This is a genomic window from Chthoniobacter flavus Ellin428, assembly GCF_000173075.1.
Classification (GTDB): Bacteria; Verrucomicrobiota; Verrucomicrobiia; order Chthoniobacterales; family Chthoniobacteraceae; genus Chthoniobacter; species Chthoniobacter flavus.
On sequence record NZ_ABVL01000006.1, the window covers coordinates 227,068 to 283,055 of the forward strand.

The 55,988-nt window shown below is 62.0% G+C and carries 51 protein-coding genes and 1 pseudogene (2 of these 52 only partly in view); 25 read left to right on the top strand and 27 right to left on the bottom strand.

Features of this window, described 5'->3' with window-relative positions; translation table 11 throughout:
* Positions 1–648, top strand: the 3' portion of a protein-coding gene (locus tag CFE428DRAFT_RS12430) for an MBL fold metallo-hydrolase (protein WP_006979893.1). It extends 330 nt beyond the left edge of the window; 648 of the gene's 978 nt are visible here — the last part of the coding sequence; the start codon falls outside the window, past its left edge; its stop codon occupies positions 646–648.
* A gap of 56 nt (positions 649–704) precedes the next feature.
* On the opposite strand, the gene CFE428DRAFT_RS12435 is transcribed toward CFE428DRAFT_RS12430, so the two are convergent.
* Entirely contained in the window at positions 705–1,232 is a 528-nt protein-coding gene (locus CFE428DRAFT_RS12435) for a peroxiredoxin (protein WP_006979894.1), read from the bottom strand.
* 237 nt (positions 1,233–1,469) lie between these two features.
* Here CFE428DRAFT_RS12435 and CFE428DRAFT_RS41035 point away from each other — a divergent pair, with 237 nt between their 5' ends.
* Complete coding sequence (locus CFE428DRAFT_RS41035; protein WP_420196881.1) at positions 1,470–1,748, top strand: SEC-C metal-binding domain-containing protein; 279 nt, start codon at positions 1,470–1,472, stop codon at positions 1,746–1,748.
* Positions 1,749–1,983: 235 nt separating this feature from the next.
* On the opposite strand, the gene CFE428DRAFT_RS12445 is transcribed toward CFE428DRAFT_RS41035, so the two are convergent.
* The 3 genes from CFE428DRAFT_RS12445 to CFE428DRAFT_RS12455 form a co-directional block, all read right to left on the bottom strand.
* Positions 1,984–2,778 (bottom strand): alpha/beta hydrolase, encoded by a 795-nt coding sequence (locus tag CFE428DRAFT_RS12445; RefSeq protein WP_006979896.1) that lies wholly within the window; start codon positions 2,776–2,778, stop codon positions 1,984–1,986.
* A 166-nt stretch (positions 2,779–2,944) separates the two neighbouring features.
* On the bottom strand, positions 2,945–4,372 hold the full coding sequence (locus CFE428DRAFT_RS12450) for a hypothetical protein (RefSeq protein ID WP_006979897.1): 1,428 nt from the start codon (positions 4,370–4,372) through the stop codon (positions 2,945–2,947).
* Between the two features lie 178 nt (positions 4,373–4,550).
* Complete coding sequence (locus CFE428DRAFT_RS12455; RefSeq protein ID WP_006979898.1) at positions 4,551–4,949, bottom strand: peptide chain release factor family protein; 399 nt, start codon at positions 4,947–4,949, stop codon at positions 4,551–4,553.
* An 81-nt stretch (positions 4,950–5,030) separates the two neighbouring features.
* On the opposite strand from CFE428DRAFT_RS12455, the gene nagA reads away from it, so the two are divergent.
* Positions 5,031–6,191 (top strand): N-acetylglucosamine-6-phosphate deacetylase, encoded by a 1,161-nt coding sequence (gene nagA, locus CFE428DRAFT_RS12460; RefSeq protein WP_006979899.1) that lies wholly within the window; start codon positions 5,031–5,033, stop codon positions 6,189–6,191.
* Positions 6,192–6,194: 3 nt separating this feature from the next.
* On the opposite strand, the gene CFE428DRAFT_RS12465 is transcribed toward nagA, so the two are convergent.
* The 4 genes from CFE428DRAFT_RS12465 to CFE428DRAFT_RS12480 all read right to left on the bottom strand — a co-directional run bounded on the left by CFE428DRAFT_RS12465 (position 6,195) and on the right by CFE428DRAFT_RS12480 (position 10,060).
* Positions 6,195–6,425 (bottom strand): hypothetical protein, encoded by a 231-nt coding sequence (locus CFE428DRAFT_RS12465; RefSeq protein WP_006979900.1) that lies wholly within the window; start codon positions 6,423–6,425, stop codon positions 6,195–6,197.
* 176 nt (positions 6,426–6,601) lie between these two features.
* Positions 6,602–7,642 carry a TlpA family protein disulfide reductase gene (locus CFE428DRAFT_RS12470; protein ID WP_006979901.1) on the bottom strand — a complete coding sequence of 347 codons (1,041 nt, stop codon included), beginning with the start codon at positions 7,640–7,642 and terminating at the stop codon, positions 6,602–6,604.
* Positions 7,643–7,853: 211 nt separating this feature from the next.
* Positions 7,854–9,218 carry a phenylacetate--CoA ligase family protein gene (locus tag CFE428DRAFT_RS12475; protein WP_006979902.1) on the bottom strand — a complete coding sequence of 455 codons (1,365 nt, stop codon included), beginning with the start codon at positions 9,216–9,218 and terminating at the stop codon, positions 7,854–7,856.
* Positions 9,215–10,060 carry a class I SAM-dependent methyltransferase gene (locus CFE428DRAFT_RS12480; protein WP_157447492.1) on the bottom strand — a complete coding sequence of 282 codons (846 nt, stop codon included), beginning with the start codon at positions 10,058–10,060 and terminating at the stop codon, positions 9,215–9,217. The genes CFE428DRAFT_RS12475 and CFE428DRAFT_RS12480 overlap by 4 nt, the downstream gene beginning before the upstream one ends.
* 359 nt (positions 10,061–10,419) lie before the next feature.
* Here CFE428DRAFT_RS12480 and CFE428DRAFT_RS40425 point away from each other — a divergent pair, with 359 nt between their 5' ends.
* Positions 10,420–13,086 carry an autotransporter family protein gene (locus CFE428DRAFT_RS40425; RefSeq protein ID WP_006979904.1) on the top strand — a complete coding sequence of 889 codons (2,667 nt, stop codon included), beginning with the start codon at positions 10,420–10,422 and terminating at the stop codon, positions 13,084–13,086.
* A gap of 322 nt (positions 13,087–13,408) precedes the next feature.
* Entirely contained in the window at positions 13,409–16,033 is a 2,625-nt protein-coding gene (locus CFE428DRAFT_RS12490) for an autotransporter family protein (protein ID WP_006979905.1), read from the top strand.
* 196 nt (positions 16,034–16,229) lie between these two features.
* Here the strand turns inward: CFE428DRAFT_RS12490 and CFE428DRAFT_RS12495 are convergent, their stop codons facing one another.
* From CFE428DRAFT_RS12495 to CFE428DRAFT_RS12535, 9 genes are all read right to left on the bottom strand, one after another.
* Positions 16,230–17,666 (bottom strand): coproporphyrinogen-III oxidase family protein, encoded by a 1,437-nt coding sequence (locus CFE428DRAFT_RS12495; protein ID WP_006979906.1) that lies wholly within the window; start codon positions 17,664–17,666, stop codon positions 16,230–16,232.
* A gap of 269 nt (positions 17,667–17,935) precedes the next feature.
* Positions 17,936–19,087 carry a GNAT family protein gene (locus CFE428DRAFT_RS37260; protein WP_006979908.1) on the bottom strand — a complete coding sequence of 384 codons (1,152 nt, stop codon included), beginning with the start codon at positions 19,085–19,087 and terminating at the stop codon, positions 17,936–17,938.
* A complete protein-coding gene (locus CFE428DRAFT_RS12505; RefSeq protein ID WP_006979909.1) occupies positions 19,084–19,950 on the bottom strand; it encodes an ABC transporter substrate-binding protein in 867 nt (288 codons plus the stop codon). The genes CFE428DRAFT_RS37260 and CFE428DRAFT_RS12505 overlap by 4 nt, the downstream gene beginning before the upstream one ends.
* A 30-nt stretch (positions 19,951–19,980) precedes the next feature.
* A complete protein-coding gene (locus CFE428DRAFT_RS12510) occupies positions 19,981–20,628 on the bottom strand; it encodes a class I SAM-dependent methyltransferase (RefSeq protein WP_006979910.1) in 648 nt (215 codons plus the stop codon).
* A 33-nt stretch (positions 20,629–20,661) separates the two neighbouring features.
* Positions 20,662–21,975 (bottom strand): phenylacetate--CoA ligase family protein, encoded by a 1,314-nt coding sequence (locus CFE428DRAFT_RS12515; RefSeq protein ID WP_006979911.1) that lies wholly within the window; start codon positions 21,973–21,975, stop codon positions 20,662–20,664.
* Positions 21,976–22,312: 337 nt separating this feature from the next.
* On the bottom strand, positions 22,313–24,676 hold the full coding sequence (locus CFE428DRAFT_RS40430) for an autotransporter-associated beta strand repeat-containing protein (protein ID WP_006979912.1): 2,364 nt from the start codon (positions 24,674–24,676) through the stop codon (positions 22,313–22,315).
* 230 nt (positions 24,677–24,906) lie between these two features.
* The gene (locus CFE428DRAFT_RS12525; RefSeq protein ID WP_006979913.1) at positions 24,907–25,818 is read right to left on the bottom strand and encodes an endonuclease/exonuclease/phosphatase family protein; all 912 of its coding nucleotides are present in this window, start codon (positions 25,816–25,818) and stop codon (positions 24,907–24,909) included.
* 70 nt (positions 25,819–25,888) lie between these two features.
* Positions 25,889–26,179 (bottom strand): Sec-independent protein translocase subunit TatA/TatB, encoded by a 291-nt coding sequence (gene tatA, locus CFE428DRAFT_RS41040; protein ID WP_006979914.1) that lies wholly within the window; start codon positions 26,177–26,179, stop codon positions 25,889–25,891.
* Between the two features lie 52 nt (positions 26,180–26,231).
* Positions 26,232–26,411: a Sec-independent protein translocase subunit TatA/TatB gene (locus CFE428DRAFT_RS12535; protein WP_006979915.1), complete on the bottom strand. Its 180-nt coding sequence runs from the start codon at positions 26,409–26,411 to the stop codon at positions 26,232–26,234.
* 194 nt (positions 26,412–26,605) lie between these two features.
* Between CFE428DRAFT_RS12535 and CFE428DRAFT_RS12540 the strand changes: the two genes are divergently transcribed.
* Positions 26,606–28,189, top strand: a complete 1,584-nt coding sequence (locus CFE428DRAFT_RS12540) for a hybrid sensor histidine kinase/response regulator (RefSeq protein WP_006979916.1) — start codon at positions 26,606–26,608, stop codon at positions 28,187–28,189.
* Here CFE428DRAFT_RS12540 and CFE428DRAFT_RS12545 read toward each other — a convergent pair.
* The gene (locus CFE428DRAFT_RS12545) at positions 28,186–28,962 is read right to left on the bottom strand and encodes a L,D-transpeptidase family protein (RefSeq protein WP_157447493.1); all 777 of its coding nucleotides are present in this window, start codon (positions 28,960–28,962) and stop codon (positions 28,186–28,188) included. The genes CFE428DRAFT_RS12540 and CFE428DRAFT_RS12545 overlap by 4 nt on opposite strands.
* 10 nt (positions 28,963–28,972) lie before the next feature.
* On the opposite strand from CFE428DRAFT_RS12545, the gene CFE428DRAFT_RS12550 reads away from it, so the two are divergent.
* The 6 genes from CFE428DRAFT_RS12550 to CFE428DRAFT_RS12575 all read left to right on the top strand — a co-directional run bounded on the left by CFE428DRAFT_RS12550 (position 28,973) and on the right by CFE428DRAFT_RS12575 (position 36,351).
* Complete coding sequence (locus tag CFE428DRAFT_RS12550) at positions 28,973–30,808, top strand: tetratricopeptide repeat protein (RefSeq protein ID WP_157447494.1); 1,836 nt, start codon at positions 28,973–28,975, stop codon at positions 30,806–30,808.
* Positions 30,809–30,916: 108 nt separating this feature from the next.
* Positions 30,917–31,741, top strand: coding sequence for a CbiX/SirB N-terminal domain-containing protein (locus tag CFE428DRAFT_RS12555; RefSeq protein ID WP_006979919.1), 825 nt, complete (start codon positions 30,917–30,919; stop codon positions 31,739–31,741).
* The gene (locus CFE428DRAFT_RS12560; RefSeq protein ID WP_006979920.1) at positions 31,738–32,370 is read left to right on the top strand and encodes a DR2241 family protein; all 633 of its coding nucleotides are present in this window, start codon (positions 31,738–31,740) and stop codon (positions 32,368–32,370) included. The genes CFE428DRAFT_RS12555 and CFE428DRAFT_RS12560 overlap by 4 nt, the downstream gene beginning before the upstream one ends.
* Positions 32,367–33,590 carry an amidohydrolase family protein gene (locus CFE428DRAFT_RS12565; protein WP_006979921.1) on the top strand — a complete coding sequence of 408 codons (1,224 nt, stop codon included), beginning with the start codon at positions 32,367–32,369 and terminating at the stop codon, positions 33,588–33,590. Before CFE428DRAFT_RS12560 ends, CFE428DRAFT_RS12565 begins: the two co-directional genes overlap by 4 nt.
* Complete coding sequence (locus CFE428DRAFT_RS12570; RefSeq protein ID WP_006979922.1) at positions 33,571–34,638, top strand: D-alanyl-D-alanine carboxypeptidase family protein; 1,068 nt, start codon at positions 33,571–33,573, stop codon at positions 34,636–34,638. Before CFE428DRAFT_RS12565 ends, CFE428DRAFT_RS12570 begins: the two co-directional genes overlap by 20 nt.
* A 312-nt stretch (positions 34,639–34,950) precedes the next feature.
* Positions 34,951–36,351, top strand: coding sequence for a sigma-54-dependent transcriptional regulator (locus CFE428DRAFT_RS12575; RefSeq protein ID WP_006979924.1), 1,401 nt, complete (start codon positions 34,951–34,953; stop codon positions 36,349–36,351).
* 532 nt (positions 36,352–36,883) lie between these two features.
* On the opposite strand, the gene CFE428DRAFT_RS12580 is transcribed toward CFE428DRAFT_RS12575, so the two are convergent.
* Positions 36,884–37,105 (bottom strand): hypothetical protein, encoded by a 222-nt coding sequence (locus CFE428DRAFT_RS12580; protein ID WP_006979925.1) that lies wholly within the window; start codon positions 37,103–37,105, stop codon positions 36,884–36,886.
* 5 nt (positions 37,106–37,110) lie between these two features.
* The gene (locus CFE428DRAFT_RS12585) at positions 37,111–37,350 is read right to left on the bottom strand and encodes a hypothetical protein (protein WP_006979926.1); all 240 of its coding nucleotides are present in this window, start codon (positions 37,348–37,350) and stop codon (positions 37,111–37,113) included.
* A 108-nt stretch (positions 37,351–37,458) separates the two neighbouring features.
* Between CFE428DRAFT_RS12585 and rpoN the strand changes: the two genes are divergently transcribed.
* Positions 37,459–38,859, top strand: a complete 1,401-nt coding sequence (gene rpoN / locus CFE428DRAFT_RS12590; RefSeq protein WP_006979927.1) for an RNA polymerase factor sigma-54 — start codon at positions 37,459–37,461, stop codon at positions 38,857–38,859.
* 314 nt (positions 38,860–39,173) lie between these two features.
* On the opposite strand, the gene CFE428DRAFT_RS12595 is transcribed toward rpoN, so the two are convergent.
* Positions 39,174–39,962: a tetratricopeptide repeat protein gene (locus tag CFE428DRAFT_RS12595; RefSeq protein ID WP_006979928.1), complete on the bottom strand. Its 789-nt coding sequence runs from the start codon at positions 39,960–39,962 to the stop codon at positions 39,174–39,176.
* A 112-nt stretch (positions 39,963–40,074) separates the two neighbouring features.
* On the opposite strand from CFE428DRAFT_RS12595, the gene CFE428DRAFT_RS12600 reads away from it, so the two are divergent.
* From CFE428DRAFT_RS12600 to CFE428DRAFT_RS12625, 6 genes are all read left to right on the top strand, one after another.
* Positions 40,075–41,124, top strand: coding sequence for an Mrp/NBP35 family ATP-binding protein (locus tag CFE428DRAFT_RS12600; RefSeq protein WP_006979929.1), 1,050 nt, complete (start codon positions 40,075–40,077; stop codon positions 41,122–41,124).
* Between the two features lie 90 nt (positions 41,125–41,214).
* Positions 41,215–41,427 carry a hypothetical protein gene (locus tag CFE428DRAFT_RS35625; protein WP_193352242.1) on the top strand — a complete coding sequence of 71 codons (213 nt, stop codon included), beginning with the start codon at positions 41,215–41,217 and terminating at the stop codon, positions 41,425–41,427.
* Between the two features lie 46 nt (positions 41,428–41,473).
* On the top strand, positions 41,474–42,037 hold the full coding sequence (gene pyrR, locus CFE428DRAFT_RS12610) for a bifunctional pyr operon transcriptional regulator/uracil phosphoribosyltransferase PyrR (RefSeq protein ID WP_006979931.1): 564 nt from the start codon (positions 41,474–41,476) through the stop codon (positions 42,035–42,037).
* 7 nt (positions 42,038–42,044) lie between these two features.
* Positions 42,045–43,031: an aspartate carbamoyltransferase catalytic subunit gene (locus CFE428DRAFT_RS12615; protein WP_006979932.1), complete on the top strand. Its 987-nt coding sequence runs from the start codon at positions 42,045–42,047 to the stop codon at positions 43,029–43,031.
* Complete coding sequence (locus CFE428DRAFT_RS12620; RefSeq protein ID WP_006979933.1) at positions 43,028–43,432, top strand: DUF4288 domain-containing protein; 405 nt, start codon at positions 43,028–43,030, stop codon at positions 43,430–43,432. Before CFE428DRAFT_RS12615 ends, CFE428DRAFT_RS12620 begins: the two co-directional genes overlap by 4 nt.
* Positions 43,429–44,718 (top strand): dihydroorotase, encoded by a 1,290-nt coding sequence (locus CFE428DRAFT_RS12625; protein ID WP_006979934.1) that lies wholly within the window; start codon positions 43,429–43,431, stop codon positions 44,716–44,718. The genes CFE428DRAFT_RS12620 and CFE428DRAFT_RS12625 overlap by 4 nt, the downstream gene beginning before the upstream one ends.
* 65 nt (positions 44,719–44,783) lie before the next feature.
* On the opposite strand, the gene CFE428DRAFT_RS12630 is transcribed toward CFE428DRAFT_RS12625, so the two are convergent.
* The 4 genes from CFE428DRAFT_RS12630 to CFE428DRAFT_RS12645 all read right to left on the bottom strand — a co-directional run bounded on the left by CFE428DRAFT_RS12630 (position 44,784) and on the right by CFE428DRAFT_RS12645 (position 46,342).
* Positions 44,784–45,212: a type II toxin-antitoxin system VapC family toxin gene (locus CFE428DRAFT_RS12630; RefSeq protein WP_006979935.1), complete on the bottom strand. Its 429-nt coding sequence runs from the start codon at positions 45,210–45,212 to the stop codon at positions 44,784–44,786.
* On the bottom strand, positions 45,209–45,460 hold the full coding sequence (locus CFE428DRAFT_RS12635) for a type II toxin-antitoxin system Phd/YefM family antitoxin (RefSeq protein ID WP_006979936.1): 252 nt from the start codon (positions 45,458–45,460) through the stop codon (positions 45,209–45,211). The genes CFE428DRAFT_RS12630 and CFE428DRAFT_RS12635 overlap by 4 nt, the downstream gene beginning before the upstream one ends.
* Complete coding sequence (locus CFE428DRAFT_RS12640; RefSeq protein ID WP_131989214.1) at positions 45,457–45,657, bottom strand: hypothetical protein; 201 nt, start codon at positions 45,655–45,657, stop codon at positions 45,457–45,459. The genes CFE428DRAFT_RS12635 and CFE428DRAFT_RS12640 overlap by 4 nt, the downstream gene beginning before the upstream one ends.
* 67 nt (positions 45,658–45,724) lie before the next feature.
* Positions 45,725–46,342 carry a carbohydrate binding domain-containing protein gene (locus CFE428DRAFT_RS12645; RefSeq protein ID WP_006979938.1) on the bottom strand — a complete coding sequence of 206 codons (618 nt, stop codon included), beginning with the start codon at positions 46,340–46,342 and terminating at the stop codon, positions 45,725–45,727.
* A 103-nt stretch (positions 46,343–46,445) separates the two neighbouring features.
* On the opposite strand from CFE428DRAFT_RS12645, the gene CFE428DRAFT_RS12650 reads away from it, so the two are divergent.
* The 4 genes and pseudogenes from CFE428DRAFT_RS12650 to CFE428DRAFT_RS12660 all read left to right on the top strand — a co-directional run bounded on the left by CFE428DRAFT_RS12650 (position 46,446) and on the right by CFE428DRAFT_RS12660 (position 49,867).
* Positions 46,446–47,387, top strand: coding sequence for an aldo/keto reductase (locus CFE428DRAFT_RS12650; protein WP_006979939.1), 942 nt, complete (start codon positions 46,446–46,448; stop codon positions 47,385–47,387).
* Positions 47,387–47,611: pseudogene (locus tag CFE428DRAFT_RS41045) on the top strand (NAD-dependent epimerase/dehydratase family protein); the annotation flags it as partial. The gene CFE428DRAFT_RS12650 and the pseudogene CFE428DRAFT_RS41045, both read left to right, overlap by 1 nt.
* Before the next feature lie 37 nt (positions 47,612–47,648).
* Positions 47,649–48,242 (top strand): Rossmann-fold NAD(P)-binding domain-containing protein, encoded by a 594-nt coding sequence (locus CFE428DRAFT_RS12655; protein WP_237705481.1) that lies wholly within the window; start codon positions 47,649–47,651, stop codon positions 48,240–48,242.
* The gene (locus tag CFE428DRAFT_RS12660) at positions 48,239–49,867 is read left to right on the top strand and encodes a hypothetical protein (protein WP_006979941.1); all 1,629 of its coding nucleotides are present in this window, start codon (positions 48,239–48,241) and stop codon (positions 49,865–49,867) included. Before CFE428DRAFT_RS12655 ends, CFE428DRAFT_RS12660 begins: the two co-directional genes overlap by 4 nt.
* Positions 49,868–50,026: 159 nt before the next feature.
* Here CFE428DRAFT_RS12660 and xerA read toward each other — a convergent pair whose 3' ends face one another.
* Positions 50,027–50,974, bottom strand: a complete 948-nt coding sequence (xerA, locus tag CFE428DRAFT_RS12665; protein WP_006979942.1) for a site-specific tyrosine recombinase/integron integrase — start codon at positions 50,972–50,974, stop codon at positions 50,027–50,029.
* A gap of 116 nt (positions 50,975–51,090) precedes the next feature.
* On the opposite strand from xerA, the gene CFE428DRAFT_RS12670 reads away from it, so the two are divergent.
* Positions 51,091–52,041, top strand: coding sequence for a P-loop NTPase family protein (locus CFE428DRAFT_RS12670; RefSeq protein ID WP_006979943.1), 951 nt, complete (start codon positions 51,091–51,093; stop codon positions 52,039–52,041).
* Positions 52,042–52,382: 341 nt separating this feature from the next.
* On the top strand, positions 52,383–55,379 hold the full coding sequence (locus CFE428DRAFT_RS12675) for a Calx-beta domain-containing protein (protein ID WP_006979944.1): 2,997 nt from the start codon (positions 52,383–52,385) through the stop codon (positions 55,377–55,379).
* A gap of 14 nt (positions 55,380–55,393) precedes the next feature.
* On the opposite strand, the gene CFE428DRAFT_RS12680 is transcribed toward CFE428DRAFT_RS12675, so the two are convergent.
* Positions 55,394–55,988, bottom strand: partial view of a slipin family protein gene (locus CFE428DRAFT_RS12680; protein ID WP_006979945.1) — the 3' portion only. The gene runs 182 nt beyond the window's last position; the window shows 595 of its 777 coding nt (coding positions 183–777); the start codon falls outside the window, past its right edge; its stop codon occupies positions 55,394–55,396.

The following is a 55,988-nucleotide window of genomic DNA, read 5'->3' on the forward strand; positions in this document are numbered from 1 at the left end:
GTCTTCAAGCGGATGAAGCAGCCGGGCCTGCAGTTGCATGATCTGCCGGCTATCGATCTCGTGCTGGTGACTCACGCCCATTTTGATCACCTCGATCGCCGGTCGCTACGCAAGGTCGCTGCCGATCAGCCGATCGTCGTGCCTTTCGAGGTGGGCAATCTTGTGCACGATCTCGGCTTCAAGAGCGTCCACGAATTGCACTACTGGGAGGATTACCATCAAGGCCCGCTGAAGATTACCCTCACGCCCTGCCATCATTGGGGCGCGCGCATGTTGCACGATTCGCATCGCGGGTTTGGAGGATTCATCATCGAGGTCGGCGGCCGCTCCATCTTTCACTGCGGCGACACTGCGTATTTCGAGGGCTTCAAGGAAATCGGCCAGCGGCATAAGATCGATATCGCCCTGCTGCCTATTGGCGCCTACGACCCGCCCACCGGCCGCGACGTGCACATGAATCCCGAGGAAGCCGTCCGCGCCTTCCTCGACCTCGGCGCGCAACGCATGGTGCCCATGCACTACGGCACCTTCCGCCTCAGCTACGAACCCCTCCACGAGCCGCCCGAACGCCTGCTGGCCTGCGCCCAGGAACACGGCGTCGCCGATCGGATTTCGGTGATGACCGAAGGGCAGCCGATGGTGTTTTAAAGCAAAAAGCGCGCGCCCCGTTTCCGGAAGCGCGCGCTGAGTGGAGCAGAATTCGCTTATTTCTTCGAGAGGGCCTCGTAGGCGGTCATCACGTCCTTGGCGTGGGTCTCGGTGGTCGTGCCCTTCAGCATCGTCCAGGCGACCTTGCCGTCCTTGATGAGGAAGGATTGGCGCTGGGTGAGCGGCTTGTTCGGGATGAAGTCGGTACCGAAGGCGGCGGCGACTTTGCCGTCGTTATCGGCGATGAGGGTGTGGGGCAGGTTGTATTTGTTGGCGAAGGCTTTTTGCGCTTCGACCTTGTCCTCGCTCACGCCGATCACCTGGATGCCGGCCTTCTTTAGGTCCGCCCAGGAATCGCGGATCGAGCAACCCTGCTTGGTGCAGCCCGGCGTGTCGGCTTTCGGGTAGAAATAAACGAGCGTCGGGCCTTTGGCGTAGACGTCCTTGAAGTTGACGGTCTTGCCGTCCTGGTCGACGGCGCTGATTTCGGGAGCGGCGGCGCCGACGGCGAGAGGGGCGGCGTGTGCGAGGACCGCGAGGCCCACGGAGGAAACAAGGGTGGCGAGGAGGGTGCGGAGTTTCATGATGTATGGTGTGAACCCCCGAGGACGGGGAATGTTGAGCAAGAAAATGGTCAAATGTGCGTGACCTTGCAAGTAACGCTCCGGTAAAGATCAGCCCACTCAACCAAGGAGGACCTATGGCTACTCATTCAGATCAAGACGTCCCCTTTTTTCGAGCGCACCAGCAAGCGCCGTAAAGGGTTCCCATCCGAAACGCAGGTCAAACGCGGCTTCCGCGTCGTCCATGGCGACAAGGAACTGCGGGAGAAACTCGGTCGTAACGACCCCTGCCCGTGCGGTTCGACTCGCCGGTTTCAAGAACTGTTGCATGCGCGACGGCCAACTCGACGGCGTCGAGCGGGATTACTTTTTTCCGCGAATAAGTGTCAAAAGACGGGAGAGATTTCCGCGTCGAAATACCTGGCGGGACTTTCGTGCTCCCTGGCATTCATCTCAACACTGACGTGCTGGGCTATCCTCTTTCGTCCTAAAAGGCTGGAAGCCGAAGCCTCGGCCTTGAATGTCGATCCGCTCTAGGACGCTAAGCATTACCCACATCTTTGCTCGGTGTTTGGACGTCGATACAGATAGCGCCTTGGGAGCGGCGACCCCGCCATGGCGGGGTCGCCGACTGGAACGAACGCGCGGAGCGCCATCTTTTGGGGCGTCGCTCCGCGACGCAGGGCCTTTTCTAGAAAGTCGCCCCTCCCGGTGAGCCGCAGCCGAATTCCCGCTGTCCCTAAACCGACAAAAAGATGTGGGTAATGCTTAGCTAGGACTGCCGCAGCGGCAGCCACTCGAGCACGCGCTGAATCTGGGCGTCCCAATAGCCCCATTCGTGGGCGCCCGGCCCCTCGCTGTAGGTGAGCGGCAAGCCGAGAGTATCGAGGTGCTGCCGGAAGGTGCGCGACTCGGAGAGCAATTCGTCCTCGGTGCCGCAGGAGAGATAGATGGCGGGCCGTGGTTCCGGAGATGCTCCGACTTTGGAGGCGAGCAGCCAGAGGTTTGAATCTGCCGGCGCTTTCAAGTCCGGGCCGATGATGCCGGTCCATTCCTTGCGATCGATGCGGGCGAAGGGTTTGTCCACTTCGCGGAGGCGGCGCGCGAGATCGAGTGCCCCGCTCAAGCTGGCGACCGCGGCGAATTTTTCCGGGCGCGCCAACCCCAGGCGCAACGCGCCATAGCCACCCATCGAAAGTCCGGCGGCAAAGGTATCCTCCCGCGCATCACTCAGCGGAAAGTAGTGCTGGCAGAGTGCGGGCAATTCCTCGCTGAGAAACGTCCAGTATTTTGGCCCGCTGGCCATGTCCTGGTAAAAGCTGCGCGCCACTGCCGGCATGACCACGGCGATATTCCGCTCCGAGGCATAACGCTCGATGGAGGTCCGCCGCGTCCAGATCGTGTGATCATCGGAAAGCCCGTGCAGCAGATACAGCGTGGGATACCGCTCGCGCTGCTTGCCGCTCGTCATGCCGATCTGCCGCGTGGTCGCCTGCGGGAGAATGACATGCGCGGAGCAAGTGAGCGCGAGGGACTCGGAGAAGAAATGAAAATCGAGGAAGGACAATGGGGAAGTTGATGGTTGAGAGTTGATAGTTGAGAGCCGCCGTTCGGACTGCGTGAGAGGTAGAGCAGGGCGGACGCCACCCCCAAAGGTGTGACCATTTGGGACTCCCGTGCCGAAGTCGATAGCGCGGCTCTCAACTATCAACCCTCAACTCTCAACCGTCCGCTCAGTCCGCCCGGTGCTTTGAGTAGCCGAAGAACCCGCGCTTCTTGATGATGTCCGCGACTTGTTTCGGGACCATCGCTTCCCAGGATTCATCCTGCGCGGCGATGCGCTTGAGGACGTCGCGCGAGAAGATGTGGAGGTAGTCGGGGTTGTAATTGTCGAGCTGGATGAAACTGCCGCGTTCGGTGAGGTAGCCGTGGAGTTTGCGCAGTTCGGGCGCGACCTGCAGGTTATCGACCGTGGTCATCTCATCGGTCTGATGCTCCCGCAGCGGGTAGACGAAAACCTTGAGGTCGTTTTTGAAGAGCCGGCCGAAGTTTTCCAAAATGCCGCCAGGCAGCGCGGTGTAATATTTCTCATCGAAGAGTTCGATGAGACTCGCCGCGCCCATGACGATGCCGATGCGCTCCTTGGTCCGCCACGCGAGATAGGCGGCGAGGCGGTAGTATTCGAAGTAATCGGAGATGAGCACATGGAAGCCGCAGGCTGCGAGCAGATCGGCGCGCGCGAGGAAATCGCGGCGGTCCACTTCCTGCCCGCCGGCGAGCAGATTGCGCATGGTGATTTCCATGAGCGACAGCACCGGTTTGCCCGCCACCGACGGATCGGCGGAAAATTTCGCCAGCGCCGCGTTGTACATGTCGAGGTTCACGTGCGTCACCGGACGGAAGCTGCCGCGCTCCACGAGCACCGCTTTCTTGTGCAGGGTGTCGGAGGGCTGAATGACCGCGCCATCCGGCCCGAACATCGCCGCGCCGCTCAGGCCGAGTTGCACGAGCTTCATCGCCATGATGCGGTTGTCGACGTAGCGGAACTCGATGCCCTTGAAATCAATGAGGTCGATCTCGATGCGGCCGGTGGTCAGCTTGTCGAGCAGGCTTTCCATGAGCCGCTCCGGTTCGTGATGGAGGAAGAAGGCGCCGTAGAGCAGGTTCACGCCGATGATGCCGAGCGCTTCCTGCTGGAGCGAAGCTTCGGCATCGAGCATGCGCACGTGAACGATGATCTGCGAAGGTTCATCGCGCGGGTGCGCCTGGAACTTCACCCCCATCCAGCCGTGGCACTCGTTGCCGCCCTTGTAGCTGCGCGCGACGACGGTATCGGCGAAAGCGAAGAACGAAGTGGTGTCGCCACGGCTGTCGGAAAGGCGGTCGATATTGAGCTGAAACTCGTGATCGAGCATCGACTGCAACCGCGGACGCGAGACGTAGCGTTCGGTGTCGCCGTAGATCGCGTCGCTCACCTGCATGTCGTAGGCGGAAATGCTCTTGGCGATGGTGCCGGCAGCGCCGCCCACGCGGAAGAACCAACGGACCACTTCCTGTCCCGCGCCGATTTCCGCGAGCGTCCCGTAAAAGCGATTGTCGAGATTGATCTTGAGCGCCTTGGCGTGCGTGTCCAGGGCTTCGCCCGAATTCGGTGTCGTCATGGCAGAGACACTAAGCCAAGGCGTTCGTGGGGGGCCAGTGCGGATGTGCGACGAAATCGTTAAAGTGGAAAGTGAGCGCGCGCTGCAAACCAACGCTGACTGGAAGCAAACCGGGCAAGCGAGGCCGGCTTAAGAACCGTTCGAATAACCGGACGCGGTGCATGGGGCACTTTGCCTTTTACCAATCCTTCGCACGGTTTTTCTTGATCTGCGCCCGGCGTTTTTTGCCTTCGAGGATGCGCTCTTTTACGCCGCGGGGGCGTTTGGAATTCTGCCGGCGTTTCTTTTCGATTTCCGACCGGCGCGCGGCGCGTTCGGCGCGGCGCTGCTCCTCGATCGCGTCGAGCAGGCGCGTCCAGGCGAGCTGGCGGTTCATCGATTGTGAGCGGGTGTCTTGCACGGTCACGGCGGCGCCGCTCGGCACGTGGCGCAGCATTACCGCGGTGGAGACTTTGTTTACATGCTGCCCGCCAGGGCCGGAACTGCGGGAGAACTTCTCCTCGAAGTCCGCCAGCTCGAGCTTGAGCCGGGCGAGACGCGCGGCTCTCTGGGTGTGGAAATCGGACGGAGAGGACATCGGAAAAGTTTTAAGTTTTAAGTTTTAAGTGGCAGAGGCTCGCTGCGAAGCTCTTAAAACTTAAAGCTTAACACTTTCATCATGCTCCTGACCAATGCCCGTCTCCTCTTTCCCGAACGTCTCGCTCGCGGGCACCTGCGTGTAGCGGAGGGAAAGATTGCGGCGATCTCGGATCAGCCGTTGGCGCCGGTGGCGAATGAGCCGGTCCTCGATCTCGGCGGACAATTTCTCGCCCCGGGATTTATCGATATCCACATCCACGGCGCCCAGCGCCGCGACACGATGGAAGCAAGCGCGGAGGCCTTTGCGGCGATCTGCCGGCATCACGCGCGCGGCGGGACGACCGCGCTGGCGCTGACGACGGTGACGGCGACGAACGAAGCCATTCTCAATGTGTTGCGCGCGGCGCAGGAGTATCGGCGGCAACCCGCTGGCCATGGCGCCCAGGTGCTCGGCATTCACATCGAGGGGCCGTATTTCTCGAAGGAAAAACCGGGCGCGCATCGGCTCGACCTCATCCGGAATCCGCAACGCGCGGAATGGGAGCAATGGCTGGCGTTCGATGGTTTGATCACGCAGATGACGGTGGCGCCCGAGTTGCCCGGTGCACTGGAGCTTTTCGAGGAACTGGCCGGGCGCGGCGTCATTCCCAGCGGCGGTCACAGCGATGCCTGGGATGAGGACGCGGCGGCGGCGTTTGCCCACGGCATGCGGCACGCGACGCACACCTTCAATTGCATGTCCACGGCGCGTCGCCGCGGGCCTTATCGCGTGGCGGGTTTGCTGGAATACGTGCTCAGCGAGCCGGAGATTTTATGCGAACTCATTGCCGATGGGCATCACGTGTCACCCACGCTGATGCGCATGCTTTACCTCGCCAAGGGGCCGGATGGAATCGTGCTCGTCACGGATGCGGCCGCGGGCGCCGGTCTGGCGGAAGGGGAGACATTCCAGCTCGGCGATATCGATTGCGTGGTGCGCGGTGGCGTCAGTGTGCTGGCCGATGGGCAGACGCTGGCCAGCAGCACCGCGGGGATGATCGATCTCGTGCGCAACATGGTGCAGATGGTGAACGTCTCGCTCGTCGAAGCGGTGCGCATGGCGACGCTCAATCCCGCTCGTGCCTTGCGGATGGAAGCGCGCAAGGGCGTGCTGCAAGTCGGCGCCGACGCTGATCTGGTGAGCTTCACGGACGATTTCCAGGTCACGCACACCATCGTCGCCGGGCGCGATGTGTTGTAGGGCCTACTTCTTCGTCCCCGCGTAGACGAGCACGATGCCGCCGGCCAGCGCGATCACGCCGAGGACTGGCGGGAGTGGAATCGAGTGTTCTTTCTCCACATTGGCATCCACCTTCAGTGGACCGAGATCGACCACGCGTTTCTGTTCATGCGTGGTGAAGTTGAGACCACCATAGGCGAGGGCGATGACCCCGATGATGATCAGAAGGATGCCAACGATGGTCGCTGGTTTCATAACTCATGTATGGAATCGCGCGAACGCCGTGTTTTGGCCGGACGGGAAGGAAATTAAGGGGTCGCTTTCCAATCGGAACTGGAGGGCACCGCGCTATCGGTGCCGGGAACGCGCGTGCCCGCGGAAGCGTCGGCGCGCTTCCCTCCAGTTTTGCTTCGAGCGCCTGCTCTGGCTCGCTATTCCCGCATGAGTTGCCGCGCCATGCTAGCCGCGCCTTCCAGCGCACTGAGCGAACGTAATTTCCCGTGACCATCCAGCAGCCACACCGTGGGCAGGGCATTGATGCCGAAGCCGCGCACCATCGAGCCTTCCCAGCCCTTGCCGTCCCACGCCGTGGGCCAGCTGAGGCCGTGCGACTTGAGGGTCTCGACAGTCGTCTCCCGGTTGCGATCGAGGCTCACGCCGAGCACGTGAATGCTGCCTTGCGGCAGAGTCGCGACTTCCTGTTGCAGCTTGGTCAGCGCCATTATCGAGGGTACCGAGTTCTGGGCGAAGAAGATGATGAACACCGGCTTTCCGGCGAAGCTCGCCACGTCGATCTCCTGTCCCTGCACTGAGGTGAATTTGAGCGGAACTCCCTGCCCGAACAGATGCACCCGGGTGAGGTCATCCGCGATGCGCGCCTTGAGATCGGGATCCTTGGCCATGGCCTGCGCGTCCTCCAGAAGCGACTCCTTGAGCTTCGGTTGCGTGTCGTAAAGACCCGCCACTTCGGCGAGCAAGGCGGCGTCGCGGTGGTCGGTGGGATACGCTTCGGTGAAGGCGCGCGCCGCCTTGAGCAGGTCGTCGCGCTGGGTCGTGTCCGAGCGTTTGAGGATGCGCATCGTGCGGGCGATCTTCGCAAATTCCAGTTCGGGCCGTTGCTCGGGCGTCACCGTTTTTTCGAGGGAGTCGAGAATCCGCTGCGATTCCATGCGCAGCTTTTCCGAGGCTTCAAAATCCCCGCGAATCTGCAACGCCCGCGATAGACGGATTTCGGCCTCGAACGCGTGAGCGTCCTGCGGATGTGCGGTCAGGAATGTCCGCAGCGCCCGTTCCTGTCTGACGAGATGCGCAACGACCATCGAGCCCACGGCCTTGGGTGAATCGGGCTGTTCGTGGGGACCGGCATCCAGAGCGATCACGGCCTGCCAGTCCTCTTCGGCGGTGCCCGCCAGGGCGCCAAGGCTGAGGCTGGCGACGACCAAGCCGGCAAGAAGGTGGGAGAAACGTTTCATGAGCGGTGGGTGGGAAGGAACCGCTTCATTTCACGAGACGGTCATCGCGGCAATCTCTATTCGGTGTCGCGGGTGTGCAAGATGAAGTGACGCGATGAGGCCGGGGATCTTACTCTTACTCTTACTCTTAATCCTCAGCCGCGGAGATTAAGAATAAGATTAAGATTTAAGATTAAGAAATTCACGGAGCCGCATTTTTCGTGAATAGCGGTCACTCCGCCCGGCAGAGGAACTCCTCGAACTTCCCCCCGGGCCCGCGGGGCAGTGGCTCCTCCTGCCATGCATAGCGAATCTCGAAGGGGTGCTGGAGCTCTTCCTGGATGATCCTGGTGAGCTGTGCTTCCTGTTCCGCAGACGGGCGCGCGGGCGCGGACAATTTGGCGAGGATGGTCTGGCGATCGAGCTGGATGAATTGGAATTGCCGGATGGTGTGCACCTCGCCCCAGCGGTGAAAACCCACGACCGGCCAATGCCGCGTGCCATCGGGAAGCAGCACGAGATTGCGCTCGCGCCCGAGGAAGCGACGAATTGTGGGCAGCCCCCGCCCGCACGCACACGGTGTACCGACTTCGGCATAGTCGCCGATTTCATAGCGGATGAGCGGCGTGGCGTAATTCACCAGATCGGTGACGAGGACGCGGCCGATCTCACCGGGCCGGCAGGCGCGTCCCTCGGCATCCACGACTTCGAGCAGGATGCTCTCCGAGACGTGATAGGTGCCGTGTTCGGGACATTGCGTGGCCATCACGCCGAACTCTTGTGAGGTGTAGACATCATCGACGCCCACGCCGAGCACGCGCCGGACGTCTTCCCGCAAGCGCACCGAGACCGTTTCGCTGAGGGTACGGACGCCACGCAACCGGGGCAGTCGTCGACCGGTGCGCTCGAGTTCGGCGACGATGCCCGCGAGTGTGCTCGGCAGGATGAGCAAATAGTCGGGATCGAATTCCCCCAGCCAGCGGCAGAGCTCTTCCACGGACAGAGAAGCCGGCCGGCCGGACCACGCCCCGGTGCGGAAGAGGAAGGTGCAGGGCTGTCCCCAATCGGCGCTTTCCGCAGCCTCGCTGATGTTGGCTCGCAGGGTCGCCAGGCGGCCGGAAAAATCACGGTCGTGCCAGAGGTGCTCGCGCAGAGTATAGACCATCCATTGCAAGGTGCAGAGTTCCGTCCGCTTCACGGTCACCGGCTCGCCCGTGGAGCCAGAGGTTGAGGTCGTGGAGATGCCGCCGTGGGCTCGCGGGTAGGCGTGGCAAAAGAGGCTTTCGCCGGCGTTCACCAAGGCCTGCCGGGTGAGCGGCGGCAGCTTCGCCAGGCCGTCCGGTGCGGCCAGCGCCTCGGGCGTGAGTCCGGCCGTGGCGAGGCGGCTGGCAAAGTGTGGTGAAGCAGCGGCACAATGCCGCGCCAGGTCCAGCAGCGCGGAGCCTTGCTGGCGGGCCAGTTCCGCCGTGGGCATGCGCTCGCTCACGCGGCGATCGGCCAGCAGCTTCGAGATCGCGACGCTGCCTCGATTCGCACGTGCCTGGGGCGGCAGCAGATGCGGGTTCCGGCCGAGACGGTCAAACCAATCGCTGCTCATGATTTCGGGGTGAACGCCAGGACCGGACAACGTTCGGCCGCGGGATAATGGCCATCGGGGCCGAGGTTGAGTGTGAAAGCGTGGAAGGCCATCGCCATTTCGGCCAGGGAATGGAAAGTGTAGCGGGCGTCCTGTCCTCGATAACGATCGATCGTGGCGACCGTGCGTGGATCACAGCCGAGGCGGCTGGCGAGCACGGCGCGATCCGCGAAAAGCAGGTTGAAGCAATCGTAAACATCGGCGAGACGGATGCCGGCTCCGGGCTTTTCGGTTTCGAGCACCATGAGGAGCCGCAGTTTGAGTTCGTGGAAGTTCCGCAGCTTTCCGTCGGCGACCGCCCGGACGAGCGCGTCCAGCGGCTCCGGTGAGGAAGGCCGCGCGAAATGGCGCAGGATTACGCGGCCGGTCGGACGGAGCACGCGGCGCAATTCATTCGCCGCGGCGCGCAGCTTTTCCGCCCCGGCCATCAGCAGGAGACCCGCGTCGTTGAGGATGAGATCAAACGAAGCATCGGCAAAAGGCATCGCCAGCCAGTCGCCGTGGACGACCCGACGCTCCGCGCTGTCGCCGGGCCAGACTTGGCGGATCATTTCCTCGCTGGCATCGATGGCGGTGATGTGCGTTTCCGAAGCCCAAGGATGCAGGGCGATTTCCGGGGTGACGCCAAGGGAGAGGATGTCAATCCGGCGCTGGGGGAGGCCGGCGGGCAGGGAGTCCGTCCAGGCTTGATGAAAGCGTTGCAAGTCCTCCGGGCAGGGCCGGAGTGGAGAGCCAAGCTGGCTCCAGCCCCCCGCATGGGCAGACCATGGTTCACGGGCAGAGGCAGGGAGAGGTTGATTCACGGATACGCAGGAAGCTAGAAGCGAATTTCTTTCGGAGGCGAGCGGAAAGAAACATTGTTTTCCTGCGACAGGCCGCGTGGGTGTCGCAACTGATATCTGAATCTCGGGGGGGTAGCGAAACCGAGGCGGTAACGATTTCTGTAAACCGTGCAATGTCGCTCTAAAATCCCGGGGATATCCTTCCGAAGATCCTCCAAGATATGCTCTGCGCGACAACGGAGCAGGGAGTGATCGTGGTATTACCTACAGGTCCGTAGCGGCATACCTGAGATGCGCCTCGGGGCATAAAGTGATTGCCTTTTCCGCGCGGGGGCGCTCAACACTCTCGCCTCCTTTTATCCCTTACCGCTAAACTTACTATGACCGATAAGACCCGCGTTCGCAAAGTCATTCAGCCCTTGGTCGGTTCCATTGCCGCACTGTTGCTGGGAAGTGTTGTTACGCATGCCGTAGTGCCGGCAGCCACGACCGCGACCTGGTTGTCGAATCCGGCCGATGGAAATTGGACGAATTCAGCCAATTGGAGTCCAGGCGCTCCGGCGAGTTCCCCGAGCACGACAACGATCTTCAACAACTCGACGATCACCAATATCACGCTTCCGACGTTCTCGTTTACGGAGGTCGGCAGCATGGTGTTCAACCCGAATGGCGACTCCTTTACGTTTAACGTCAACAACGCCGGCTTCGCCATCGCAGGTGACGGCATCCTCAATAACTCCGGCAAGACGCAGAACTTCATCATCGGTTCAAATGCGGACCTCGAGTTCTGGAACTCCGCCACGGCTGGGTCGAAAACCACCTTCACCGTGATGGGGGCAGCGGACGGCGGAGAAGGGATCGGCGGCCGGCTGATTTTCCAGGACAGTTCGTCTGCCGGGGCAGCCACCATCATTGCGATGGGCGGACCGGCACCGACCTTCTTTTTCTCCCCCGCTCCGACCACGGGCGGCGGTGTCTTCTTCCAAGGGGATTCCCAAGGCGGACAGGCCGCAGTGAAACTCTATGGGAATGGTTTCCTTGACATCAGCGAGCACAATCCCGGCAGCGTGACAATCGGCTCGTTGGAAGGCAACGGAATCGTTTTCTTGGGTTCCAACAACCTGACCGTGGGTAGCAATAACCGAGACACGGTTTTCTCCGGCAGCATTCAGGACGGTGGTGAAGGCTCCATTTTTGGTCCGCCCGCTCCGGTGTTTTCATTGTCTGGCACCGGTGGCTCCTTCACCAAAATCGGCACCGGCACGCTCACGCTGACCGGCATCAATACTTATACCGGCAACACGATCATCAATGGGGGCGCCCTAATTGTGGATGGCTCGATTGCGAGCCCGTTTACCTATGTCAATCCCGGTGGCCTGCTCGGCGGCCACGGTATCATTGGCGGTTCGGTGATCAATAGCGGTCTCGTCAGCCCAGGCAATTCGCCCGGCACCTTGACGATCAACGGCAATTACACGCAAAACTCGAATGGCGGCTTGCTCATCCAGGTAGCTTCGCGCTCGGTGTACGATCGTCTCGTCGTCGGCGGCACGGCCAGCCTGGGCGGCATGCTTTTCGTTGTTCCAACCGATCCGCCGAAACTCAAGGTCGGTCAGAAGTTCGAATTCTTGACCGCTGCAGGTGGAGTAGGCGGCACGTTTGGCGACGTCATCACGGAAACGAACACGCTCCTGCGCTTCAAGGCCATCTACGGCAGCAATGAAGTGACGCTGAAGAGTTTCGTGGCGCCCTTCACGGGCCTGAGCGGCCTGACGCCGAACCAGCAGTCGGTCGCCAATGCGCTCGACGATTTGGTGGACCACGGCGGGGGCCACAAGTTGATCAATTTCCTCGCGACGCAGCCGGTTGGCAATCTGCCCGGCGACTTCGACAAACTCGCGGCCGAGGAATTCACCTCGATCTTCGCGATTGGGACGTCCTTCGACAGCGTGCAGTCGCTGAACCTGTTGGAGCACTTTGACAATCTGCATTCCGGGACCGGCGGCTTCAGCGCAGGCGGCCTGGCGTTGAATGGCTTCAACGTCAACTACAATGGCCCGATCCAGATCCGCAGTGGTGTGGCTGGCCCGAATGGCGATGACGGCAAGGGTAGCAAGGAAGTGCAGCAGGTGATACCCGCCGAGAATCGCTGGGGCGCATTCCTCACCGGCACCGGCCAATGGGTGGGCGTGAGCGACGATGCCAACGCCAAGGGCTACGATATCGCGACCGGTGGCTTCACTTTGGGCCTCGACTACAAGGTCACGCCGAATATTGCGGTTGGTGTGATGGCCGGCTATGTCGGCACCGGCGTCGATGCTGCCGATGGCGGTCGCGTATTCGTCAATGGCGGCAAGCTGGGTCTCTATGCGACCTGGTTCCAGAACCGGCAACCTGCCGCGCCGGCTCCCACGGGGCTGTCGAAGGATTCCTCGAAGGAAGCGCCCGCGGCGCCGGTCGAGGTGGATCCGGGATTCTATGCGGATGTCGCGGTCGTGGGCGGCTACAGCAGCTACGATACGCGTCGTGCGGGTCTCAACGGCACGGCTCGCGGTGATACCGATGGCGGCGACCTGAACGTGCTCTTTGGCACGGGTTATGACTTCAAGCGGGGCAACTTTACCTTCGGTCCGACGGCGAGCTTCAACTACACGTATGTCGGGGTGGGTAGCTTTACCGAATCCGGCTCGCTCGCGCCGTTGGCAATCGGGTCGCAGTCCCAGGAATCGATTCGCACGGCTTTCGGCATGAAGGCCAGCTACGACTGGCACGTGGGCGGGCTGTTGATCAAGCCGGAGTTGCGTGCCGCCTGGCAGCACGAATACGGCGATTCGACTTACGCGCTCAACTCGAGCTTCGCCGACGGCAACGCCGGCAACTTCACCGTCTGGGGCCCGCGTATCGGTCGCGATAGCTTCCTGCTCGGAGCAGGCTTCGCCATTCAGCTCAGCGAACGTTGCTCGACCTACTTCTACTACGATGGCGAGCTCGGCCGCACCCGCTACGACTCGCACGCCGTCACCGGCGGTGTCCGCGTGGCGTTCTAAGTTTTTACCCTGACGCGAACCGGCCTCGGGCAACCGACCGCCGGCAGATCGCAAGACACCCGTCATCCTGTGCTTCGCTCGGGATGACGGTGTTTTTTTTGGCGGGGCCTTCGCGCTTTCCCGGCTGGCTTGCATTGCGGGGGAAGATTGGGGGATGGTCATCGGTGACGCTGCGTGGCCGCACCTGCCCGATCGGCCTTCACTCTCCCACCAAAGCATGCCCTCTCCTGTGTGCTTACGTCGATTCGCGGAGAAATGAGATTGCCTTTTACCCGGTGTTTTACCAACACTCCGCCGGCGTAGTGCACAACCGCTGTTAACTATGACGACCGAAAAACTCCGTTCCCGTCTCCCGATCAAACCCCTCGTTGGCTCCGTCGCCGCGTTGCTCCTTTGCAGCCATGCTTTCGGCAAGCCCGAAACCAGCGATATCACCTGGCTGACCGCTCCGAGCGACAATAACTGGTTCAATAGTTCCAACTGGTCGCCCGCGATTGTTCCCGACAATTCCGGCACGACCGCGCATTTCGATCAGTCGAACATCACGAATCCTGACCTGGGTGACAGTTTCATCCAACTCGGCGGAATCACGTTCAACTCTGGCGCGAACGCTTACACCATCAACGTCAACGATAGTTCCGTGCAATTCTGGAACACGGGCATCGTGAATCAATCCAAGGTCACCCAGAATATCGTGGTCGGTGGCGGTTCCGACGGCGGCGGGACGATTGAATTTTTCAACAGCGCTACGGCCGGGCAGAACACCACCATTACCCTCCTCGGTTCAGTCACCGGTGGTGAGGGTTCGGTCGTCCACTTTTGGGATACTTCCAGCGCCGGCGGTGCCACCATCGTCGCCATGGGTAACGGCGGCACGCTGTCGGGCAACGTAGGGGGAGGCGCCGGCATTTACTTTCTGGATGATTCCACCGGCGGCACCGCCGCGATCAAAGTCTACGGCAACGGTTTCCTGGACATCAGCAATCACAACCCGGGCAGCGTGATGATCGGTTCCCTCGAAGGAAACGGCAACGTATTCGTCGGCTCCAACAACCTGGCCGTTGGCAGCAACGACCGCAGCACGATCTTCTCCGGCTCCATTCAGGATGGTGGCGAAGGCGGCGGTACCGGCGGTTCGCTGACCAAGATCGGCACGGGCACGCTCACGCTGACCGGCATCAATACTTATACCGGCAACACGATCATCAATGGGGGCGCCCTCATTGTAGATGGTGTGATTGCCAGCCCGTTCACCTTTGTCAATCCCGGTAGCACGCTGGGTGGCCACGGCATCATTGGCGGTTCAGTGATCAATAACGGCCTCGTCAGCCCCGGGAACTCGCCCGGCACCTTGACGATCAATGGCAACTATGCGCAAACCTCGATCGGCGGATTGCTCATCCAGGTGGCCACGCATCACACTTTCGACCACCTGATCATCGGCGGCGCGGCCAGTTTGAGCGGTACGCTGTATGTCCAGCCCCTCGACATCCCGAAGCTCAAGAAGGGCGAGAAGTTCCAGTTCCTGACCGCAGGAGGCGGCGTGAGTGGAACCTTTGGCGAGGTGGTCCAGGATAAGAGCACGTTGATGCGCTTCAAGGTGAAATACGGCAGCAACGACGTCACCCTGAGGACCTACGTCGCGCCTTTCACCAGCATCGGCGGCCTCACGCCGAATCAGCAGTCCGTGGCCTCCGCCCTCAATCAACTAACGAACGACAAGAACGCCAGCAAGCTGATTAACTTCCTCGCCACCCAGCCGATCGGCAACCTGTCCGGCGACTTCGATAAGCTGGCCGCCGAGGAATTCACCTCCATCTTCACCATCGGCACGTCGTTCGACAACGTGCAGTCGCTCACCCTGCAGAGCTACCTCGACTCGCTGCGTTCCGGCACCGGCTACAGCGCGGGCGGCCTCGCGCTCAATGGCTTCAGCGTCAACTACGCCGGTCCGATCAGCTTCCGCACCGGCGCCGCCGGTCCCAATGGCGACGACGGCAAGAGCAGCAAGGAGGTGCAGCAAGTCGCACCCGCCGAAAATCGCTGGGGCGCCTTCCTCACCGGCACCGGTCAATGGGTCGGCGTGAGCGACGACTTCAACGCCCGGGGCTACGACATCGCTACTGGCGGCTTCACCCTCGGCGTCGATTACAAGGTCTGCTCACACTGCGCCGTCGGCATCATGGCCGGCTACGTTGGCACCAGCGTCGATGCGGCCGATGGCGGTCGCGTCCTCGTCAACGGCGGCAAACTCGGCCTCTACGCCACGATGTTCCAAAACCGCCAGCCCGCCCCGCCCGCGTCCACTGGCCTGTCCAAGGATTCCTCCAAGGAATCGAAGCAAGTGGTCGTGCCCGCCGAAGTCGATCCCGGCTGGTATGCCGATATCGCCGTCGTCGGCGGCTACAGCAGCTACGACCTGCACCGTTCCGGCCTCGAAGGCACCGCCCGCGGCGACACCGATGGCGGCGACCTCAATGTCCTCTTCGGAGCCGGCTACGACTTCAAGCGCGGCAACTTCACCTTCGGCCCTACCGCCAGCTTCAACTACACCTACGTCGGCGTCGGCAGCTTCACCGAATCCGGCTCACTGGCTCCCTTGCGCATCGACTCCCAAGGCCAGGAATCCATCCGCACCGCCTTCGGGATGAAAGCCAGCTACGACTGGAAAGTCGGCGGCCTCCTGATCAAGCCCGAACTGCGCGCCGCCTGGCAGCACGAGTACGGTGACAGCGCCTACGCCCTCAACTCCAGCTTCGCCGACGGCAACGCCGGCAACTTCACCGTCTGGGGCCCGCGCATCGGCCGCGACAGCTTCCTGTTGGGCGCCGGCTTCGCCATCCAACTGAGCGACCGCCTGTCCACCTACTTCTACTACGACGGCGAACTCGGTCGCACCCGCTACGACTCCCACAGCGTCACAGGCGGCGTCCGGTTGGCCTTCTAAAGCCACGGAAGGACGCCCCCCCGGCGGTCCGAAAGTTCACGAATCTCCAAACGCCTCGCAATAACCCGTTGCGGGGCGTTTTTGATTTCATGGCTTCTGTTAATCGACGTCCGAGATGCTTTCATCATGTAGCTCTGCTCTGTCGAAGCCCCAAGCGGATCAGGGCCGCGACGGAGCGCAGCCCTCCAAGATGTGATTAGCTCTGCCCGGCGGGGACGGGCTGCAGTCGTCCCCGGGCGACGGCGGACTGTTCGCGGTCGCGGAGCCATTGCTTTACCTCGGTGGGGTAGAAGGCGAGGAGGACTTTGTCGTAGACGAGTTTGCCTTCGCTGGTGAGGGAGAGAGTGGCGGTGTCGGGGCTCTTGGCGGTGACAGGGGTGCCGGGGGAGGGGTGGTCGGCGATGAGGCCGGCGTCGCGGGTCAGGCGGAGGGGTTCGGAGAAGTCTTCGTCGAAGGAGCTACCGAAGGTGCGGTGGTAATCGGCGCGATCGAGGGGTTCGCCTTCGCCGAGGGTAAGGGCGATGTAGCGCAGGCGGCTGCCGCTGGCGTCGAGGGGAAAGATTTCGTGCACGGGGCTGCGGCTGGATTCAATGCTCTCGAGGTAGGCGGCGAGATCGGCATGGTTGCGGTAGATGGTGCCGTTGAGCCGGGAGCGGGAGCTGAGGCCGACGCTGAATTGCTGGCCGTGGCTGGTCAGGTCCCGGAAGGTGGCGGCGCGCTGGCTGCCGGGGTCGGTGCCGGTGCTGCGGATGAAGGTGTGGCCGCGGGTTTGCCGGTAACCGAGCTCGGTGGCGGTGTGGCGGACGAAGGCCCGCCAGCGGATGAGCCGGTGCGGGCCGAGGCGTTCGTCTTCGCCGAGCTTTTGCGCCACGGGGGTGCGCTCGTTGACCCGCAGGTTGTAGGCGGTGATGGAGTGGGCGCCGCTGGCCGAGACGAGCTGGAGGTCGCGCCGGAAGTGCTCCTCGGTTTGCCCGGGGAGGCCGTAGATGAGGTCGACGTTGACCATGAGTCCGCAGCTTACCAGTTTCGCGCAGGTGGCGAGGGCGACTTCGCCGGCGTGCTTGCGGCGGATGTGGTCGAGCACTTCATCGTGGGTGGACTGGATGCCCATGCTGACCCGGCCGATCTGGTGCCGGAGGAGGACGTCGATGTGGGCGTCGGTCAGGGAATCGGGCGAGCATTCGACGGTGTGGGTGATGGGGCCGCGGACGACGTGACGAAAGATGGCGGTGAGGGTGCGGTCGAGGAGTTCGGGGGGCAGGGCGGTGGGAGTGCCGCCGCCGACGAAGAGCTGGGTGAGCGGGGTGCCGGGCGGGATCCAGGCGAGTTCCTTTTCCAGGGCATCGACGTAGCGGGCCATAGTTTCGCGGGTTTCGCCGATGCGCTTGGCGTAGAAGCAGAAGCTGCAGGCGTAATTGCAAAACGGGATGTGGGCGTAGATGCCGATGGGGCCGCCGACTTCGGCGTAGGCGGGGCGGGGGGCGTGCTCGGCTTTCTGAAACGCCGGCGCGGACATGGGGTAGATGTTCGGCGGGGCGAAGGTGAGGTAATTGAAATAGCCGAGGGCCTCGAAGATTTCCTTGATCCTCGATTCAGCGGGCAGGCCGGGGATGGATGGGAGGGTGGCGGTCAAGGCGTGGGGGTGAGTGGGGATTTGTGGAGGGGTGCGTTTTGCAGGTAGGGATGGCGCGCCGCGCCGTCCTCGGCGGGGAGGAGAGGAGCGTGTGCTTTTCGGGTGTCGGCGGGAGCCCACGCGAAGCGTCCACTGGGAGCGGCGACTTCCCAGTCGCTGACCGTACTCCATGCGCGTAGCGCCACGCTTTTGGGGCGTCGCTCCGCGACGCAGGGCGACCGGGAGATCGCCCCTCCCAGTGTTTTGCTCTGTTGGCACGGTTCCATCTTTTAAGCTCCCGCCGTGATGACGGCTGCGGGCTGGGCGTCGCGCTGTGGGAGATGGAAGGCGCGGATGAGGCTGCGGGTGATGGCTTCCACGCCATTCGCGCCGAGGGATTCGAAGAAGCGGTGCTGACGGGCGGCGAGTTCGTCGGGGTTGGAGGAAGACCACCACCATTGAAGTGCAGCGGGAAAGAGCTCATTCGCGACCGGGTTGGTGCTGATTTGAGCGATGATGTTGCGGACGAGCGTCGTGCGGTCTTGCTCCGAGACGGTGGTGAAGTCTGGCATGCTGCCCATGGCTTCATACCAGGCAAAGGAGCCCGTAGCCAAATTGGCGGCTCGCAGCGACTCGAGGATGCGCCACTGGGAATAGTTTTGCGGCGGGAGGAAGAAGGCGGGGATGCCGAACTGAAAGCATTCGAGCGTGGTGGTCAGCCCGGGGGAAGTTAAGATCCCTCCGGCGTTGCCGAGTGTGCGAAGGGCGCTGTCGTGGAACGCGCTCACGATTTCGATGGCTTGCTTGGGAAATGTATTCCGCAAGTGCTGGGCGGCGTGACGTCCGGCCAATAAGGTGATGCGTCCACCGAAGGACTGGCCGATCCTGCCTCCCAGAACACCGCGCACGACGAATTCGCTGTAGGCGCGGTCTTCCGCGGTGTGGCCCTCGGGCATTTCGCAACCGCCGAGATTGATGACCAATCCGCCAGTGCGCTCGCGAGGTGCCGGTGGCAACGGTTCGACGATGGGACCGACAGGCGTGGCGCCGGCGATGGGTGCGGTGGGGAGGAAATTCTGCACCCAATAGCGGCGGGCGCGGGTGAAGGGCTCGGGGATTTCGCGGCGCATCCAGGAGAGGCTATCCGCGACGTAGACCGGCTTGCCTGCGGCCAGCGCGAGGCTGGCGAAGTCGCGGTCCATCATCGAGAAGAGGCCGTCTGCGGCGGCGATGCGTTGAACGATTTGCGGATCGCTGGCCCGCGCTTCCACGACTTCGTCGAAGGCGCCGGGATCGGCGGCGGCCATTTCGTAGGCGATGCCGTGGCCGAGGAAGACGGTGCGCATTCCCGCGGCGCGCAGCCTGCGGGCGATGAGCAGGAGCTTCACCGCCGGCCCGTAGCCAAACGGAAACGCGCAGCAGATGAGCGTGGGGGCGCTCATGCAGGAATGCCGGCGACGGCTTCCTTGAGAAAACTGCCTTCGTAAAAGCGTTCGCGCGGCGCGCTCTCGATATAGCGCATGCGGGTCATCAAATTGAGGACGCTCTGGATGGCCTCGGAATTTTCGAGCGCGTGGAGGTTGGGCTTGTTGACCCGGAGCGCGTTGCGAATGAATTTTTCGCCGACGCCGATGTAGCCGGCGGCGATGGCGGCGGATTCGTCGGGTTGCGCTTCGACGAATTGCGCGCCCTGGACGAAGGCGGCGACGACGTGGCGGACGAGGTCGGGGCGTTCCTCGATGATGCTGGCGGTGGTGGTGAGCGAGCAGCCGGGCGCGCCGGGCCAGAGGTCGCCGGTGCGGCGGACGATGCGGCCGATGCCGAGGTCGGAAAGCATGGTGGCGTAGGGCTCGACCATGGAGGCGGCGTCGGCGCCCTGGCCGACGAGGGCGAGGATGGCGCCGTCGCCGGAAGGCATGCGCACGAGTTCCACGCCATCCCAGCCGAGGCTGTTCAGCATGCCCATGGCGGTGAGATCCTTGATGCCGCCACGCTGCGGGATGGCGACTTTGCGGACTTCGTCGTCGCGCAGGCCGGCGCGGACGACGATGGCGGCTTCTTCGTGGCCGGAGCCGCAGATGGTGACCAGCGGCTCACCGTGGGCGCGAGCGGCGGCCACGCGGGTCCAGGGCATGACGGCGAAATGCACTTCGCCGTTGAGGAGCCGCTCGGGGACCATCCAGGCAGTGGGGGCGACATTGACATTCACTTCCAACCCTTGCTCGCCGAAGAATCCTTTGGCGTGGGCGATGTATCCGGGAAGCTGGCAAATCCCACGGAGCAAGGAGAATTGGATGGTTTCCATTTGTGATACCGGTTGAAGAGGAAAGGGATTTTAAAGTCGAGTGGTTTCGGCCCGGCGCACGAGGGTGACGCCTTCGGCAAACGGGAGGTCGAAAACCTGCAGTTGCGGGTCGCGCTTCAGCTCGGAAAGGAAGTCGCGGACGGTGTAGCGATAAGCGTTTTCGAGGCCGTAGATTTTCGAGACGCGGTCGGAGCAACTGTCGTGGAAGAGGGCGAGGCTCTTTTCCGTGAGCAAGGGGGCGAAGGCTTCGTAGTCGAATTTGGCCTGCTCGGCGGTGTGATAGCCGTCGACGAAAAGAAGGTCGACGTGGGGCAATTCGCGATAGGCTTCCGAGGCCACGAACTGCTGGGTGGTCATGAGGAAGTGCTGGATATTGGCCACGTCGTGGCCGGCGAAGTGGGCGCGCACGGCGTCGGGGTCTTTCCAGAAATCATCGACCATGGAGGGGTCGATGAAGATCACGCGGCCGGGTTCGAGGTTATCGGCCACACCTTTTCCGAAGACGAGTGGACTGAAACCGCGCCAGGAGCCGATCACGACCACAACACTCGGCCGCACAAGACGCGTGAGCGCATAATAAAGCCAGCCAAAGCCAAGATTTTGATCCTCCAGGCGCTGGTGATGGCCCATGCGCAGGAGCTCTTTGTTGGCGAAAAGTTTGGCGATCCAATCCTGCATGGCGGACGTCTTTAGGCGGTGGTCGCGGGCAATTCAGATTTCAGATTTGAAATCCTCGAACTTTCCCGTCGGGCTGCGCTCGATGGATTCGGGGTAGGAAAGGACGATTTCGAAGTCCTCGCCCAGCGATTTTCGAATGACGTGTTTGATCTCCTCCTCTTGTGTGGCGGCCACTTTTTCCCGCACGACCAGACGCGCCTCGATCTTCTGCAGGCTCTTTTGGATGAGCTGATGTTGCACGATGGGCGCGATGCGCGAGAGCTTGCCCCAGCCGAGGACCGGCCAGCGTTTTTCGCCGTTCGGCAAGGTGAGGATATTGCGCACACGACCGAGGATGCGCTTCAAGACCGGCAGCCCGCGCCCGCAGGAACAGGGCGGCCCGAGTTCCGCGTAATCACCGATGGCGTAGCGGATGAGCGGCGTGGCGAAATTGTGCAAAGTAGTGATGACCACGCGGCCGATTTTGCCGGGCGCGCAGGGGCGGTTCTGGTCGTCGAGGATTTCGACGAAGAGATTTTCCGACTGCACGTGATAGTGCGGCTCTTCCGGGCATTGATTCGCGATCGGGCCGGTCTCGTTGGCCGAGTAGGTGTCGGTCAGCCGAACGCCCCAGGTTTCCCGGCAAAGGTCCCGCAACTCGGCATCCACCGTTTCTCCGAAGAGGCGGATCTCGCTGAACTCCGGTGGCTGCTGGTGGGAGTGGGCTGAATGCTTGATCAGTTCGGTGAGGATGGACGGGTAAGTGACGAGATAGGCTGGCTTCTCTCGCGTGAGCCATTCCCACTGCTGCAGGACGGTGGTCGATTTGCTGTCGAGAATGCTGCACGGGCCGGTGTGATAAAGCAGAGTCGCGGGCGGACCCCAATTGCCCAGCGCCATGCCGTGTGGGTAGCCCGCCTCCCGCTGATTGAGATAGCGGATGGATGAGAGCTTTTTGGAAAAGTCCAGGTAATGCCACTGGTGCTCGCGGAGCGTGAACGCATTCCATAGGAACTGTGTGAGGTTCGTGGTCGAGACGCGGATGGGTTGCGCCGTGGATCCGGAGGTGGCGATGCTGCCCGTGACCTGGTAGGGCGCGGGGATGTGTTGGGTCGAGATGAGCTCTTCTCTGCCTTGGAAATCGCTGCGCGAGAGGATCGGCAGACGCCGCCAGTCATCGAGGGTCAGACGCGCAAAATCGCCGACGCCGGCCTGCTGAAAGCGTTGCCGGTAAAAGGGGATTTCCTTTTCCGCGTGCGCGCAGAGCAGCCGGAGTTGATCGAACTGCGATTCCTGGAGCTGTTCCGGAGACCACCACTGGGATTCCTCCAGTTGATAGAGCGCGGCCATCATCTGGCTTTCCGCCATAGGCGGAACAATCGGAAAAGCGCTGGCTGACGAATACGTCTTGAGCTGTAGAAACTGGCGATGATTCATACTGCGGCGCGGAAATGGAAGAGGGCTGGATTAGCGAAGGCGAGCCCTATTCGACCGGTGCCGTCACTTTCGGCCGAGAGGGACGATGGTGGCATTGACCGGCCGATGGTCGCTGGCGTCGTTCCAATGTACAGTATAATGGGAATCACCAGACGGTATTAAGGGGGATGGCATGCGCAATGGCTCTGGATCCCATCGAAGAAAAGGCGTCGCAACCGCAATCACCCCCCGAACTTCATTCCATCGCGACACCCGGCCCACCGTGGGGCTACGCCCTTTTTTCGGCGCAGGCGGTCAGTGGTCTTTGCGGGGTTTGGTATCCCTGCCGCCGGCGATGGAGGGGGAGGCAGAGGACGCTTAGGGTGAGGAGCGCGGCCACACCGGGTTCGGGGACGGTGACGATGAGGTCCAACTGGTTACCTTGGGTGGCGAAGGCGTAGTCGAAGCCAGCGGGGACGGTGCCGAGGGAAAAGTCCGTGGCGTCGAAGCTGGCGAGGGTGGCGCCGGTGTAATCGAAGAGGGGATAGGTGCCTGGACCGAAACCTCCCGAGTCGAAGATATTCAAGGTCAGGGCGCCGGTGGCCGGGCCGGTGAGCGTGCCGCCGCTCACGCGGACGAGGTCGCTGGCCGTGCCGAGCTGGAGATCGAGGGCCGCTCCGCTCTCGAAACTAACACCGCCGGTGAAGGTGAGAGTGCCGGGGGTGTCGCTGGAGGAATTGCCGCCGGGGGCGAGATGGCCGCCGATGTGCAGGGTGGCGACGCTGGCCAGGGTTCCCGTGCCGCCGAGGGTGGCGCCGCTTTGCACCGAGACGGCTGTGGAGGCGAGGGCGCCGTTCACGCGCAGGGTTCCGTTCGTGAGGGTGGTGAGGCCGGTGTAAGTCTGGTTGTTGGAGAGGGTGAGCGCACCGGTGCCGGCTTGGGTGAGTGAGCCCGTGCCGGAGATGATGCCGGAGTAGGTGAAGGCGTCGGTCCGGTTGAAGACGAGCGCGGCGTTGTCGCTGATGTTGCCGATGACGGAGCCGGCCGCGCCGCCGTTGCCGATTTGCAACGTGCCGGCGCTGATGATGGTGGCGCCGGTGTAGGTATTCGTGCCGGTGAGGGTCATCAAGCCGGCGCCGAGCTTGGTGATGCCAACTGGCCCGACGGTGCCGAAGGGGACGTGCGAGGAAATACCGGCGGTGACATTGAGCGTGGCGCCGGAGGCGACGGTAAAGTTGACGTTGGTGTTGCTGATGTTGGGGTTGTCGCTGTCGCCGCGCAGGTCCACGTGGCCGGCGATGGTGTTGACGCCCGCGGTGACGTTGACGGAAGTATTGCCGCCGATCGGGCCGCCGAAGGCGAACATGGAGGCGGCGCTCGCGTCGCTCACGCCGCCGTTCGAGCTCAGGAGCGCGCCGTTGCTCAACGTGTAGGCGACGCCCCAACCGATGTCGCCGGCAACGGTGTGGTTGAGCGTGCCGCCATTGATGGTGACGGAGTCCACTTTCGCGCCGGTGGCGTAACCGAAGGCGTCGGTGGTGGCGGTCTCGACGACGGTGCCAGGATTGATGGTGAGCGCGCCGCGAATCGTGCCGACGGAGCCGCCGGCGGTGAGCTTGAGCGTTCCGGCGTTCACCGTGGTGCCGCCGGTGAAGGTGCTGGAGCCGGCGAGGGTGAGTGTGCCGCCGCCGTTCTTCACCAGATTGCCGGTGCCGGAGATGACGCCGCCGTAGGTCCAGGCGTCGCCCCGATTGAAAATGAGCGTGGCGTTGTTCGTCGCGTTCCCGAGGATGGAGCCGGTCGCGCCGCCGTTGCCGATTTGCAGGGTGCCGGCGCTGACGGTGGTGGGGCCGGTGTAGGTGTTGTCGCCCGCGAGGGTGAGGGTTCCGGCGCCGAGCTTGGTGATGCCGCCATCGGTGCCGGTGGCGGCGGGGTCGTGCAGAAACGGGGTGTAGATGATCCGGTCGGTGCCGTTGGTATCGAGCTGGCCGCCGTTTTGGCCCACATAGACGGAGATCAGGGAGTTTGCTCCCGAGCCGTTCTGGATCCAGCCGAGGGAACTGCTGGCGATGGCGGGGTCGGCTTGGAGCGTGCCGCCGTTGAAATAGAAACGTCCGACATAACCGCTGCCAAACTTCAACGCGATGGTGGACGTGACCAGGGTGCCGCCGTTCAGGACCAAAGACCCGCCCGGCGCGATGCCGGCCCCGGGGTAATCGAAACTCACATGATTCACGTTCAGCGTGCCGCCGTTGAGGATGTATTTGCCGTTGCCGTCGGTGATCTCGAGTTGGCTGACTGTGACGGTGCCGGCGTTTTGCACGAACTGATTGGGAGGCTGGCCGATACGCCCCACCCAGATTCCTCCCACGGTGAATGTGCCACCGCCGATCGTATAGAGCGCGCCGAAGCTCGCGCCGCCGAATTGGATGAGGTCTGGGGACGAGATGTCGCCGCCGGTCTGGGTGGGGGTTCCCCCGATAATGTCCACGCTCAAGGTGGCTGAGCCGCTCGTCCAGGTTGGGTTGTTATTAGGGTCCCAAGTGGTGGCAAACGCGATGGGGAGCAGCGAGGCGAACACCGGGGCCACTGCGGCGAACAGCGTGATCGAGCGGATGGTGAGCGACGAAGAAGAACGGGAGCGCGAATTCATCGTCCGCGAGATTACCGGCGGCGAATTTTCCGCGTAGGCCTTAAACTAGGTACTTGTACTAGGGTTCCCGACGTTGGCCGTGGGATCGAATCGGAAGGGCGCGTATTTGCCCATGCAGCGCCCGAAGGCTGCGAACGCCAAGGCTGCTTTTCCTGGCATCCGCGTCGGCATCGGGGCCATTCTCGCCGTGAACCTTGCAAGCCCGCTGGCGCGGTTGGCCGGGGACCGGCTCACTTGCGTCCAGACGGGACGATCGTGGCGTAGACCGGGCGGTGGTCACTGGCGTCGTTCCAGTAGGCGGACCGATACACGCGCGGTGAGCCGGGAGAGATCTCCCGGTGCAAGACGGGGCTGACGAAAATGTAGTCGATGCGTGAGTAGAGATCGGCCGCTTTCCAGTATTCCGTCCAGGTGTCTCCGAGTTCGTCCTTCGCCGGCAGTGCGGTCATGTAGGTCGGGCCGTGGACGCCCGCGACTTCGTGGTAGGCAGGCTCGTTTTTGAGGTCGTTGAAATCGCCGAAGCAGACGAGGCGCACATTCGGATCTGCGACAAGGATTTCGTCGAGGTGCTTGCGCAGGAGCGAGGCTTCATTGCGTCGGACCAACGCCTCGCCTTCGGGCACCGGCAACTTGGATTTCAAGTGGGCGCTCACGAAGCGCACCTGGTAACCAGGCCGGATCTCGATCGTTACATCGAGAAATCCCCGGCGCACCTTTTCCGGCTGGCCAGCCAGTTCATAGGACACGTTGGAAAGCGATTGCCGTGCGACGATGGGATAGCGGCTCACCAAGGCGAGGTGCCGCTGGTTATCCAGCGCCTGCACGTATTCGAAATCGGTGTAGTGCAGGCCGGCGTCGGCGAGGCGTTTCTTGAAATCCTCGAACCGTTCGGGTTCGCCCATCTCGCAGATGCCAAGGATGTCCGGATTGATGTCCTTGACTACCCGAACGACCGCATCGATCTCCTTTTCCGACTTGAGCTTCGCTTTACGTGGGCCGGTGTCGGCGGCCACGGATTCCTCGCCGAGATAGTTCTCCACGTTGTAGGTGGCGATCACCACTGATGGCGGTTGGTCCGCCCCAAGCGCCGCCAGCGGCAGCCGAACGGCGAGCAAAAGCGCAAACAGCCTCGGGAATCTCATTCCCGGAAATGGAAAAGGGCTCGCCCGGTGAAGGCGAGCCCTAATCGAAAGGATTTACGCGGTCCTGAGCTTAGGCGTGCGTTTGCGGAGTCTCCTGCGTGTGATCGCCATTTTCAGCTTGCGTGTGCTGAGCGACTTCGGTCGGCGGGTGATCCAGCTTCGGGGCGGGCGCGGGAGCGGACTCCGGCGGGCGGGTGACTTCGCGCTCAAATTCATCCTTGGCCTTGCTAAACTCACGGACGGCCTGCCCCATGCCGCGGGCGAGCTCAGGGAGCTTCTTCGCACCGAAAAGAAGCAGGACGATAAGCAGGATGATGATGAGATCCGGCCCTGCTAGATTGAAAAGGCTGGCGATATTCATAGTAAATGGGGTTCTGCTTCAACTACACCGGCTTGCGGCAAGTTGCAATGGGTCATTCTGGCTTGCCGGGAGGAAGCGGGGTCTCATCCTTGGCTTTGGTGAATTCCCGCACGGCTTCACCGATGCCCCGGGCGAGGCCGGGCAGGTTTTTGCCGCCGAAAAGAAAAAGGGCGATGATCAGGATGATCATGAGATCGGGTCCGGCGAGATTGAAAAGAGAGGCGAGAGTCATAAGTGGGGAGTTTCTGGTTTTCTCAGTATCCGACGGAAAGCGGCTTTGTTAGCGGAGAAATGTGGAATACAGAGGGACGCCAGGGGTGCGGGCCGCTCTTTTTAGCCATGCAATCGTCTTTGCGTGCGCGGTAATTTTGTTCAAACATGCGTCCACACCACTGGCTCATCCGATGAGTTGCCAGTAATCTACGTATGCCCAATTCCTCCTCCACTCTTCTCCAGCGTGCCGAGGAAGCATTGGAGATGAGCCACCGACGGACGCGGCTCTACGAGGCGGTGCTCTCCAGCACGCCGGACCTGGTTTACATTTTCGACCTCGATCACCGGTTCATTTACGCGAACAAAGCATTGCTCGCGATGTGGGGAAAGACTTGGGACGAGGCGATTGGGCACAATTGCCTCGAGCTGGGTTACGAACCCTGGCACGCCGAGATGCACGACCGCGAGATTGAGCAGGCCGTGGCGACCAAGCAGGCTGTGCGCGGCGAGGTGCCATTCACCGGGACGGCTGGGCGGCGCTTCTACGACTATATTTTTGTCCCGGTGATCGGCGCTGATGGCAATGTCGAAGCCGTTGCCGGGACGACCCGTGACATCACGGAACGGAAGGAGGCGGAGCAACAACTGGCCGCCGCCAAGGCCGCCGCCGAAGCCGCTTCGCGGGCGAAGGACGATTTCCTCGCGGCGCTCAGCCACGAACTGCGCACTCCGCTGAATCCCGTGCTCCTCATGGCCGTGGAGGCCGAGCGGAACCCGGATCTGCCAGCGTCGGTGCGGGCGGATTTCGCGGCGATCCGCCGCAACATCGAACTGGAGGCACGGCTCATCGATGACCTACTCGACCTCACGCGCATTACCCGGGGCAAGCTGCGACTGGAGCGGCAGGCGCTCAACGTCCACGAACTGCTCCGCGCCTGCGTGGGCTTCGTGCAGCCGGAAATCGAGGCGCATGGTCTGCGGCTGACCCTCGCGCTGGATGCCGCCGAACACTGGGTGGAGGCGGATCACGTGCGACTCCAGCAGGTCTTCTGGAACGTGCTCCGCAACGCGGTGAAATTTTCTCTCGCCGGCGGCGACGTGATTGTGCGGACGGCCAATCGCGACAACCAGTTGCGCGTGGAGATTTCCGATACGGGCATCGGTATTGCCGCGGCGGATTTGCCGAAGATTTTCGATGCTTTCCAGCAGGGTCGGGAGGGGAACGCCTTCGGCGGTCTGGGCCTGGGCCTGGCGATTACCCGCGCCTTGGTCGAGCAGCACGGCGGACGCATCGTCGCCGAAAGCGCGGGTCGCGGTCTGGGCGCCACCTTTCGTTTCGAATTTCCACTGGCAAAACAGTCTCCTCCGCGGCCCGCCGCCGGTGCGGGAAGTGTGGGTGGAGGAACGCCGGGACAGCAGACCTCGCGGCGCATTCTGTTGGTGGAAGATCACGAAGATACGCGCGAAACCCTGTCGCGCTTGCTCGTGCGCCGGGGCCATCAAGTCTCGCCCGCGGGAACCATCCGGGCGGCCCGAGCCCTGGCGGCGTCGGGAGAGTTCGACGTGATGATCAGCGATCTCGGCCTGCCCGATGGAGAAGGGACGGAATTGCTGACTGTCTTCGCGAACACGGGTCGAAAGCCGGTGAGCATCGCGATGACCGGCTTTGGCATGGAGGAGGATATCCGGCGCACGCTGGCGGCCGGTTTTGTCGCGCACCTGACCAAACCCATCAATATCGCGGACCTGGACCGCTTGCTGACGTCACTGCCGGTTGCGGAAGAAGCGGGCCGTTAGGGCATCACCGCGGAGGCTTCCTGCGGACTCGGCAGGCCCCAGGCTTTCCATTTCGCTTCGTATTCGGAGCGGGGGAGCAGAGCGTAGTGCGGGTGTTTGTCGGCGCGCAGCCAGCGGATGAGTTTGACGAGATCGTCTTCCGCCATGGTCGTGCAACCGGCGGTTTTTCGCGCCGGGCCGCGGCGAATGTGGAAGAAGATCGCGCTGCCGCCGTTGGCCACCGGCGGATCGGAGTTGTGACGAATCTCCACCAGCCAGTGATAGGCGAAATCGCCGTGCCGCATCTTTTCCTTCTCGAACCACGGAGGTGGATTCGCCGGGTCCACGGTCACGTGCTTGTTGTAGTCCGGCGAGTTGACGTCATCGATCCAGGCATCGCCGGCGCCGACGGTGTGGAATGGGTACTTCGCGCCGGAAGGCAGCGCGGAGTCGTAGGTGTAAATCGTGCCGATCTTGAACACGCCCGCGGGCGCACGACCGTCGTGCTCCTGCTTGTGCGTGCCGGGTTCATCCGTGCCGAAGACGCCGCGTCCCCACACCAGGCCATTCTTCCCGTAAAGAACGGGGATGGCCGGACCGGCCGCTTTCCACTCCCCGTTGGTCCTTTCGAAAAACTGCAGCTTCCCGGTCGAGGCGTTCCAATCCGGCGCGATGCTGACGATCATTTGCTGCACCGAGCTATCGAGTCCGCCGGCGAAAGCCGATCCGACGAACAGGATAAAGGCGAAGAACCAACCAAACGCGCGCTTGCTGGCGTGAAATCTGTTTCTCATCATCGCTTGCTTGAAAAATTTAACGCGAACCGGAGCCGTATTGCTGATCATTGCGGCGACTCTTCTCGTTTACTGGCCGGCTCTGCGCAACGGTTTTGTCTGGGACGACACCGCGCTTGTCCTGCGCGATCCGCTGATCCGGAGCTGGCGGCTGATCCCGGAAGGCTTCCAGCATTTTCTCTTTCTCGATGCCACGGCGTCGAATTTTTACCGGCCGCTCCAGCGGCTGAGTTTCGTCTTTGACTACCAGGTCTACGGGTTCGATCAGCCTTGGGGCTGGCACCTCACGAGTATCCTCGCCCACGCGGGGGCGGCAGTCGCGCTGTTCTTCGCGGCGAATGGGCTGTTGGCCCAAATCGAAGCGCGGGTGCGACAGGGGATCGCCTGCGTCGTGGCCGTGATCTGGGCGATTCATCCGCTGGCCACTTCGGCGGTCACGTATGTGGCCGGGCGGGCGGACCCGCTGGCCGCGCTTTTCGGTTTCACCGGTGTCGCGCTCGGATTGGCGAGTATCCAGGCGCAAAGGCGCGCAGGGCTGTGGAAGCTGGGCGCGGCGTTGTGCTTGTTTCTTGCCACGCTTTCGAAAGAAAGTGGGATGATTTTCCTGCCGCTCTGGTTGCTGATTCTCGCGTGGCGCAAGGAGACACGGCGGTTGCTGCTCCCCTGGGCGGGCATCGCGGTGGTGATCGTCGGCGCGTACAGCGGGTTGCGTTTTACCGCGGAAAAAGTTCCTCCACCGAAGGCCGCGCCGACACCGGCAGCCATTCGCCCCATCCTCGCGGCGCGCGCCTTTGCCGGCTACACCGGGCTGTTGGTTTGGCCCACCGATTTGCACATGGAGCGCGACGTCACGACGCATCCGCTCGGCAATCCGGAAGCCACTTTGCGCCACGCCCACGCGCTCGAATATCAGACTCTCGCCGGTGTGCTTCTGCTCATCGGGTTTGTCCTGTGGATGCGGCATTGTTTTCGCCGCGAACCCACCGCGGCGCTGTGTCTGGCGGCGTTCGTCATCGCGTATCTGCCGATCAGCAATGTCTTCCCGCTGAATGCGACGATTGCCGAGCACTGGCTCTATGTGCCCAGCGCTTTCCTGTTTCTAGCCGTGGCGCTCATGGTGCGCGCGCATTGGGAGCGGCTGACGACTCCGCGACTGCTCCGATGTGTCCTGGCCGGGATTGCCGCAGCGTGGGTTGGCCTGCTCTTTTACGTCGGCTTTACCCGGCAAGCGGACTGGCGCGACCAGCGCACCTTCATCACCAGCACGATGGCCGCGGGCGGCGAGTCCGCGCGCATGCTCATGAATCTCGGCAACGTGGAGTTCGGCGCCGGGCATCAGGAAGCGGCGCTCGGCCTTTATCGCGAGGCGCTGCGCCGGACGCCGGATCAGCCCATCATCTGGCTCGGTTACGCGAGCATTCTGTTGCGTGCGCACGATTTCGACGGAGCGCGTCAAGCGGTCGAGCACGCGGAAAAGTCGCCGTTCCTGGTGGCCGATTGCCTCAATCTGCGCGCTTCGCTTGAGAGCGCGGCCTCGGGACGCGACCCCGGTGATTTGCTGCGCCAGGCCGTCGCCGCCGCACCGGAGAATTGGAGCATTCGCAAACGCTACCTCGAGTATCTGCACGGGCAACCGGGACAGCAGCAGGCGACGTTGCACGAACTGCACGATTTCCTTCAGCAGCATCCTTTCCGCGCAGAGACCTGGCGTATGCTCGCCACCGTTTTGGAGGAGCAACATCAAATCCCTCTCGCCATCGAAGCATGGCGTGAAGCGGCGACGCGCGATGTCCGTGACAAAATCTCCCGGACGGAATTGCAGCGCCTCGCTGCGGTGCCGAAGTAACCTGATCAAGAACACCCGACATCCAACGCCCAATGGCGCTAGCGCGTGGCGGAAGACCACATTGGATGTTGGACGTTGGGTGTTGGATGTTGGATGTTCTGCCTTTCAATGACCGCCAAACCCCACAGCGCGCTCATTATCGTCGGACACGGTTCCACCGTGAACGCCGATTCCAGCGCACCGACCTTCGATCACGCCGCCGAGATTGCGCGGCGTGGTGTCTTCGGCGAGGTCTATTGCGCATTCTGGAAAGAGGAGCCCAGCCTCCGGCAGGTGCTCCACATGGTGGAGGCTAATGACATTTACGTCGTCCCGAATTTCATCAGCGAAGGCTACTTCACCCGCACGGTCATTCCCCGCGAACTCGAGCTCAGCGGCCCGGTGACGCAGCGCGACGGGCGCACCATTAAATACTGCGAGCCGGTCGGCAATCATCCGCGCATGACCGAACTGCTGCTGCGGCGCGCAGCGGAAGTGGCGCCCGGTGTTCCGCCGGAAAAGACGAGCCTCTTCATCGTCGGCCACGGGACGGACCTGAACGAAAACTCCGCGGTGGCGGCCAAGCGCGAAGTCCAAAATATCGCCGCCCGCGGCGTCTATGCCGAGGTGCTGAACGCTTACATGGAAGAAGACCCGCTCATCGCGAAGTGGGATGAGCATGCGGCGCAGCCGAATGTCGTGATCGTGCCGTTTTTCATCTCCGACGGGTTGCACAGCTACGAGGACATCCCAGTACTGCTCGGCATCGCCACCGAATCGGGCGGCGCGGCGAGCGCGACCGACAAAGAGATCTTTCGCCATAATCCCTACCAACTCCGCGGCCGCTCGCTCTACTACGCCAGTTCGATCGGTACGGAACCACTCTTCGCCGATGTGATCCTGGAACAGGTGGCGGCTTTCGATGCCGTGCATGCCGCCACCGTCTCCGCATGATGTCCCATCTCTCCCAAGCCTTCGCAGAATGGATGGCCGGGGGCGGCCGGGAGATCGGCGAAATCCACATCGAACCGGTGGAGGGTGGCTTCGTCCTGTCGCACCGCGACGATGTGAGCCGCACGGATGTCATGGCCTTCTCGGGAGCGGAAGCGGCGCGCGATCTCGCGCACTTCGATGAGCACGGGAAATTTCGTCCGCTGAAAACCGCTCCCAATTTGCGCCGCGGCTGGAAGTTGCACCTCGCCGATCCCGGTGAACTGCGCCGCGCGCTCGACTATTTCTATCCTGCCATGCTCGGCGTATGGCTCAGCCAGCAACGTGGGCGGCTTGTCACGGTGTCCTTGCGCGACACCCTCGCCCGGCAGACTGGCATGTACGCCGTCACCAAAAAGATCACCGACGCCCAGGCGCAAACGATGATCGGCAGCTTTTGCCGCACCGATGGAGGTTGCCTGAAGCGCATCTTGTGGCCGATCGCCCCGGGCGAGCCGGTGACCTCATTACCCGCCGAGAAATTTCAAACCGAAGCGCCGGCCGACACGCTGCCGCTGCTCTGCCATGAAGCCTGCAACCTCCTCGTCGCGCGGGCCCGTCAGGTGGTGAAGAGAGCCGAAGCCTCCGCATGATCATCCGCGCTCGACAGGTGGTCACAATGGAGGGTCCGCCGATCGAGAATGGCGCCGTGGCCATCGAGGGCAATCGCATCGTCGCCGTCGGCACCGTGCCGGATTTGCAATGGGTCTCCGACGGGCCGGTGCTCGATCTCGGCGAACGCGCTCTGCTGCCTGGCCTCATCAATGCGCACTGCCATCTCGACTACACGATGATGCGCGGGGCCATCGCGCCGCCGAAGCAATTCACCGCCTGGGTCCAGCGCATCAATGCACTCAAACGCAGCCTCGACAGCGACGACTATCTCACCGCCATCGGGCGCGGTTTCGCCGAACTGAAAAAGTGGGGCACTACGAGCGTGTGCAACATCGAGGCTTTTCCCGAGCTGATGACGCACCTCGGTCCCTCGCCGCTGCGTACGTGGTGGTTCTATGAGATGATCGATATCCGGCACCGGATCACCACCGACGACGTGGTCGCCGGCGCCCTCTCATTTTTCCAGCACCGGGCCAATTCCCTCGACAGCTTCGGCCTGAGCCCGCACGCGCCCTACACTGCGTCGCTCGATCTCTTCCACCTCGCGAATGCCTGCGCGACTTCTTTCACCATGCCGCTGACCACCCACGTGGCGGAGTCCATGGAAGAATTTGCGATGTTCCGCCACGGCGGCGGCCCGCTCTACGATTTCATGTATTCGCTGAAGCGGCCGATGACGGATTGCGGGAAGACCACGCCGTTTGGGCAGCTCTGGCGCAGCGGCGCGGTGGATACACAGTGGCTCCTCGTGCACATGAACACCTTGATTGAGGAGGATTTCCAATTGCTCGCTGGACTCCCGCGCGGCGCCGGCCCGCATGTCATTCATTGCCCCGGCAGCCACCGCTATTTCAGCCACCCCCCGTTTCCGGCGCGCCGATTGCACGAGCTGGGGGTGAACCTCTGCCTGGCCACGGACAGCCTCGCGAGCACGGATTCGCTGAGCCTCTTCGACGAAATGCGCCTCATGGGCCGGGCTGAGCCCTGGCTGCGCCCAGAGGAATTGCTCCGCATGGTTACGGTCAATCCGGCGCGGGCGCTGAAGCGGCGCGGGCAACTCGGCAAAATCGCCCCGGGAGCGCTGGCTGACTTGATCGCCGTACCGGCCCCCGGTAGCCTCGGCGGCGTATACGAGGATATAGTCAATCATGACGAACCCGTTTCCTGGATGATGATCGATGGCCAAATCCGCCCGTAAATTTTTCCTGCTGCCAGCCTTGATTGCGATATTGGCCTTCTCCTCGGAAGGCCTGCCGGGTGAGGAGCCGTCGGCCGTCACGCGTATCCTCCGGCGCGGAAATGACGATTCCCAGCTCCTGGTCCTGCGGTCGACCAGGAAGAAACGGTCCGTGCCTCGGGCCACGCCCTCTGTGATTCCCGCGCCGCCGCCCGCGGCCCAGCCCGACGCGAATGGCGAATTGCAACTCGCCGCCTGGGGAGCGATCGTCCTCGACGAACTGACCGGTAAAGTCCTCTACGAAAAGAATGCCGACGCCCCGCAATTTCCCGCGAGCTGCACGAAGATCATGACCGCGCTGCTGGTCATCGAGGAAGGCGACCTGGATCACGAAGTGGTGTGCGACGTTGAAGACAGCAAGGTGGGCGAGAGCAGCCTGAATCTAAAACCCGACCAGCATTTCACTCGGCGGCAGATGCTTTATGGCCTGATGCTCAAGAGCGCCAACGACGTGGCCCACGCCCTCGGTCGCGACAATGCCGGCTCGATTGAGGCCTTCGCGGAAAAGATGAACCGCCGGGCCAGGGAACTCGGCGCGCAGAACACCCATTTCGTCAACCCGAATGGGCTGCACAATCCGGAGCACTACACCACGCCCCGCGACCTCGCGCTCATCGCCCGGGCGGCCATGCATCAACCGTTTTTCCGGCAAGTGGTGGGCACGCGGGATTACAATTGGAATGTGAACGGCGTCGTCGATCCCTTGCATAACCACAATCGTCTGCTGGAGCGTTTTCCCGGCTGTACCGGCGTGAAAACCGGCTACACCATCCCCGCCCAACAGGTGCTGGTCAGTTCGGCCATGCGGGGTAATCGCGAGGTCATTTCCGTGGTCATGCACACGGACAAACCGGGTATCTGGAACGACAGCATGCTCCTGCTCAGCTACGGGCTCGACCGGCTGAGTGCCGAGAGCACGGCCACTACCGCAACGGCGACGGAGACAACGCCCGGGACGGCCACTCCGGTCGCCGCACCGAGCCCGCTGGCCTCGCCGACTGGAAATTAGACGGCGGTTTTTGGAGCTGGGGTTCCTCGGAAAACGAGCCCTCCGACCCCTTCGAAATTGACATCGCTGCGGTTAAGTTGCACTTCCGTCCAAGCAGGGATGCGAAAGGCGTTTGTCATTTTCGACGAGGAATTTAACGCCGGTCGCAATCTCGTCGAAATTGCCAAGAATTGGGAGCAGTCTGGCGGAAGCGTTCTCGCATTTTCGCCCAGATTTCTCGCCACTGAGAAGAAGGACGTATTGGCATGATGAAATTAGTCCTTTCCTTTTCTCAAACATGCAATAGTCTCAATTCCGCGACTCTTCTCCCTTATGGCCAGAATCCTCATCATCGACGACGACCCTGCCATGGTCTCGGTTATTTCCGACATCTGTCAGGAACGCGGGCATCAGACCGTGGCCTATGCCTCGGGACAAAAGGCGTTGGAGAGTCTGGCCGTCCACGCTCCCCAGTTGGTGATCACCGACCTGCGGATGGACAAAGTAGGCGGTCTCGACATTTTGCGCGAGTGCCGCGAAGTCCTGCCCCAGACGCCGGTCATCCTCATCACCGCCTACAAGACGGTGGAGACGGCGCTCGAGGCGATGAAGCTCGGGGCCTACGACTACATCACCAAACCGTTCAAGGTCGACGAGTTGCAGCTCACCATCCAGCGGGCGCTGGATAACCAGAGCCTCGTGCGCGAAAACCGTAACCTGCGGCAGATCGTCAAGGAGAAGTACCGTTTTGAAAACATCATCGGCACGAGCACCAAGATGCAGGAGATCTACAATCTCATTGCCAAGGTCGCCGATACGGACAGCACCATTTTGATCCAGGGCGAGAGTGGCACCGGTAAGGAACTGGTCGCGCGCGCTCTGCATTTCAATTCCACCCGCCAGCACCAGCCCTTCGTGGCCATCAACTGCTCGGCGCTGCCGGAAAACCTGTTGGAGTCCGAACTCTTCGGCCACAAGAAGGGCTCCTTCACCGGCGCGGTGCAGGACAAGATCGGCCTTTTCGAAGAAGCGGAAGGCGGCACCATTTTCCTCGATGAAGTGAACTCGATGGCCCAGCCGTTGCAGACCAAGCTGCTGCGCGTGCTCCAGGAGCGCCAGATCCGCCGCGTGGGCGATACGAAGAGCGTTCCGATCAATGTCCGCGTGCTCGCGGCGACGAACGAAGCGCTTGGCGACAAGATCAAGGGCGGCAATTTCCGCGAAGACCTTTACTACCGTCTCGCCGTGATCCCGGTGGAGATGCCGGCCTTGCGCGAGCGGCCGGATGACATCCCGCTGCTCGTCAGTCACTTCTTGCAAAAGAACGCCGCGCAAACCGGCACCGAAGCGAAGAAGATCGACCCGAAGGCCATCGAAATGCTGGCCAAGTACCGCTGGCCGGGCAACGTGCGCGAACTCGAAAATGCCGTGGAGCGCGCCTGCGCCTTGTGCGACGACGCTCTCATCCGCACCACCGATCTTCCGCCGCAAGTGATCCGTCACGCCACCGCGCCGCCGGTCGAGCACAGCGGTACCTTGCCGGTCGGACAGACGCTCGACGAATACATCCGCGAACAGGAGCGGCGTTACATCGAGGAGACGATCAAGTTCAATGGCAACAGCCGCGAAAAAGCTGCCAAGATGCTGGGCATCAGCATGGCGACGCTCTACCGCAAGCTGGAAGTGAAAGCCCAGCGCGCCGCCGGCGCGAGTGCCGCCAGCGCGTCGTCGTAGTAGTAGCCGGGCTCAGAGAGCTGGGCCGTCAGCGAAAGCGGTCGGCTGCAGCGGCGGTCTGTGAGCTGATCTTTACCTACATCTTACCGGACGCGTCCGAGTCGTCGCGGTAAAGAGGCAGGCTGTCCCGGAGGGACAAAGGAATTTAGCCGGGGGTGAAGCGAGCTTGCGAGCGACACCCCCGGAACACGTCCCCCCACATCAATGCGCCCCGGAGGCGGCGCGGGAATCGTTCGTTTGCGGGAGTTTCCTCCGCCCTTTCAGGGCGGGCCCGTGGAGGGACGGATATCCGGTGGCTGCGCCTGTTCGCCTGAAGCTCGCAGGCTTGCGCACCGAGATGGCGGAGGGGAATAGTGGCGGACGGCGGGTGGGCGAGCAGGCTAAATTCCGTTGTCCCTTCGGGACAGTCTGCTGCTTCGCCAACTCGACTCGATCGACGCCAACTGAGATGCGGGTAAAGATCACGTCTATGACTGTCGTGCTTCGCGTTGGAATTCAACGATCACAGGCCGTCGCTACAGCGAACAATCGACTAGCTCCGTTTCATCAAGAAGCGCATCTGCTCGGCCTGCTTGTCCATCTCGTCGAGTTTGGTCAGCGTGGCTTTTTGCTTCTCGATCAGGTCGGCGTTCCTGGCCTTGATTTCCTTGAGGCGATCGATGGGCGATTTCGGGAGCACACCCTGCGAATGCAGGTTCACGGCGAACCCGAGGACGGCGGCTAGAACGAGCGCGAAAGTAGTGGAGATTTTCATGGGGCTTATTTGCCGCGGCCGGCGTAAATGCGGGCGAGACGGATGTTTTCGGCAATGCTGGCGACCTTGGCGTCGATCTTGGCCTGGTTGTCGACGATCGTGGCCTGTTGGGCCGTCACATCGTTCAGGAGTTGGGTGGTGACGATTTCATCTCCCGTCTGGCCGCCAGAGGGGGTGGGCGTGAAAAGCGCACCCACGAAAACCACGGCGATCAGCAGGGCTACCGGGAAAAATTTCGGGTTCATATTTCCTCATCAGAGCGAGATCAGTGCCCGCGCCAAGACGAAAAAACATCCCGTTTTGGCAAGAATACTGCTTGCAGATAGATAAGGCGGGGATTTAGTGTCGGGGCCATGGCCGGACTTTCCCAATCGCAGACCCTCTCGCAGCAGCAGGTTTTGGCGCCGCAGCTGCAGCAGAGCTTGCAGATTCTCCAGGCGCCGATGCTGGAGCTGCGGAACTTGATCCAACAGGAGCTTTGCACCAACCCGACGCTGGAGGAAGACATCAGCGAGCCGACGATTGAGGATAAGAAGCAGGAGCACGAGGAATTTCAGGAAGAGTTCGACCGCCTGGCCAAGCTCGATGAGGAGTGGCGGGATTACATGTCCCAGAGCCAGAGCTACTCCGGACGCTCGTCGGAGGAAGAGGAACGGCGCCAATTCTTTTTCGACTCCATCGTGGGCCAGGAGACCTTGCAGCAGCATCTGCTCGAACAGGTCAACTCCAGCGATATCAACTCCGCCGACCGGAAGATCGCCGAGCTCCTCATTGGCAACGTCGATGATGCCGGCTTCCTGCAGACGGCCCCGGAAGAGATCGCCCAGAATACCGGCATGGACGCGGCGGACCTGCAGCGTGTGCTGGATTTCGTCCAAACCTTTCATCCTGTGGGGGTGGCCGCCCGCGACCTCCGCGAGTGTCTGCTCATCCAGCTCCGACGCCTGAGCAAGGAGCAGAGCCTCGAGTATCGCATCGTCGATCGCTACCTCGAGGACCTCGGCAAGCGCCGCTTCCCGGAAATCGCCCGCCGGCTCGGCACGACGCCCGAGCAGGTCCAGCGCGCGGCAAATTTCATCGCCACTCTTGACCCGAAGCCCGGCCAGATTTTCACTCCCGACCCGAACAATTACGTCCTGCCCGACGTCACCGTGGAAAAGATCGGCGGCGATTGGACCATCTCGCTGAACGGCGAGCAGATCCCGCATCTGCGGATCAGCAATACCTACAAGGACCTCATGTCGCAGGATAAAGGCGGCGCGGACGTGAAGGATTACATCCGGGACAAAATTCGCAGCGGCAAGTTCCTCATCAAGTCGATCCACCAGCGCCAGCAGACGATCTCCAATATCGCCCACGAGATCGTTTCCCGGCAGAAGGACTTCCTCGATCAAGGCCCGAGCGCGCTCAAGCCCATGACCATGGTGCAGATCGCCGACGCGGTGGGCGTGCATGAGACGACGGTGAGTCGCGCCATCTCGGGCAAATACATGTCCACCCCGCAGGGCGTCTTCGACATGAAGTATTTCTTCACCCCGGGCTACCAGACCTCCGGCGGCGAATCGATGAGCAATACCAGCGTGAAAGGTGCCATCGCCGACCTCGTCAAAAGCGAGGACCCGAAGAGCCCGCTCAGCGACAAAGAGATCGTGGAGATTCTCGAAAAGCGCGGCATCCCGATCGCCCGCCGCACCGTGGCCAAATACCGCGGCGAGCTGAACATCCTGCCGAGCAACATGCGGAAGCGCTACTGAGCGCGAATCGAGGGCACTGCTCCGTCCTAAGCATTACCCACATCTTTGCTCGGTGTTTGGAGGTCGATACGGATAGCGCCTTGGGAGCGGCGACCCCGCCATGGCGGGGTCGCCGACCGAAACAAACGCGCGGAGCGCCATCTTTGGGGCGTCGCTCCGCGACGCAGGGCGACTGGAAAGTCGCCCCTCCCAGTGAGCCGCAGCCGATTTCCCCGCTGTCCCTAAACCTCAAAAAGATGTGGGTAATGCTTAGGCTCAGTCAGCGCCTCAATATTTGGGTACCGACCGGACGGTGCCATCCACGCGTTCCGCGCTCACCCCACCGGCTCGTTGATCGCCCGCAATAGCTTCTTCGCCGCCCGGCTCCAGCGCCGTTCGCGGGAGCGCGCATAGCGCGGGCTGTATTCGATGTCGTTGATGAGCTCCTCGAGCTTCGCTTTTCCCTCCGTGCGCTCGCCCATTTGCACCAGCAGCTGCGCGTATTCGATCTGCACCTCGCTGTAGCTGTGCTTCCGCAGGAAGTATTCGTAGAGATTGCGCGCGTCCTGGTAATTCCCGCGCCGCGCCTGGCAGCGCGCGAGCTTCCAGATGAGCTGATCGTTATCGTAGTCCGGCTTCTGCTGATACGCCTTGCCGAGAAACGGCCACGCTTCATTCGCCCGATCCATCTCCAGCAGCGCGTAGCCCAGCCGCACCTGCACGTCGAAAATATCCGGTTGTCGCTGCAACGATTCCCGGTAGGCAGCCTCCGCCGCCGGGAATTTCCCGATGCTCAGATACGCATCACCCAAAATCTCAAAGCTCGCCGCGGTATTCAGCCGTTTCGTTTGCCCCTCCAGGTCGCGAATCCGCCCGGCCATCGACAGCCGTTTCCACAGTCCATACTCGATCCGCGAGCCTTCCCAATACTGGGTAAAAAAGTAAATGAGCGCGAAAACCCCTCCCGAGCACAGGATCAGCCAGATCCAGTAAAATTCCCCGCCGCGCCTCCAGCAGTCATAGGCCATCCACAGCGAAAACATGAAACCCAGCAGGGCTAAAAGAGCCGCCAACGCGCCGCCGACGCTGTCGACATTCTGAAGATAGTAGAAGAGCCGATACATGACTTGAGGTCGTTCCCAAGGCGGAGCAGTTCATAGACCATCGGCTACCGTTCATTCCAGCGCTTTTCGCAGTTGCGGTCTGCGCCTTGCGTGCCAGAGAGTGTGCACCCGCATGATCACACCCGAGCAAGTCCGAGAGAAGCTTTCCACCGTCAAATACCCCGGTTTCAGCCGCGACATCATTTCGTTTGGCTTGCTGAAAGACGTGAAGATCACTGGCGTCGACGTCGTCGTGCAGATGACTCTGGCGACGAATGACCCGAAAATCCCGCAGACCATCAAGGAAGGCTCCGAGGCCGCGCTGGCGCAGATTCCCGATGTGGGGCGGGTGACTGTGCGCATCGATATCCAGGCGCCGCCGCAAGCGCCGCAGGCCGGGAGCGCCCCGATGTCTGCCGGCGCGATCGAAGGCATCAAGCGGGTCATCGCCGTGGCCAGCGGCAAGGGTGGGGTGGGCAAATCCACTGTGGCGGCGAACCTCGCCGTGGCCCTGAGCCAGACCGGCGCGTCGGTCGGCCTGTGCGATTGCGATCTCTATGGGCCGAGCATCGGCCTCATGTTTGGCAGCAATGAGCGCCCCATGGCCACCGAGGACAATCGCATCCTGCCCATCGAACGCTACGGTTTGCGCCTCATGTCGATGGGCTTCCTTCTCGACGACGCTTCCCCGGCGATCCTCCGCGGACCGATGGTCACCAAATACACCCAGCAGTTCCTCCGTCAGGTCGAATGGGGCGAACTCGACTACCTCATCCTCGATCTGCCGCCAGGCACGGGCGACATCCAGCTCACCATCGTCCAAACCGTCGCCTTGGCCGGCGCTGTGATCGTCACCACCCCGCAAGAAGTCGCGCTAATCGATGCGCGCAAAGCGGCGACGATGTTCCAGAAGGTGAACGTTCCCGTCCTCGGGCTCATCGAAAACATGAGCTATTTCGTGTCGCCTAGTGACGGCAAGCGCTACGACATTTTCGGACAAGGCGGTGGCGAACGCGAGGCGGCCCGCCTCAAGGTTCCACTGTTGGGACAGATCCCGATCGACATCCCGACACGCGAAGCCGGCGATCGCGGGCAACCCGTGACCGCCGCCGATCCGGCCAACCCCGTGTCGCAGGCCTTTAAGAAGATTGTCGAACATTTGACCCAATCTTCGTCGGTATAAGCGTAAGTTGTCAGTGGGCGTCGATTACGTATTTCCCTCGGGCAAAACGATTGACGAACGCTGAAAATTCCAGAAATTATGCTCATAGCAATGAGCTCTCCTATAGATGAACCGGCCGAACTCGTACGCGAGTCCTTGCTCTACAAGGAATTCCTTGCCGAGCGTGAAGAGATTTTGCGCCACAAGTGGATCGAGAGCGAAAAAGCCGGCCACGACATCGGATTCGAAAAAGCTCTCCTCGACTGGATCGTGAAACACCGGTCCTCCTGGCGGGCTCAACGACACCCCGGACAGGTGAACTAGTCCGCCCCGGTCCCTTTAAAGCGATCCTGCGAGGTCGCCAAGGAACATGAACCCCGACCCTACCCCGCCTACTCCCGGCGCCGCGCTCATCCTCGACGCTGCGGCCATCGAGCGCTGCCTCAAGCGCATCGCGCACGAAATCATCGAGCGCAATCCCGACCTGACGAAGGTCGCCCTCATCGGTATCCCGTCTCGCGGCGTCGAGATCGCCAAACGGCTCGCGACTTATCTCAAGGAGTTCAGCGGCACCGAGCCCTTTGCCGGTGTTGTCGACGTTGCCATGCATCGCGACGACCTCCATCGCCATCGTCTCCCACCGCGCGTGGAGCGCACCATCCTGCCGCTCGAGTTGGATGACATGACCATCGTCCTGACCGACGACGTTCTTTTCTCCGGCCGGACCTGTCGCGCGGCCATGGATTCCATCTCCAGCTTCGGCCGCCCCGCGCGCATCCAGTATGCCGTGCTCGTCGACCGTGGCCATCGTGAACTGCCCATTCGTGCCGATTACGTGGGCAAAAATCTTCCGACCTCGCTTGGCGAGCGAGTCCACGTGCGTTTCGAAACCACCGACGGCATGCCTGACGCCGTCTGGATGAGCCCATCCTGATCCTGTCATGAGCGCCGCCACCCCCGTGCAGCAAAAATCCGTCACCGCCAGCAAGGACGCTCCGGCCTGGACCCACAAAGACCTCGTCGGCCTTGAGGACCTCACGGCCGCCGAGATCACCCACGTGCTCGATACCGCTTCGGCCTTCAAGGACGTCGGCACGCGCGAAATCAAAAAGGTGCCGGCCCTGCGGGGCCAGACGATGGTCAACTTCTTCGTCGAAGCCAGCACCCGCACCCGAGTGAGCTTCGAGCTGGCCGCCCATCGGCTGAGCGCGGACGTCATCAACATGACCGCCTCGACGTCGAGCCTCACCAAGGGCGAGACGCTCAAGGACACCGCGCTCAATCTGCAAGCATTGCACGCCGATATTATCGTCCTGCGTCACAGCAGCGCGGGTGCTTCGAAATTCCTCGCCGAACGGCTCGACGCCAGCGTGATCAATGCCGGTGACGGCGCCCACGAGCATCCCACCCAGGCGTTGCTCGATACCTTCACCATCCGCGAAAAGCTCGGCCGCATCGAAGGCATCCATGTGGCGATCATCGGCGACATCCTTTTCAGCCGCGTCGCCCGCTCGAATATCCATGCCCTGCTCAAGCTCGGCGCCCGCGTGACCCTCGTCGGCCCGAGCACGCTCGTTCCACACGAGTTCGAGCAAATGGGCGTGAAGGTCACCCACGATCTCGACAGCGTGTTGCCGGACGCCGACGTGGTGAACCTGCTGCGCATCCAGCATGAGCGCCAGCGCAAGGAATACTTCCCCAGCCTCGGCGAATACACCTCCCTCTTTGGCCTCACCAAACAGCGCGCCGAACGGCTCAAACCCGAAGCGCTCATCATGCACCCCGGCCCGATCAATCGCGGTGTCGAGATCGACAGCGAGCTCGCCGATTGTAGCCGCAGCGTGATCCTCGACCAGGTGACCAACGGCCTCGCCGTGCGCATGGCGGTACTCTACCTCTGCGCGGGTACGAATCCGAAGAGGGGATGAAATCCGCGCGGCCGGCAAAAAAATGGGATCGGAATCGCAGTCCGGTCGGCTGGTATGTGGCTACCTACATTGAGCGCTTCGAATTTGAGGGGGAGGACAAAAAGAATCCGCGCCGCCGTTGTCGCGCTTGGGAGAGCATGATTTTGGTCAAAGCCTCCACGCCGGAGCGGGCCTATCGTCGGGCTTTGCGGCATGTGGCGGGCTCGGAGGACCCTTCATGGACCAATGGGCGCGGTGAGCGCGGGCGATTGATTTTTGAGGGACTGACGGAATTGGTGCCGGTTTACGACCCGCTCGAAGACGGGTCCGAGATTTGTTGGACAGATCATCAGAACTTCTCCGTGCAAAGGATAAAAGGCATGATCAAAAAGAAGGAAGAGCTATCCGTGTTTCGCCCATGACCACTCTCATTACCAACGGCCACATAATCGATCCCGCAAACGGCATTGATCGTGTTGGCGATGTTTACATCACCGACGGCAAGATCGCGAAGATCGACCTTGAAGGTTCCGCGCGTCATGTGGAGAAGGACGAGACGATCATCGATGCGACGGGGCTCGTCGTGACCCCGGGTCTCATCGATCTGCACGTCCATTTCCGCGAGCCGGGGCAATCGGCCAAAGAAACCATCGCGACCGGCGCCAAGGCGGCTGCTGCGGGTGGCTTCACCAGCGTCGTCTGCATGCCGAATACGGCGCCCTCGGTCGATAGCCCGAGTGTCGTTACGTGGATTTTGGAAAAGGCAAAAGCCGAGGCTTGCGTGAATGTCTTTCCCACCGGCGCGATCACCAAAGGAATCGCCGGCGAAGAACTCGCGCCCATCGGCTCCATGCGCAAGGCCGGTATCGTCGCCCTCACCGACGATGGCCATTGCATCCAGAACCCCGAGATCATGCGCCGCGCCCTCGAATACGCCCGCATGTTCAATCTCACCGTCATGGATCATTGCCAGGACTACGCACTGGTCGGCAAAGGCGTGATGCACGAGGGCTACTGGAGCACGGTGCTCGGCCTGCCCGGCTGGCCGGCGCTCGGTGAAGAAATCATCGTCTCGCGCAATGCCCAGCTCGCCGAACTCACCGGCACGGCCATTCACTGCCAGCACCTGAGCAGCGGCGGCAGCGTGCGCATTCTGCGCGAAGCGCGGAGTCGCGGGGTGCCGATCAGCGGTGAAATCTGCCCGCACCACATCGCGCTGACCGACGAGTCGATCCGCACCTACGACACGAATTTCAAGATGAATCCGCCGCTGCGCACCCAGCGCGACATCGACCTGCTCATCGAGGGCGTGGCCGACGGCACCATCACCGTGCTGGCCAGCGATCACGCCCCGCACTGCAGCTACGAGAAGGAAGTGGAATTCGACCAGGCGCCCTTCGGTATTCTCGGCCTCGAGACGGAAGTCGGCCTTTTCCTCGACATCCTCATGCACAAGAAAAAGGCCATCAGCCTCGCGCGTTTTGTCGCCATGTTCACCATCGAGCCCGCACGCCTGCTCGGCCTTGACCGTGGCACGCTCAGCGTCGGCGCCCCGGCCGACATCACGCTGCTCGATCCCGACCGCGAATGGACCGTGGACAAAGAGCAAAGCTTCTCCCGCAGCCGAAATACTCCGTTCCAAGGCTGGCAGCTCAAAGGCCGCGCCGTGCGCACGATCGTCGGCGGAGAGACGGTCTGGTCGTCGTAGCTTCCGGGCCGGTTCTTCAAGATGGCGCTTCAGATGCGAAGACCATTTACCCTTGAGTGCGATGCTCACAAGGTCACTGTTTGCAGCCCGAAAGCGGGCGCGGCATCGATCATGTGGCGGTCGTTGGTGTGAACAGCAGCAAAGCCATTCTCTGCTGCGCAAGCCAAATGGAGCCCATCCGCCGCGCGAAGGTAGGTTGTTGCGGCAAGGCAGCGAAAGCGGAGCGAGAAGGAGCGGAGCAACACATCGTCCAGCGGATGCCATTGCCAAAGCCCGCCCAAGCAATCGGTTTCAAACTGATCGCACAGCAAGCGAAAGCCTGCCTCGTCTACCACATTCTCACGAAGCTTCCGATGGAAGACCGCGATAACTTCCGCTTTTCCGAGAAGCAAACAATTGACGCCAGCACTGTCTTGGGCGGCGGCTGTTACCTTCGCGCTGTCCGGTTCGGCGAGATAGAACTTCGCGATATAGCAGGCGTCAAAATAGATCATCTCCCCTCGCGCATCTCGGAGATGGCCTGAGTGCTTTCGGTCCCGGCGGAAAGTTCGCGTTGCAATTGGGCAAATCCCGGAAGCAGCCTGCGGGTGAGGAACGGATTCCGTGCGGGGAGGATAGGAACTCTCACTATCTTTGCAACTGGTTGTCCGTTGTCCGTGAGCAGGATCGGATCCTGTTCTGTGGCTTTGCGCACCCAGAGAGCGGTTTGCTCGTGGAGCTCATCAATCGTGATCGCTGTCATGACCCGAAGATGGCCCGCGTGTGTTTGGCCTGAGCCAAGGCCTCGCCCAGTCGCCGCTCCAGCGACGTCAACTTGCGAATGTCGATCAATCTTGCCCCGGATGCCCGCACCTTGCCCTCCTTCATCAAACGGGCAAGCGCGACCTTCGCATCGGATACTGAAAGCTGCTTCGCGGAGGTGGCAGTTTGGCGGCGCATAGCGTTGGGTGACATTGGCACCCATTGGCTCTCGAGGCAAGTTCGGGAAACATCGCTGGTGTGGTAGTTAACGTCCGCTCGAACCCAAATCCACCAGCGATACATCCGAAAACCAAGCGGTCCCGGTGAGGATCCCACCCCACTGGCCGAGGCGCGGGCCTGCTTGAATTTCCGTGCGCTTTCCGGAATCGAAGATCATCTCCAGGCGGATCCAGTCTTCCGCGCGCTTCACGACCTTCGTCGCTTCCCATCCGCCCGCAATCCAGAGCGTCGCTCCGGCGTTGCCGCGTCCTTGCTTCACGGAAATATCGTGCGTCTTCACCCAGCACGAAAGCCGGTAGCGACGGGAGGGCGTGACTCGGACGACCTGGGTGACAAAAGTATTGTCCGCCGTTCCATTGGAAATCCGTAAGCTGGGTTGATCGCCGTGTCTCTCCTCAGTGTCCACATTCGCCCGGCCTTTCTTTCCCCACGACTGCACGTTCCATCCATCGAGGCCGTTATCAAAATCGCCGTTCTTGAAGAGGTTGTCCGAATCGCTCTCGTGCGAACGATGCAGCGCGATCGATTCATAGGTCAGCGATCGCAACGCCTGACCGCCGGGCTGGCTGAAACCGCTGAGTGGCAGGATAACCGCCAGGCAAACTCCGAACGTGACCGCGAGGGAAGAACTGGGGGACCTCATACCGCGAACGTGTTAGGAACCCGCCATCCAAACAAGCCAAAACGGACCACTCCCCGCGACTCGGCGCTTGCCGCCGTGCGCCGGGCTGGCTAGGCATCTGGCCATGCAGAAAGTCTCCCTCGGCGACAGCAAACTTCAATCGAGCCGCCTGGCCTACGGCTGTTGGCGCGTGGCCCGCACGGGCGACATTCAGCAGGATCTCAAGACGACGCGCGAAGCGGTGACGGCGGCGCTCGACTCGGGCTACACGCTGTTCGACCACGCGGATATTTATTGCCACGGCCGCGCGGAGAGCGCTTTCGGCGAAGTGCTGCGCGAGAATCCGAAGCTGCGCAAGAAGATGATCATCGCCACGAAGTGCGGCATTCGGTTTTGTGATGAACCTCCGGGCGCACCGGCGCGCTATGACTTCACCGCCGAGCACATCATTCGCTCGTGCGAGCAATCGCTGCAGCGGCTCCACGTCGAATACATCGATCTCTATCAACTCCACCGGCCCGATTATCTCATGGACGTGGATGAAGTCGCTGTGGCCTTCGCCAGCCTCCACAAGTCGGGCAAGGTGCGCGAATTCGGCGTCAGCAATTTCCGCCCGTCGCAGCTCAGCATGTTGCAGCGCGCGGTGCAGCAGAAGGTGGAGAAGAACATCATTACCAACCAGGTGGAGATCAGCCTCGCGCAATTGGCGGCCTTCGAAGACGGCACGCTCGACCAATGCCAGGCGATGAATATCACGCCCCTCGCCTGGAGCCCGCTGGCGGGTGGTCTTTTGAGCGATGGCGCGACGGAAATCCTGCCGGGACAGAAGAGCTACAAGCCCGCGCCGATCGTCGAGGCGATCGATGCCCTGGCCAAGGAGCGGAACACCAGCCGCACGACCATTGCCATTGCGTGGCTGCTCAAGCATCCGACGAAAATCATTCCCATCATCGGCAGCACGAGTCCGGAACGCATTCGCGCCGCCGCGGCGGCCGCGGAGATCGAACTGACTCGCGAGGAGTGGTATCGGCTGCTCATCGCCGCCCGGGGCGAACCTCTCCCGTAGTGGCCAGGGTTCTCATCGCCGGCTGCGGTTTTGTCGGACTTGCCACGGCGCGGCTCTTTGCCGAGCGCGGATGGGAGGTCATCGGTTGCACGCATTCCGAAGAGTCCGCGGCGAAGCTCGCGGCGGAGCCATTCCGCGTGGTCTCCTGCAACATCAGCGATCGCGCCGCGGTGGAAGCGCGGACGGCACTTGGGCCGTTCGATGCCCTCGTGCATTGCGCCAGTTCGGGACGCGGCGGCGCCGAGGAATACGGCGGGTTATTTGGAAGGCTCGCGAAATCTCTCCGCAGTGTTTGCGCCGGCGCCCTTGCTTTTCACCAGCAGCACCTCGGTCTATGCGCAGACCGACGGCGAGTGGGTGACGGAGGAAAGCCCCGCCGAACCCGCGCGTGAGACGGGCCGGCTCCTGCGCGAGACCGAGGAATTGGTCGTCGCGCAAAACGGCATCGTCGTGCGCCTCGCTGGCATCTACGGACCGGGCCGTTCCGTGCTGCTGCGCAAATTTTTCGACGGCACCGCGATAATCGAAGGCGACGGCGCGAAGTGGATCAACCAGGCGCATCGTGATGACATCGCCTCGGCGATCGTCCATCTGATCGAGACGCGCGCGCGGGGCGTCTTCAATGTGAACGACGATCAGCCCCTCGCGCAGCGAGACCTTTACGCCTGGCTCGCCGAGCGCTTTGCCCAGCCCCTTCCGCCCAGCGGCCCGATCGACCTGAATCGCAAGCGCGGCTGGACGAACAAGCGGGTGAGCAATGCGAAGCTCCGCGCCCTCGGTTGGACACCACGCTTTCCGTCATTCTTCGACGCGGTTGCCAGCGATCCGGCACTTGTCCAAAATGCGCGGGTATGAGTTCCTTCCGCTCAGCGATCCTTCCCCTCGTCGCCGCCGTCCTGGTTCTCACCATGCCCGCGCGGGCCGTAGAGAAGTGGTTCTATCAACCCACCAATTTGCTCGTCGACAAGAACGTCGACCAGATCGAGGTGCTGTGGAAACGGGCGGCGGCTGCCGGTTACACGCACGTGCTGCTGGCCGATTCGAAATTCACCCGTCTCAGCGAGATGAACGCGCGCTATTTTCACAACGTCGAGCGGGTGAAAGCGATCGCCGCCAAACTGAACATCGAAATCGTCCCGGCGCTTTTCCCTATCGGCTACTCGAACGATTTGCTCGGCCGCGATCCGAATCTGGTCGAAGGCCCGCCGGTGAAGGACGTGCCGCTGGTCGTGCGGGGCGGGGTGGCGCATGTCGATGATCCCGATGCACCGACGTTGCCGGGCGGCGATTTCCGCGATCTCAAGAAATGGACGTGGAAGGACAGCTTCATCGTCGCGGACAACGGCGCCGCACGGGTGAGCGACGCGGCGGGAAAAAACGCGCGCATCGTCCAGCACCTCGCGGTCAAGCCGTGGCGGCAGTACCATGTCTCGGTGCGGATCAAGACGCAGGATTTTCAAGGCACGCCGATGATCAAGGCACTGCCGGCGAAGGAAGATGGCCGCTCGCTCCAGTGGACCAATCTGGATGTAAAGCCGACGCAGGATTGGACGGTGCATGACGTGGTCTTCAACTCGCTCGGCTACGACGACGTAAACCTCTATTTCGGCATGTGGCCGGCGGGCAAGGGGTCGCTCTGGTGGAGCGATGCCAGGATCGAGGAAGTGGCTTTTCTCAACATGACGCGCCGTCCCGGCACACCGCTGGTGGTGAAAACGGCGGACGGCAAAGTCCTGACCGAAGGAAAAGATTTCGAGTCGCTGAGCGATCCGAAAATGGGCCGCACGCCCTATGCCGGCGAATACGATTCCTGGCACGAGCCGCCGATGTTGCGCACGAAACTGCCCGACGGCACCAAGCTCCTCGCGAGCTACTATCACGCGGTGACGATCTACGAGCATCAAGCGGCGATGTGTCTTTCCGAACCGAAGACGTACGAGTTGCTGCGGGATCAGGCCAAGCGCGTCGTGGCTGCGTGGGACGCGAAGGGCTACATGCTGTCGCATGATGAACTGCGGGTGGTGAATTGGTGCGAGGCCTGCCAGTCGCGCCATCTCACCCCGGGCCAAATGCTGGCCGACAACGTGAGCCGCTGCGTGGCCATCATGCACGAGGTCGCGCCCGGCGCGCGGCTTTACACCTGGAACGACATGTTCGATCCGAATCACAACGCCGTGCCCGGCCCTTACTATCTGGTGAATGGCCCTTTCACCGGCTCATGGGAAGGTCTGCCCAAGGATGTGACGATCATGAATTGGAACTCAGACAAGAAGGAGAAGAGCCTCCAGTTCTTCGCCGAGCGGGGGAACCCGCAGATCATCGCGGGGTACTACGATAGTAAGCCGGAGAGAATCCGCGACTGGCTGACCGCGGCGAAAGCGGTGCCGGGCGGCGTGCAAGGCGTGATGTACACGACCTGGCGCAACGACTACAGCCAGCTCGAAAAATTCAGCGCGCTGGTCGATGAGGCGGCGAAGTAGTTGATGGTTGAGAGTTGATAGTTGATAGACCGCCCCGATGCCCTTTTTGTGCCCGCTCCGCGGGGAAGCTTGTGAAATTTGCCGCGGAGCGGCCTCTCCTGCGGAAACGTGGAGGGCTATCAACTATCAACTTTCAACCCTCAACTATCCACTTTCCCCTTATTTCGCCCGCGGGTGAAACCGGTGATGCACCGCCTTTAACCGCTGCTGATCCACGTGGGTGTAAATCTGCGTCGTGGAAATATCCGCATGGCCGAGCATCTCCTGGATGATGCGCAAATCCGCGCCGTTGCTCAGCAAATGCGTGGCGAAGCTATGGCGCAACAAGTGCGGATAGACATTGATATCCAGCCCGGCATTTTTCGCGCACGCCTTCACGATCTGCCAGATACGCACGGTGGTGAGCTTCGTGCCGCGTGACGAAAGGAAGACCTCGCTGCCCGTCTTTTTGCCGACCATCTCCGGCCGCTCCTTTTCCAGATAAGCACGAATCGCATCGCAGGCCTTCTGCCCCACCGGCACGAGGCGCATCTTGTTGCCCTTGCCGGTCACGCGAATGATCCGCGCGTCGAGATCGAGGTTTTCGAGCCGCGCATTCACCAGCTCCGAGACCCGCAGCCCGCTGGCGTAGAGCAATTCGAGCAGCGCCCGATCACGCAAACCGCGCGGCGCATCGATGGAAATGCCTTCGAGCAAGCGGTCGACCTGCAACTCATTCATGGTCTCCGGCAGATAACGCTCGGTCCGCGGCAACGGCAGCACCTCCGCGACATCGCGCTCGATGCGCTTCCGCGCGTGCAGCCAGCGGAAGAAAATCTTCAGTGCCACGACGATTAATTTGATCGAAGCCGCCGAAAGCCCGAGCCGCTTTTTGTGCGCGAGGTAATCGGTGATCTGTTGATGGGTGACCTCTCCGGGTGCGACTTCCGGCAAAGTCTCCTCCTCCTCGCCGAGCGGGTCCTTGGACTCAGCCTCCTTTCCGGCGTTCCGCTTTTCCAGCCAGCGAGCGAATCCTTCCAGCGAAAGACGCGTGGAAAGCTGGTAATTCTCGGAAAGCCCGCGTTCCGTCGCGAGGTAGAGAATGAAATCTTCGATGGCAACTCGCACGGAGAGGAGACCTTGGGCGAAGGCCCGGTTTTCCGCAAGATCGCAAGGAATCGGAGTTTACATCGCCAACTGGCTCGGAAGTGGCTACTTCCTGCGCCGATCTACGTATGATCCCTATGAACTTCCGCGCCCCCATCCGTATTTCGGTGGCGCTTCTGGCCACGGTTTCGCTGACTCTGGGTTATTATTGGCTGGGACCGTCAGGAACGCAGGTCCAACCGTCTGCCGCCGTGCCTCTGGCTGTGGCGACGCCGGCGGGGACCGCAAGTTCCCCCGGCGGCACGCCGGTGCCTCCATCGGCGGCAACTTCCGCTCCGCCCCTTCGAAGCCTGCCATCATCGATGGCTCCGAAGCGCCCTGGCCAGAAGGGCAGTCTCGCATCGGCCTCGGCGGCGCCCAATGCCAAACCGGCGCGGGAATGGATTGGGAGCGCTTGGGGAACCGAGAAGCGGAAGCCCTACGCTGCTTTCAGCAAGTGGACGGCGCTCTATCTGGCCGCCTCGGCTGCGGATCGCGCCGGGTTGGTTGCCGAAGGCGTATCGCTCGCCCAGTCGCGCCGCCAGGCGTTGGCGACGGAAATCAAGACCAACCCTCAGCAAGCGCTCGCGGATGCCGTGCCGATGACGGTGCGGTCGCAATTGCCCCAGGAAATCGCGGACCAACTGGAGTCTCATGTCTCCGGGCAGGGGAATCTGGCGCTCGAAGGGACCATGGCGCCGCCCGGTGGGACCACGGATTCGCCGACCTTTCGCAGCGCGGTTGTCAATGGAACGGAATATCGCGCCTATACGTATGGCCGCCGCGAAGATCAGGCGACCAAAGTGGACATTTCGGTGATCGGCGTCGCGGTGGATCACGATCTCGCTGTATCGGAGAGTCCCTTGCGCGTGCTCGAGCCCGGTGAAACTCCGTTGCCGGATACGCCGGTCAGCGCCGTCTGTCCCATCTCGGGCCTGACCAGCGCCGCTCCGGCGAACACGCCGCTCAATGTCCAGGCGCCCACCGCGGTGGAAGTCGCGGGAAAAGTCCCAGGTGCTCTGTCACGTCGAGCACGTCTCGGCATATGAGAACCGCCTGATCAATGCCGAGAATGCCGCGGGGCCCTATTCCGGCGCGTTGTCGGAACAATTGACGCAGGCCCGATGGCAGCCCCGGAACTTCCGGCGTCGTTGGCCGGCCGCCAGTCTCATGGAGCACCGGCACCAAGAAAATCCTCATCATTCGGGTCGACTTCTCCGACCTGCAGGGCACGCCCGTCTATCCCTTCTCGCCCCACAATCCCATCGACGCGAACTACGTTAACGGCGTCTTCAACAATGCCAGCCAGGTCGCGGATTTCTATGCCCAGGGATCCTATGGTCTCACAGCGATCTCCATCGGCACATCGGATGTGACGGGCGTATTGCGGATGCCGCAGACCGCGGCCTATTACGCGGTCGGCGACGGCACCAACGCCTACAACAGTACCCTGCACACGGACGCGGAGGCCCTGGCCAGCGGCGCCGGTTTCAATCTCGCGAACTACGACCGCATCGGCGTCGTCTTCTCGAACCTCGGCAACCTCACCGGCTCCCACATCACCTACGGCGGTCTGGGCGACGTGCAGGGCAATCGTTTTTGGATCAACGGTTTCTTCGATTTTCGCGACTGCGCCCACGAGATCGGCCACACCTACGGCTTGCAACATTGCAATCTCTGGCAGGTGAACGACGGCAATCCCGTTTCGCCTAATGGCACGAGCATCGAATACGGCGATCCCTTCGGGGTGATGAGCAGCGGTAATACGGACATCAATTACCAGTTCGACATGTGGCAGAAGAGCCTCCTGCATTGGATTCCGGACACGGGCGTTACCACGATCAGCGCCGCGGGTACCTATCGCGTCTATCGTTTCGATCACCCGAGTGTGAATACCGCCAATCCGCTGGCGCTCAAGATCGTGCGCAACTCGACGCAGGATTATTGGATCGGCCTGCGCCAGCTCTTCACCAGCAACAGCTCGCTCATGAACGGCGCCTACATTCTGTGGGGCTACAATACCGTCGTGCAGGGAAACCTCCTCGACATGACCACTCCGGGGACGAATGCGCAGGATGCCGCGCTGGCGGTGGGCGCCAGCTTTCATGACACCGTCGGCGGCGTGACCATCCATCCGCTGGCCAAAGGCGGCACCACGCCCAACGAATACCTCGATGTGCAGGTGTCCTTCGATCCACACATCCAGTGGCAGGCCACCACTTACAATGTGGACGAGCAATCCGGTTCGGTGACGCTCACCCTGAACCGCAGCGCGTCGAGCACCGGGGCAGTCAGCGTGAATTACGCCACCTCGGATGGAACAGCGACGGCGCCCGCTTTTTATGCCAGCCAGAGCGGGTCGGTTTCCTGGGCGGATGGCGATAATTCTCCGAAGACGATCACCATTCCCATCGTGAAGACCGCCTCGTTTACCGGGGTGAAGAGTTTTAATGTGACGCTGACCAACGTGACCGGAGGCGTCGTCGTCAACAGCGCCGCAGCCACGGTGAACATCGGCAGCGGGGGGGCAGCGGATCCCGGCTTCTACGCGGATTTCGTCAACTCGAACGCTCTGCAAACGATCGTCCAACCCGACGGGAAAATCCTCCTCGCGGGCTGGATGACCCTCATGCAGGATGCCGCCTTCACCGTCTATACGCGGAACGGTTTCGGCCGTCTCAATGCCGACGGGTCGGTCGATACGGCCTTCGGCAACGGGAGTGGGGTGAATGCCACGCCAGTTTACGCCATGGCACTTCAAGCGGACGGCAAAGTGCTCATCGGGGGCAGTTTCACCTCCGTGCATGGAGTGACTCGCAATGGCCTGGCGCGGTTGAATACCGATGGCAGCCTCGACACGACATTCGATCCCGGCGCCGGCGGCTCCAGCGTGCGCGCCATTGCCGTCCAGGCGGATGGAAAGATCGTCGTCGGCGGTACCTTCACCACTTTCGGAGGGGTGGCCAGCGAGTATCTCGCTCGCCTGAATAGCGACGGCACGGTCGATACCAATTTCGTGGGGCCCAATTTTGGCGGCACCAGTGGCTGGCGCGTCCAGGCGCTCGCCATCCAGCCGGATAACAAGATCATCGTCGGTGGGGTGTTTTATTTTTCCGGCGGACCGTTTTCCGGTTCGAAGTTCCGCGGCAGTCTGGTGCGGGTGACGGGCACGGGCGCGGTGGATACGACTTTCGACGTAGGTGACGGCGCACATACCCTGGGAAACACGGGTGCATTGCAGGCCATCCGGGCGATCGCCATCCAGCGCGACGGATCGATGGTGGTGGGCGGCGACTTCACGGCCTTCAACAGCGTGGCGCACAATTATCTCGCCCGCGTGACTTCCACCGGCGCTCTCGACGCCACATTCACCCCCAATGCCGATGCGTCGGTGGGCGCGGTGCTGGTGCAGGCTGACGGCAAGATCCTGATCGGCGGCCAGTTTGCCAACGTGAACAGCACGGCGATGGCGGACTCCGCGCGCCTGCTGGCGACAGGCGTCCTCGACTCCAATTTCACCAACGTCAGCACCTTGGGGGGAGTCAATGAGTTCGGCATGCAGGCGGACGGCAAGATCGTGCTCTGCGCGGATGGGTCGAATGGGACGACCGCGGCACGGGTGTTTTCCGGCCTCCCAGGACTGCCCGGTACGGTGCAGTTCAGCGCCGCATCTTACCTGGGCGCCGAAGGGACGGCGTTGGCCATCACGGCCACGCGGACCGGTGGCAGTTACGGAGCGGTTTCGCTGAATTACGCCACCATTGCCGGCACCGCCGCGGCGACACGCTATACGCCGGTCTCGGGGAACCTCTCCTGGGCGGATGGCGATTCCGCCACCAAGACCATTACGCTGCCGTTGCTGAATGACGGCATCGCGCAAGGAGACCAGACGCTGTCGCTCAATCTGGGAGTTCCGATCGGAGGTCTGCCCAATAGCGCACCCTGGATCACATTGGTCACGATCACCGCGCCCTATAACGTCTGGAAAAACAGCAAGTTCACCAGCGCGGATCTGAACGACTCTTCCATCAGCGGCCTCACCGCCGACCCGAATCACAACGGCTACTCCAATTTGTTCGAGTACGCCTTCGGCTTCGATCCCAAGGGCTTGAATGCGAGCGGCTATCCAATCAGCAGTATCCAGACAGTGGGCGGGAGCAAATATTTGACTCTCACTTATCGCCGTGTACCGGGTGCGACGGATGTCATCTACACCCCGCAGTCTGGAGCGGTGCCTGGCACGTGGGATGGGGTGCCGGTCCTCGTCGGTTCACCCGTCTCCAATGGGGACGGCAGTGAAACGGTGACCTATCGTGACAGCGTGCCGGTGAATCAAGCCGGCGTGACGAAACGGTTCATGCACCTGCAGGTCACGCTCAGCCAGTAGGGGACGGAGCAGGCCTACGCCTCCGGCTTCTTCGCAAACGCGCTGAGAATATCGATCGGGATCGGCAGGAACGTCGTCGTATTGTGTTCGTTGGAAATCTCCCGCATCGTTTGCAGGTAGCGTAATTGCAGGGCGATGGGTTGCTCGGCGATCATCGCCGCGGCTTGCACGAGCTTTTCCGCCGCCTGGAATTCGCCTTCGGAATTGATGATCTTGGCCCGGCGTTCGCGCTCGCTTTCCGCCTGCTTGGCCATGGCGCGTTTCATACCTTCGGGCAGGACCACGTCCTTGATTTCCACGGCGGTGACCTTGATGCCCCACGGATCGGTCTGGCGGTCGATGATCTCCTGCAACTTCTGGTTCAACTGATCGCGCTGGGCGAGCAGGGCATCCAGCTCGGCCTGGCCGATGACGCTGCGCAGAGTGGTTTGGGCGATGAGCGACGTCGCTTTCCAATAGCTCTCCACCTTGATCACTGCCGCCGCGGGTTCGACGACGCGGAAGTAAACCACCGCATCGACCGACACGGGCACGTTGTCGTGTGTCATCATTTCCTGGCGCGAGACGTCGATGGTCACGACGCGCAGATCCATTTTCACCATGCGATCG

Bases quoted from the DNA above. Each gene is read 5' to 3' on its own strand.
- CFE428DRAFT_RS12435 (WP_006979894.1), bottom strand. From the start codon at position 1,232: ATGAAACTCCGCACCCTCCTCGCCACCCTTGTTTCCTCCGTGGGCCTC.
- CFE428DRAFT_RS12450 (WP_006979897.1), bottom strand. From the start codon at position 4,372: ATGACGACACCGAATTCGGGCGAAGCCCTGGACACGCACGCCAAGGCG.
- CFE428DRAFT_RS12455 (WP_006979898.1), bottom strand. From the start codon at position 4,949: ATGTCCTCTCCGTCCGATTTCCACACCCAGAGAGCCGCGCGTCTCGCC.
- nagA (WP_006979899.1), top strand. From the start codon at position 5,031: ATGCTCCTGACCAATGCCCGTCTCCTCTTTCCCGAACGTCTCGCTCGC.
- CFE428DRAFT_RS12465 (WP_006979900.1), bottom strand. From the start codon at position 6,425: ATGAAACCAGCGACCATCGTTGGCATCCTTCTGATCATCATCGGGGTC.
- CFE428DRAFT_RS12470 (WP_006979901.1), bottom strand. From the start codon at position 7,642: ATGAAACGTTTCTCCCACCTTCTTGCCGGCTTGGTCGTCGCCAGCCTC.
- CFE428DRAFT_RS12475 (WP_006979902.1), bottom strand. From the start codon at position 9,218: ATGAGCAGCGATTGGTTTGACCGTCTCGGCCGGAACCCGCATCTGCTG.
- CFE428DRAFT_RS40425 (WP_006979904.1), top strand. From the start codon at position 10,420: ATGACCGATAAGACCCGCGTTCGCAAAGTCATTCAGCCCTTGGTCGGT.
- CFE428DRAFT_RS12490 (WP_006979905.1), top strand. From the start codon at position 13,409: ATGACGACCGAAAAACTCCGTTCCCGTCTCCCGATCAAACCCCTCGTT.
- CFE428DRAFT_RS37260 (WP_006979908.1), bottom strand. From the start codon at position 19,087: ATGAGCGCCCCCACGCTCATCTGCTGCGCGTTTCCGTTTGGCTACGGG.
- CFE428DRAFT_RS12505 (WP_006979909.1), bottom strand. From the start codon at position 19,950: ATGGAAACCATCCAATTCTCCTTGCTCCGTGGGATTTGCCAGCTTCCC.
- CFE428DRAFT_RS12510 (WP_006979910.1), bottom strand. From the start codon at position 20,628: ATGCAGGATTGGATCGCCAAACTTTTCGCCAACAAAGAGCTCCTGCGC.
- CFE428DRAFT_RS12515 (WP_006979911.1), bottom strand. From the start codon at position 21,975: ATGGCGGAAAGCCAGATGATGGCCGCGCTCTATCAACTGGAGGAATCC.
- CFE428DRAFT_RS40430 (WP_006979912.1), bottom strand. From the start codon at position 24,676: ATGAATTCGCGCTCCCGTTCTTCTTCGTCGCTCACCATCCGCTCGATC.
- CFE428DRAFT_RS12525 (WP_006979913.1), bottom strand. From the start codon at position 25,818: ATGAGATTCCCGAGGCTGTTTGCGCTTTTGCTCGCCGTTCGGCTGCCG.
- tatA (WP_006979914.1), bottom strand. From the start codon at position 26,179: ATGAATATCGCCAGCCTTTTCAATCTAGCAGGGCCGGATCTCATCATC.
- CFE428DRAFT_RS12535 (WP_006979915.1), bottom strand. From the start codon at position 26,411: ATGACTCTCGCCTCTCTTTTCAATCTCGCCGGACCCGATCTCATGATC.
- CFE428DRAFT_RS12540 (WP_006979916.1), top strand. From the start codon at position 26,606: ATGCCCAATTCCTCCTCCACTCTTCTCCAGCGTGCCGAGGAAGCATTG.
- CFE428DRAFT_RS12545 (WP_157447493.1), bottom strand. From the start codon at position 28,962: ATGAGAAACAGATTTCACGCCAGCAAGCGCGCGTTTGGTTGGTTCTTC.
- CFE428DRAFT_RS12555 (WP_006979919.1), top strand. From the start codon at position 30,917: ATGACCGCCAAACCCCACAGCGCGCTCATTATCGTCGGACACGGTTCC.
- CFE428DRAFT_RS12560 (WP_006979920.1), top strand. From the start codon at position 31,738: ATGATGTCCCATCTCTCCCAAGCCTTCGCAGAATGGATGGCCGGGGGC.
- CFE428DRAFT_RS12565 (WP_006979921.1), top strand. From the start codon at position 32,367: ATGATCATCCGCGCTCGACAGGTGGTCACAATGGAGGGTCCGCCGATC.
- CFE428DRAFT_RS12570 (WP_006979922.1), top strand. From the start codon at position 33,571: ATGGCCAAATCCGCCCGTAAATTTTTCCTGCTGCCAGCCTTGATTGCG.
- CFE428DRAFT_RS12575 (WP_006979924.1), top strand. From the start codon at position 34,951: ATGGCCAGAATCCTCATCATCGACGACGACCCTGCCATGGTCTCGGTT.
- CFE428DRAFT_RS12580 (WP_006979925.1), bottom strand. From the start codon at position 37,105: ATGAAAATCTCCACTACTTTCGCGCTCGTTCTAGCCGCCGTCCTCGGG.
- CFE428DRAFT_RS12585 (WP_006979926.1), bottom strand. From the start codon at position 37,350: ATGAACCCGAAATTTTTCCCGGTAGCCCTGCTGATCGCCGTGGTTTTC.
- rpoN (WP_006979927.1), top strand. From the start codon at position 37,459: ATGGCCGGACTTTCCCAATCGCAGACCCTCTCGCAGCAGCAGGTTTTG.
- CFE428DRAFT_RS12595 (WP_006979928.1), bottom strand. From the start codon at position 39,962: ATGTATCGGCTCTTCTACTATCTTCAGAATGTCGACAGCGTCGGCGGC.
- CFE428DRAFT_RS12600 (WP_006979929.1), top strand. From the start codon at position 40,075: ATGATCACACCCGAGCAAGTCCGAGAGAAGCTTTCCACCGTCAAATAC.
- CFE428DRAFT_RS35625 (WP_193352242.1), top strand. From the start codon at position 41,215: ATGAGCTCTCCTATAGATGAACCGGCCGAACTCGTACGCGAGTCCTTG.
- pyrR (WP_006979931.1), top strand. From the start codon at position 41,474: ATGAACCCCGACCCTACCCCGCCTACTCCCGGCGCCGCGCTCATCCTC.
- CFE428DRAFT_RS12615 (WP_006979932.1), top strand. From the start codon at position 42,045: ATGAGCGCCGCCACCCCCGTGCAGCAAAAATCCGTCACCGCCAGCAAG.
- CFE428DRAFT_RS12620 (WP_006979933.1), top strand. From the start codon at position 43,028: ATGAAATCCGCGCGGCCGGCAAAAAAATGGGATCGGAATCGCAGTCCG.
- CFE428DRAFT_RS12625 (WP_006979934.1), top strand. From the start codon at position 43,429: ATGACCACTCTCATTACCAACGGCCACATAATCGATCCCGCAAACGGC.
- CFE428DRAFT_RS12630 (WP_006979935.1), bottom strand. From the start codon at position 45,212: ATGATCTATTTTGACGCCTGCTATATCGCGAAGTTCTATCTCGCCGAA.
- CFE428DRAFT_RS12635 (WP_006979936.1), bottom strand. From the start codon at position 45,460: ATGACAGCGATCACGATTGATGAGCTCCACGAGCAAACCGCTCTCTGG.
- CFE428DRAFT_RS12640 (WP_131989214.1), bottom strand. From the start codon at position 45,657: ATGCGCCGCCAAACTGCCACCTCCGCGAAGCAGCTTTCAGTATCCGAT.
- CFE428DRAFT_RS12645 (WP_006979938.1), bottom strand. From the start codon at position 46,342: ATGAGGTCCCCCAGTTCTTCCCTCGCGGTCACGTTCGGAGTTTGCCTG.
- CFE428DRAFT_RS12650 (WP_006979939.1), top strand. From the start codon at position 46,446: ATGCAGAAAGTCTCCCTCGGCGACAGCAAACTTCAATCGAGCCGCCTG.
- CFE428DRAFT_RS12660 (WP_006979941.1), top strand. From the start codon at position 48,239: ATGAGTTCCTTCCGCTCAGCGATCCTTCCCCTCGTCGCCGCCGTCCTG.
- CFE428DRAFT_RS12670 (WP_006979943.1), top strand. From the start codon at position 51,091: ATGAACTTCCGCGCCCCCATCCGTATTTCGGTGGCGCTTCTGGCCACG.
- CFE428DRAFT_RS12675 (WP_006979944.1), top strand. From the start codon at position 52,383: ATGCCGCAGACCGCGGCCTATTACGCGGTCGGCGACGGCACCAACGCC.